This window comes from Dysgonomonas sp. 520 (assembly GCF_010501095.1).
In the GTDB taxonomy this organism is placed as follows: Bacteria; Bacteroidota; Bacteroidia; order Bacteroidales; family Dysgonomonadaceae; genus QVMP01.
The window spans coordinates 1-57,671 of the sequence record NZ_QVMP01000024.1 but is presented as its reverse complement, the minus strand read 5'-3'; the positions used below and the strand labels follow the sequence as shown (position 1 = coordinate 57,671).

Annotated in this window: 42 protein-coding genes and 1 tRNA gene (1 of these 43 running past the window's edge); 26 read left to right on the top strand and 17 right to left on the bottom strand. The window is 38.1% G+C overall.

The genetic code is table 11. From position 1 onward, the window contains the following. The 17 genes from D0T56_RS13775 to D0T56_RS13695 form a co-directional block, all read left to right on the top strand. Nucleotides 1–1,819: the 3' portion of an FAD-dependent oxidoreductase gene (locus D0T56_RS13775; RefSeq protein WP_255491182.1), read on the top strand. It extends 26 nt beyond the left edge of the window; 1,819 of the gene's 1,845 nt are visible here — the last part of the coding sequence; its start codon lies off the left edge, out of view; it ends in the stop codon at nt 1,817–1,819. A gap of 12 nt (nt 1,820–1,831) precedes the next feature. Then, on the top strand, nt 1,832–3,892 hold the full coding sequence (locus D0T56_RS13770; RefSeq protein WP_163320743.1) for an alpha-galactosidase: 2,061 nt from the start codon (nt 1,832–1,834) through the stop codon (nt 3,890–3,892). Nucleotides 3,893–3,930: 38 nt separating this feature from the next. Continuing rightward, on the top strand, nt 3,931–5,922 hold the full coding sequence (locus D0T56_RS13765; protein ID WP_163320742.1) for a glycoside hydrolase family 97 protein: 1,992 nt from the start codon (nt 3,931–3,933) through the stop codon (nt 5,920–5,922). Continuing rightward, on the top strand, nt 5,919–8,129 hold the full coding sequence (locus D0T56_RS13760) for a glycoside hydrolase family 3 N-terminal domain-containing protein (protein ID WP_163320741.1): 2,211 nt from the start codon (nt 5,919–5,921) through the stop codon (nt 8,127–8,129). Before D0T56_RS13765 ends, D0T56_RS13760 begins: the two co-directional genes overlap by 4 nt. Before the next feature lie 6 nt (nt 8,130–8,135). Beyond that, nucleotides 8,136–9,923 carry a glycoside hydrolase family 2 TIM barrel-domain containing protein gene (locus tag D0T56_RS13755; protein WP_163320740.1) on the top strand — a complete coding sequence of 596 codons (1,788 nt, stop codon included), beginning with the start codon at nt 8,136–8,138 and terminating at the stop codon, nt 9,921–9,923. 5 nt (nt 9,924–9,928) lie between these two features. Beyond that, entirely contained in the window at nt 9,929–12,376 is a 2,448-nt protein-coding gene (gene galB, locus D0T56_RS13750; protein WP_163320739.1) for a beta-galactosidase GalB, read from the top strand. Nucleotides 12,377–12,431: 55 nt separating this feature from the next. Further along, nucleotides 12,432–13,622, top strand: a complete 1,191-nt coding sequence (locus tag D0T56_RS13745) for a glycoside hydrolase family 88 protein (protein ID WP_163320738.1) — start codon at nt 12,432–12,434, stop codon at nt 13,620–13,622. Nucleotides 13,623–13,773: 151 nt separating this feature from the next. Next, nucleotides 13,774–16,500 (top strand): sugar-binding domain-containing protein, encoded by a 2,727-nt coding sequence (locus D0T56_RS13740; RefSeq protein WP_163320737.1) that lies wholly within the window; start codon nt 13,774–13,776, stop codon nt 16,498–16,500. Between the two features lie 10 nt (nt 16,501–16,510). Beyond that, nucleotides 16,511–17,281 carry a hypothetical protein gene (locus D0T56_RS13735; protein WP_370458809.1) on the top strand — a complete coding sequence of 257 codons (771 nt, stop codon included), beginning with the start codon at nt 16,511–16,513 and terminating at the stop codon, nt 17,279–17,281. Between the two features lie 9 nt (nt 17,282–17,290). Beyond that, nucleotides 17,291–19,486 (top strand): glycoside hydrolase family 3 N-terminal domain-containing protein, encoded by a 2,196-nt coding sequence (locus D0T56_RS13730; protein WP_163320735.1) that lies wholly within the window; start codon nt 17,291–17,293, stop codon nt 19,484–19,486. A 28-nt stretch (nt 19,487–19,514) separates the two neighbouring features. After that, entirely contained in the window at nt 19,515–20,000 is a 486-nt protein-coding gene (locus tag D0T56_RS13725) for a hypothetical protein (protein WP_163320734.1), read from the top strand. A 7-nt stretch (nt 20,001–20,007) separates the two neighbouring features. Then, nucleotides 20,008–22,275, top strand: coding sequence for a LamG-like jellyroll fold domain-containing protein (locus D0T56_RS13720; protein WP_163320733.1), 2,268 nt, complete (start codon nt 20,008–20,010; stop codon nt 22,273–22,275). 70 nt (nt 22,276–22,345) lie between these two features. Continuing rightward, the gene (locus D0T56_RS13715; protein ID WP_163320732.1) at nt 22,346–23,554 is read left to right on the top strand and encodes a LamG-like jellyroll fold domain-containing protein; all 1,209 of its coding nucleotides are present in this window, start codon (nt 22,346–22,348) and stop codon (nt 23,552–23,554) included. Between the two features lie 57 nt (nt 23,555–23,611). Beyond that, entirely contained in the window at nt 23,612–25,639 is a 2,028-nt protein-coding gene (locus tag D0T56_RS13710) for a DUF4886 domain-containing protein (protein ID WP_163320731.1), read from the top strand. Between the two features lie 90 nt (nt 25,640–25,729). Next, nucleotides 25,730–27,013: a LamG domain-containing protein gene (locus D0T56_RS13705; RefSeq protein WP_163320730.1), complete on the top strand. Its 1,284-nt coding sequence runs from the start codon at nt 25,730–25,732 to the stop codon at nt 27,011–27,013. 122 nt (nt 27,014–27,135) lie between these two features. Beyond that, nucleotides 27,136–29,097, top strand: a complete 1,962-nt coding sequence (locus tag D0T56_RS13700) for a GDSL-type esterase/lipase family protein (protein WP_163320729.1) — start codon at nt 27,136–27,138, stop codon at nt 29,095–29,097. 34 nt (nt 29,098–29,131) lie between these two features. Continuing rightward, complete coding sequence (locus D0T56_RS13695) at nt 29,132–33,220, top strand: glycoside hydrolase family 3 C-terminal domain-containing protein (RefSeq protein WP_163320728.1); 4,089 nt, start codon at nt 29,132–29,134, stop codon at nt 33,218–33,220. Nucleotides 33,221–33,346: 126 nt separating this feature from the next. Here D0T56_RS13695 and D0T56_RS13690 read toward each other — a convergent pair whose 3' ends face one another. Continuing rightward, nucleotides 33,347–34,111: an NUDIX domain-containing protein gene (locus D0T56_RS13690; RefSeq protein WP_163320727.1), complete on the bottom strand. Its 765-nt coding sequence runs from the start codon at nt 34,109–34,111 to the stop codon at nt 33,347–33,349. A 282-nt stretch (nt 34,112–34,393) separates the two neighbouring features. On the opposite strand from D0T56_RS13690, the gene D0T56_RS13685 reads away from it, so the two are divergent. Both D0T56_RS13685 and D0T56_RS13680 read left to right on the top strand, forming a co-directional pair. Then, on the top strand, nt 34,394–36,682 hold the full coding sequence (locus D0T56_RS13685) for a glycoside hydrolase family 3 N-terminal domain-containing protein (protein WP_370458808.1): 2,289 nt from the start codon (nt 34,394–34,396) through the stop codon (nt 36,680–36,682). Between the two features lie 20 nt (nt 36,683–36,702). Then, entirely contained in the window at nt 36,703–38,895 is a 2,193-nt protein-coding gene (locus tag D0T56_RS13680; protein ID WP_163320725.1) for a TonB-dependent receptor, read from the top strand. Nucleotides 38,896–39,093: 198 nt separating this feature from the next. On the opposite strand, the gene D0T56_RS13675 is transcribed toward D0T56_RS13680, so the two are convergent. Both D0T56_RS13675 and D0T56_RS13670 read right to left on the bottom strand, forming a co-directional pair. Beyond that, nucleotides 39,094–39,798, bottom strand: coding sequence for a 16S rRNA (uracil(1498)-N(3))-methyltransferase (locus D0T56_RS13675; RefSeq protein ID WP_163320724.1), 705 nt, complete (start codon nt 39,796–39,798; stop codon nt 39,094–39,096). Between the two features lie 21 nt (nt 39,799–39,819). Further along, entirely contained in the window at nt 39,820–40,431 is a 612-nt protein-coding gene (locus tag D0T56_RS13670) for a bifunctional nuclease family protein (protein WP_163320723.1), read from the bottom strand. A gap of 167 nt (nt 40,432–40,598) precedes the next feature. Between D0T56_RS13670 and D0T56_RS13665 the strand changes: the two genes are divergently transcribed. Then, nucleotides 40,599–41,075, top strand: a complete 477-nt coding sequence (locus D0T56_RS13665; RefSeq protein ID WP_163320722.1) for a GtrA family protein — start codon at nt 40,599–40,601, stop codon at nt 41,073–41,075. On the opposite strand, the gene D0T56_RS13660 is transcribed toward D0T56_RS13665, so the two are convergent. From D0T56_RS13660 to D0T56_RS13650, 3 genes are all read right to left on the bottom strand, one after another. After that, nucleotides 41,072–41,962 carry an SPFH domain-containing protein gene (locus D0T56_RS13660; protein WP_163320721.1) on the bottom strand — a complete coding sequence of 297 codons (891 nt, stop codon included), beginning with the start codon at nt 41,960–41,962 and terminating at the stop codon, nt 41,072–41,074. The genes D0T56_RS13665 and D0T56_RS13660 overlap by 4 nt on opposite strands. Before the next feature lie 65 nt (nt 41,963–42,027). After that, entirely contained in the window at nt 42,028–42,369 is a 342-nt protein-coding gene (locus D0T56_RS13655; RefSeq protein ID WP_163320720.1) for a hypothetical protein, read from the bottom strand. Then, entirely contained in the window at nt 42,366–42,941 is a 576-nt protein-coding gene (locus D0T56_RS13650; protein ID WP_163320719.1) for a DNA-3-methyladenine glycosylase I, read from the bottom strand. Before D0T56_RS13650 ends, D0T56_RS13655 begins: the two co-directional genes overlap by 4 nt. Nucleotides 42,942–44,076: 1,135 nt before the next feature. Between D0T56_RS13650 and coaBC the strand changes: the two genes are divergently transcribed. The 3 genes from coaBC to D0T56_RS13635 all read left to right on the top strand — a co-directional run bounded on the left by coaBC (nt 44,077) and on the right by D0T56_RS13635 (nt 47,193). Further along, a complete protein-coding gene (gene coaBC, locus D0T56_RS13645) occupies nt 44,077–45,270 on the top strand; it encodes a bifunctional phosphopantothenoylcysteine decarboxylase/phosphopantothenate--cysteine ligase CoaBC (protein WP_163320718.1) in 1,194 nt (397 codons plus the stop codon). Between the two features lie 30 nt (nt 45,271–45,300). After that, on the top strand, nt 45,301–46,989 hold the full coding sequence (locus D0T56_RS13640) for a M23 family metallopeptidase (RefSeq protein ID WP_163320717.1): 1,689 nt from the start codon (nt 45,301–45,303) through the stop codon (nt 46,987–46,989). A 119-nt stretch (nt 46,990–47,108) separates the two neighbouring features. Further along, nucleotides 47,109–47,193: transfer RNA gene (locus D0T56_RS13635), tRNA-Ser, on the top strand. A 409-nt stretch (nt 47,194–47,602) separates the two neighbouring features. Here D0T56_RS13635 and D0T56_RS13630 read toward each other — a convergent pair. Beyond that, on the bottom strand, nt 47,603–48,964 hold the full coding sequence (locus D0T56_RS13630; RefSeq protein ID WP_163320716.1) for a terminase large subunit domain-containing protein: 1,362 nt from the start codon (nt 48,962–48,964) through the stop codon (nt 47,603–47,605). Nucleotides 48,965–49,056: 92 nt separating this feature from the next. Then, complete coding sequence (locus D0T56_RS13625) at nt 49,057–49,476, bottom strand: hypothetical protein (protein WP_163320715.1); 420 nt, start codon at nt 49,474–49,476, stop codon at nt 49,057–49,059. A 66-nt stretch (nt 49,477–49,542) separates the two neighbouring features. Between D0T56_RS13625 and D0T56_RS13620 the strand changes: the two genes are divergently transcribed. Next, the gene (locus D0T56_RS13620) at nt 49,543–49,788 is read left to right on the top strand and encodes a hypothetical protein (protein WP_163320714.1); all 246 of its coding nucleotides are present in this window, start codon (nt 49,543–49,545) and stop codon (nt 49,786–49,788) included. 421 nt (nt 49,789–50,209) lie between these two features. On the opposite strand, the gene D0T56_RS13615 is transcribed toward D0T56_RS13620, so the two are convergent. The 9 genes from D0T56_RS13615 to D0T56_RS13575 all read right to left on the bottom strand — a co-directional run bounded on the left by D0T56_RS13615 (nt 50,210) and on the right by D0T56_RS13575 (nt 56,471). Further along, the gene (locus tag D0T56_RS13615) at nt 50,210–50,578 is read right to left on the bottom strand and encodes a hypothetical protein (RefSeq protein WP_163320713.1); all 369 of its coding nucleotides are present in this window, start codon (nt 50,576–50,578) and stop codon (nt 50,210–50,212) included. A 27-nt stretch (nt 50,579–50,605) separates the two neighbouring features. After that, nucleotides 50,606–50,893: a hypothetical protein gene (locus D0T56_RS13610; RefSeq protein WP_163320712.1), complete on the bottom strand. Its 288-nt coding sequence runs from the start codon at nt 50,891–50,893 to the stop codon at nt 50,606–50,608. After that, complete coding sequence (locus D0T56_RS13605) at nt 50,890–51,528, bottom strand: sigma-70 family RNA polymerase sigma factor (RefSeq protein ID WP_163320711.1); 639 nt, start codon at nt 51,526–51,528, stop codon at nt 50,890–50,892. Before D0T56_RS13605 ends, D0T56_RS13610 begins: the two co-directional genes overlap by 4 nt. Beyond that, entirely contained in the window at nt 51,515–52,117 is a 603-nt protein-coding gene (locus D0T56_RS13600; protein WP_163320710.1) for a hypothetical protein, read from the bottom strand. The genes D0T56_RS13605 and D0T56_RS13600 overlap by 14 nt, the downstream gene beginning before the upstream one ends. A gap of 35 nt (nt 52,118–52,152) precedes the next feature. Beyond that, nucleotides 52,153–52,434, bottom strand: coding sequence for a hypothetical protein (locus D0T56_RS13595; RefSeq protein ID WP_163320709.1), 282 nt, complete (start codon nt 52,432–52,434; stop codon nt 52,153–52,155). Between the two features lie 257 nt (nt 52,435–52,691). Further along, a complete protein-coding gene (locus D0T56_RS13590; protein ID WP_163320708.1) occupies nt 52,692–53,594 on the bottom strand; it encodes a hypothetical protein in 903 nt (300 codons plus the stop codon). Nucleotides 53,595–53,732: 138 nt separating this feature from the next. Next, complete coding sequence (locus tag D0T56_RS13585) at nt 53,733–53,882, bottom strand: hypothetical protein (protein ID WP_163320707.1); 150 nt, start codon at nt 53,880–53,882, stop codon at nt 53,733–53,735. A 997-nt stretch (nt 53,883–54,879) separates the two neighbouring features. Then, entirely contained in the window at nt 54,880–55,560 is a 681-nt protein-coding gene (locus tag D0T56_RS13580; protein ID WP_163320706.1) for a hypothetical protein, read from the bottom strand. A gap of 374 nt (nt 55,561–55,934) precedes the next feature. Further along, complete coding sequence (locus D0T56_RS13575; protein ID WP_163320705.1) at nt 55,935–56,471, bottom strand: glycoside hydrolase family 19 protein; 537 nt, start codon at nt 56,469–56,471, stop codon at nt 55,935–55,937. Between the two features lie 116 nt (nt 56,472–56,587). Here D0T56_RS13575 and D0T56_RS13570 point away from each other — a divergent pair, with 116 nt between their 5' ends. Both D0T56_RS13570 and D0T56_RS13565 read left to right on the top strand, forming a co-directional pair. Further along, nucleotides 56,588–56,767 carry a hypothetical protein gene (locus D0T56_RS13570; RefSeq protein ID WP_163320704.1) on the top strand — a complete coding sequence of 60 codons (180 nt, stop codon included), beginning with the start codon at nt 56,588–56,590 and terminating at the stop codon, nt 56,765–56,767. A 29-nt stretch (nt 56,768–56,796) separates the two neighbouring features. After that, nucleotides 56,797–57,189, top strand: coding sequence for a DUF5053 domain-containing protein (locus tag D0T56_RS13565; RefSeq protein ID WP_163320703.1), 393 nt, complete (start codon nt 56,797–56,799; stop codon nt 57,187–57,189). Nucleotides 57,190–57,671 lie beyond the last annotated feature (482 nt).

Genomic DNA, 57,671 nt, shown 5'->3' with positions numbered 1-57,671 from the left:
TGCTGCAGATGTATTGGTTGAGGCCGAAAGTTTTGCAGATAAAGGAGGATGGATTCTCGACCAACAGTTTATGGATCAGATGGGGTCACCTTATTTGAATGCACACGGTATGGGTGTTCCTGTAAAGGATGCTTCTACAACTGTGCTTTTCCCTGAAACCGGAACATACCATGTATATGTCCGCACATTCAACTGGACAAGTCCATGGCATAATGGAGAAGGTGCAGGAAAATTTAAACTTGAAATCGCCGGCAAAAAGTTGCCGGCGGCTTTAGGCGTAAGCGGAAACCAATGGGAGTGGCAATATGCAGGAAGTGCAAACATAAAAAACAAGGAAACTTCTGTTGCATTGCACGATCTTACAGGTTTTAACGGACGTTGTGATGCTATCTATTTTACAACGGAAAAGGGTAAAATGCCTCCTGCAGAACAGGCTGAGCTAGAGTTGTTCCGAAAAAAACTGTTGAATATTCCAGTCACACCTAATGAAACAGAAACATTCGATTTTGTTGTTGTGGGTGGAGGAATTGCCGGAATGTGCGCTGCTGCCACCGCTTCCCGACAAGGATGCAAAGTTGCTTTAGTCAACGACCGTCCGGTATTGGGAGGAAATAACAGTTCCGAAATAAGGGTTCATCTGGGAGGTAGTATCGAATTGGAACAGAACAAAGGCTTGGGACGCATGATTCGCGAATTCGGTCACTCGAAAGAAGGAAATGCTCAACCTGCCGAAGTTTATGAAGATAAGAAGAAGGACGAATTTATTGCCAATGAAAAGAATGTATCTCTTTTTGCCAACTATCGGGCTATAGCCGTGGATATGGATGGCGATAAAATAAGCTCGGTCGTAATCAAGCATATTGAAAACGGAAATGAAATACGCCTAAAAGCACCTTTCTTCTCAGACTGTACTGGTGATGGAACAATTGGTTACCTGGCAGGTGCAGATTATAAGATGGGGCGTGAAAGTCGTAGCGAATTTGGTGAAGAACTCGCTCCGGAGGTTGCAGATAAAATGACTATGGGGTCTTCCGTGCAATGGTATTCGAAAGATACAGGAAAGAAAACAGGTTTTCCTCAATTCAAATACGGAGTGGTTTTTAACGAAGGAAATTGCGAAAAAGTAACCATGGGCGAATGGAAATGGGAAACAGGCATGAATCTGGATCAGATAAAAGATTTCGAACGTATTCGTGACTATGGACTTATGGTTGTTTATTCTAACTGGAGTTTCTTGAAAAACGAGTTGAAAGATAATGCAAAATATAGAGATAGAAGCCTCGATTGGGTAGCTTGTTTTGCCGGTAAAAGAGAATCCAGACGCTTGCTAGGGGATTATATTCTGAAACAGGATGATATTGACAAAAATGTTTTTCACGAAGACGCGTCTTTTTCCGCTTCATGGAGTATAGACCTGCATTTTCCCGATCCGGTAAATTCCGAACGATTTCCGGGCGCAGAGTTTAAGGCTGCAACCAAGCACATTAAAATTTATCCGTATGCAGCACCATACCGTTGCCTTTATTCCCGTAATGTGGACAACCTTTTCATGGCAGGACGCAACATCAGCGTAACTCATGTGGCATTGGGTACTGTACGGGTGATGCGTACCACCGGAATGATGGGAGAAGTAGTAGGTATGGCCGCTTCGCTTTGTAAAAAGTATAATTCAACCCCACGCAAAATATATCAGCACCATCTGGACGAATTGAAAAAGATGATGCAGGAGGGAGCAGGCAAAACAGACGGAATTCCCGACAATCAACGCTTTAACGAACAGAACTTTTTAAAAGCACCCAGAGCATTGAAACAAGACTAATATATAATTTCCATGAAACGCAGTTCAATCATATTATTCATATTTATATTTCTCTCTTCCTTATCCTACTCACAAGAGAGTTATTACAGCCATTTGCAAGACGATACTCTTGTGATAGGAAATGCATTTGTAGAAAGAAAATTTGTATGGAACGACGGAAATATAATTACGTATAGCCTAACCGATAAACCGGGCAAGCATACGTGGTTGAATAAAAATAAGAAATCCGATTTTCTCATAACAAAAGATACCCCCAAAGCGGTTAATGCGTCCTTTAGTTCTCAAGAGGTTAAGGAAAATGCAATCCATCCGTCTTTCTTGGAGGCTACAGTGTCGTTTACTCTCGACCAACTTCAGGTGAAGCGTGTTTTCCGTATCTATAAAAATAGTTCGGTAATAGTTTGCGATACCTATCTGAAAGGCTATACCAATAGTGTGTTTGGAGGACGAACAGAGAATATGGCGGATAAGAAGAATATCGAATTTGCCGAAGATATGAAATCGAAGCAAGTTACTGCGCTTCTCGACCAGTTCAATCCGGGAGGGAATCACTGGCAAATGAAAACTGTGGAATTTTATGATGTAACCGACTGGAACAACAATCTTGTTTTTGAAACAAACGTAATTCCATACCGCAAAAATTCGTACAGGGGAAATCTTCTATTCGCTCATAATCCTATTGACGAAAAAGGATTCTTCTTTCTGAAAGAGGCTCCAAGTTCAAGCGTTCAACTTGCTTATAAAGGGAATGATTTTACTGCCGAATTTGGAAGTTTTACGGTTACGGGTCTTGGAATTAACGAGAATGACATAAAAAAAGATGAATGGGTGAAAACCTATAGTGTGGCAATAGGAGTGTATAGCGGTGGCGAATTGGAGCAACTAAGTGCTTTGCGTTCGTATCAGAAAAATATACGCAACTTGTTGCCCGGACGGGACGAAATGGTGATGATGAATACCTGGGGCGACCGCAGCCAGGACTCAAAAGTAAATGAAAAATTTAGTTTGATAGAGGTTGAACGTGCTGCCGAGTTGGGAATGACTCATTTCCAGATTGATGACGGATGGCAAGTGGGCAAAAGCCCTAATTCGGCTGTCGCCAAAGGATCGTTCAAAAATATTTGGGACAATCCTGACTATTGGAAACCCGATCCTGTAAAATATCCCAGAGGTTTGCACCCGATAGTGAAACGAGGAAAAGAACTGGGCGTTGAAATTTGTCTTTGGTTCAATCCTAGTGTTCAGGACGACTATGCCGATTGGCAAAAAGATGCTCAGGCAATCACCGACCTTTATAATGAATACGGAATCCGCACTTTCAAAATTGATGGTCTGGCAATTCCTACCAAAAAAGCGGAAGAAAACCAGAGAAAACTATTTGATAAGGTTCTTGAAAATACAAACAATAATGTAGTATTCAATCTGGATGCCACTGCCGGACGCAGAACCGGTTATCACATGTTTACTGAATATGGAAATATATTTCTCGAAAACCGCTATACCGATTGGGGCAACTATTATCCCTATCACACACTGCGTAATTTGTGGCAATTGGCAAAATATGTTCCTGCCGAAAAACTGCAGATTGAGTTTCTAAACAAATGGCGCAATGCCGATAAGTATGGTAATGATCCATTCGCACCGGCAGTATATTCTTTCGAATATTTATTTGCCATAACAATGGCAGGACAACCTTTGGCTTGGTTTGAAGGAAGCGGCTTGCCTAACGAAGCACTAAGCATCAAAAAACTGATAAACAATTATAAAAAAATACAGCACGATTTTCATTTAGGAACAATTCTTCCCATAGGTGATGAACCGTCGGGCAAGTCGTGGACAGGCTTTCAGTCTCTGAACGGAGACAAGGGTTACTTGCTCTTTTTCAGGGAAAATAATCCCGACAGAAAAGGATATCTCAAAACCTGGTTCGAGGAAGGAACAAAAATCCGCTGTAAAGCTATTCTGGAAAATCAAAAAACAATAGATAAAACAATAGGACGAAAAGGCTTGATAGAAGTGGAAATTCCAAATATCAACGATTTTGTTTTGTACGAATACGAGGTGATAAAGTAATTGAAGATTTTGAAATAGAAAAAGAAAAATACAAATCAATGAGACATTTAATTCTTCTTATAATATCGTTCATTTTCACAACAAGTGTTGTTGCTCAGAAAACAAATCAATTGAAGTCGCCCGACGGAAAATTGAGTGTAAGTGTTGTGGTCGATAAAAAGATAACATATACCGTCACTCACGAAGGTGACGAGGTGATAGCTGCTTCTTCCGTTTCGATGGAGTTGGATGGAGCCAAAAGCTTCGGGGTAGATTCGCACCTGAAAAATGTGAAAACAACTTCGGTTGACAATACGATTGCCTCACCTTTTTATAAGAGAAAGGAGATAAGAGATCATTACAATGAAATGGTTTTGAATTTCAAGGAAGATTTCAGCCTCATATTCCGTGCTTATAATGAGGGAGTTGCATACCGCTTTGTGTCAATAGGTAAAAAAGATTTTATCGTAAAGAATGAGGAAGCCGTATTTAATTTCAAAAAAGACTATAACACATACATCCCGTATGTGAAAACAAAATACGAAGACTTTGAAACCCAATATTTCAATTCTTTCGAAAACACATACACTCAAACTCCATTGTCGGGCATCAACCCGAAACGCTTGATGTTTACACCCGTGGTAGTAGAGCTTGATGGAGGTAAGAAGCTGTGTATAGCAGAATCAGACTTGGAAAGTTATCCGGGAATGTATCTGCAAAACAACAATGCGTCTACTTCTCTGAAATCGCATTTTGCGCCTTTCCCCATATCTACAAAACAAGGTGGGCATAATGAATTGCAACAAATTGTAACCGAACGGGAACCGTATATTGCCAAATGTAAGGCCAAAACCAATTTCCCTTGGCGTATAGCCATCGTATCTACCAACGACAACGAGTTGGCAGATAGTGATATGGTATACAAGCTGGCCTCGCCTTCGAGGGTGAGCGATATCTCATGGATTAAACCGGGAAAAGTTGCTTGGGAATGGTGGAACAACTGGGGAATTTACAATGTAGACTTCGAGGCCGGAGTGAACAACGAAACCTACATGGCATACATTGATTTTGCATCTCGAAACAACATCGAATACGTGATCTTGGACGAAGGCTGGGCAGTAAACCTCAAAGCAGACCTATTTCAGGTAGTTCCTGCAATTGATTTGAAGAAACTGATTTCTTATGCCAAGTCTAAAAATGTAGGACTGATACTTTGGGCGGGATATTATGCCTTTGAACGGGATATGGAGCGTGTATGCCGCCATTATTCCGAAATGGGAATTAAAGGATTCAAAATAGACTTTATGGACAGGGACGATCAGCCCATGGTTGATTTTCACTACAAAACTGCGGAACTAGCTGCCAAATATAAACTACTAATCGATTTTCACGGGACGTATAAACCGACCGGGCTTAACCGGACTTATCCGAACATAATCAACTATGAGGGTGTGCACGGACAAGAACAGCAAAAATGGTCTGATATAAACACAGATCAGGTGCTTTATGATGTAACCATGCCGTTTATACGCATGGTAGCAGGTCCGGTCGATTATACACAAGGGGCAATGCGCAACGGTAATAAAAAGACATTCCGTGCGATCAACAATGAGCCTATGAGCCAAGGAACCCGTTGCCATCAATTGGCAGAATATGTGGTTTTCGAATCGCCTTTGAATATGCTTTGCGATAGTCCTAACAATTATGAGCGGGAACCGGAATGTACCGGATTTATAACTGCAATTCCCACAGTTTGGGATAGAACCATTGCCTTGAATGGCGAAATAGGAAAATACATATCAATTGCCCGTCAGAAAGATAATGTGTGGTATCTGGGTGCGCTCACCAATTGGGATGCACGCACATTGCAACTCGACCTTTCGTTTCTTGGCGAAGGTAGCTGGCAAGCCGAAATATTTAAAGATGGAGCAAATGCCAATAGGATAGCTTCTGATTATAAAAAAGAAATTATCAACATCCCGGCAGATCGGAAATTAAATATATCAATGGCTTCCGGAGGTGGATGTGCCATGAAAATTTACAAAAAATGAAAAGATATATATCTGTCATAATATTGTCTCTGTTTGCCGTGTCTGCGTTGTATTCGCAGTCTCGGAAGAAGGATTACAGCCTGCAGGTCGATTCTGTGTTGTCTCTTATGACACTGGAAGAAAAGATAGGGCAAATGAATCAGTATTCGAACGACAGGCAAAACACCGGACCCGTCATAAACAATCAGGATCATCTGAGAGAAATAAGGGAGGGCAGGGTAGGCTCAATGCTGAATGTAACTTCCGTTACAAGGGCAAATCAATATCAGGATGAGGCGATGAAATCTCGTCTGAGAATACCATTGCTTTTTGGTCTTGATGTTATTCACGGCATGAAAACAATATTCCCTATTCCTCTGGGCGAAGCTGCCAGTTTCGATTTGGAATTGATGAGAAAAACGGCAGAAATAGCAGCCGAAGAGGCTTCTGCTCATGGTGTTCACTGGACTTTTGCACCTAATGTTGATGTGTCGAGGGATGCTCGTTGGGGGCGTGTGATGGAAACATCGGGCGAAGACACTTGGTATGGCAAACAGGTGGCTAAAGTGCGGGTCGAGGGTTTTCAGGGAAACGGATACGAGAATCGGAACAGGATATTGGCTTGTGCAAAACATTTTGCAGCCTATGGCGCTGCCGTAGCAGGAAAAGATTATGCAGAAGTGGACATCTCGGAAAATACGCTTCATCAGGTTTACCTTCCTCCTTTCAAGGCGGCGTTAGATGCGGGGGTGGCAACTTTCATGCATTCGTTCAACGAAATTAATGGTATCCCGGCGGCAGCCCACAAATACTTGCAGCGCGATCTTTTAAAAGATACCTGGGGTTTCGGCGGATTTGTTGTCAGCGATTGGGGATCTGTCGGCGATCTTGCCAAGCACGGATATGCCAAAGACATAAAAGAATCGGCATTGTTGTCGGCTTTGGCCGGCTGCGACATGGATATGTGTTCGGAAAGTTACATAAAGAATTTGGAACAACTGATAAAAGAAGGTCTGTTGGATGTAGCACTGATAGATGATGCGGTGAGACGAATACTGACTAAAAAATTTGAATTAGGACTATTTGACGATCCATACTGCTTCAATCGCAGAGAGCATGAGTTGGATGATAAAAACATAAACGGTAAATATCGGGATATTGCTCGCGAAATGGGAGCCAAGTCGATAGTGTTGCTCAAGAATGAAGCGGCATTACCAATTGCAAATTCTGTAAAAAATATTGCGGTGGTGGGTCCGCTCAACAAATCGCAATGGGATATGCTGGGCAATTGGTCGGCATTGGGCAAACCCGAATATGTTATCACAGTGTTGGACGGGTTGAAGAAAGCATTACCGAAAGCAAATATTTCGTATCACGAAGGATATAATTTCCGCAACAATGAATTGCTGGAAATGCCCGACCTGAAAAATTATGATCTCATCATTGTTGCCGTAGGCGAAAAGTCGATGGAATCGGGCGAAGCCAAATCTAAAGTTGATATAAATATTAATAAGAATCATCAGCAGTTGGTGAAAAACTTAAAGGAAAACTCCGATTGTCCAGTGGTTGCATTGGTGATGGGAGGTCGTCCGTTGGTTTTCAAAGACATGGAACCGTATGCCGATGCTATCCTTATCACTTGGTGGTTGGGTGTGGAAGCCGGAAATTCTATTGCCGATGTGCTTACCGGAAAATACAACCCTTCGGGAAAATTGCCGGTTACTTATCCGCAACATAGCGGACAATGCCCAATCTATTACAACACTAAGAGAACCGGGCGTCCGTGGAGGCCTAAGGCTCAATGGGTGACAGGTTATATGGATGCAACCGTACTTCCTGCCTATGCTTTCGGATACGGTTTGAGCTATACTCAGTTTGAAATATCGGAGCCTACTATTGACAAGAATGCGTATGACATGGACAGCAAAATATCAGTTAAAGTTACAGTGAAAAACACAGGTAAATATAAAGGCTGTGAAACTGTTCAGCTCTATTTGCAAGATGTTGCCGGTTCCATAACAAGGCCTGTTATCGAACTATGCGGATTCAGACGGGTAGACCTTGAACCTAACGAGACAAAAGAAATTGAATTTATACTAACCTCCGGCGACTTGGGATTCTTTAATGCGAAAAATGAATTTGTAACGGAACCCGGCGACTTTAAAATATTTGTTGGAAACAGTTCCGACAATCTGAAAAGCACACAATTCGAATTAATCAAAAAGTAACGAAATATGAGAAAAGTTATCAATAAAACCCTGTTGACCTTATTATTATTCACCCTGTTTGGTAATGATATTTCCGCTCAGGATCTCATGACAAATGTTTATGGGAGAGAACGCCAATCCCTTAACGGAAAATGGGATGCAATCATAGATTTATATGATCAGGGGCGTAGAAACAAAATATACCTGAATAAAAAACCTGAGGGCAAAGCCGATTTTTACGAGTATTCGTTCGATCATGGTTTGCGATTGAATGTTCCGTCCGATTGGAATAGCCAAATGGCTGAATTAAAGTATTATGAAGGAACTGTTTGGTATGCTAGAAGATTTGATGTTGAGCCACAAAAAGATAAACGGTTGTTCCTCTATTTTGGTGCTGTTAACTATCGCTGCCGGGTATATCTGAACGGTACGGAAATAGGACAACACGAAGGTGGATTCACTCCTTTTCAGTTCGATGTAACTGATGTAGTGAAAGAGAAAGACAACTTTCTGGCAGTAGAAGTAAATGATACACGTACAACAGATGCCATTCCTGCCATGTCGTTCGACTGGTGGAACTATGGCGGAATCACTCGCGATGTTTTTCTGGTGAGTACGCCGCAAACTTATATCAAAGATTATTTTGTTCAACTCGACAAATATAAATCAGACAAAATAGATGTTCGTGTTCAACTATCTGCGGCTAACGCTAACGTGTCCGTAAATGTCGAAATACCCGAACTAAATGTCAAACAAAGCCTTGTGACCGATAATCAGGGTAGTGCAAAGGCTTCATTCAATGTAAAAAAATTGCAGCGTTGGTCGCCCGATTCACCAAAACTGTATGATGTAATCGTATCGTCGGGAAATGAAAAAATTGAAGAGAAAATCGGTTTCCGTAATATCTATACGAAAGGTGAAGACATTTATTTGAATGACAAACCTATTTTCATGAAATCAATCAGTTTTCACGAAGAAATACCACAACGCAAAGGGCGTGCATTTTCGGAGGCTGATGCCGTAATGTTATTGTCGGAGGCAAAGGCATTGGGTTGCAATATGATACGCTTGGCTCACTATCCGCAAAATGAGTATATCGTAAGATTAGCCGAAAAAATGGGATTCTTGCTTTGGGAAGAAATTCCTATCTGGCAAGGTATTGATTTTGAAAATGATGCTACACGCCTAAAAGCCGGAAATATGATAAAAGAAATGGTGATGCGTGACAAAAACCGGTGTGCACTGGCATTCTGGGGAGTTGCAAATGAAACGCAACCATCTGCTCCACGCAACGAATTTCTGAAATATTTGATTCAGTGCTGCAACGAAATTGATACTACTCGCCTGATAACGGCTGCTTTCGATTTGGTTCGTTTCAATCGTGAAAGACAAGTATTCTTTATGGACGATCCTTTTGTGAAAGAGCTTGATGTAGTTGCCGTGAATAAATATATGGGATGGTATCATCCGTGGCCTATTGCTCCCGACAAAGCAGTGTGGGATGTAGCTGCCGGTCAGCCGTTGATTATTTCCGAATTTGGAGGCGAGGCTCTTTATGGGCAATCGGGCGATAGAGACGTAGCCAGCTCTTGGAGCGAAGAATATCAGGCTCGGTTGTATGAAGATAACATAGCCATGTTCAATAATATACCAAATCTGCGTGGTGTTTCTCCGTGGATTCTGTTCGACTTCCGTTCTCCGTTCCGTTTCCACCCGACTAATCAGGAAGATTGGAACCGAAAAGGTTTGGTTTCGGATCAGGGATATCGCAAACAGGCATGGTATATCATGAAAGAGTATTACGATAAAAAGTAAATGATATGAAAACCAATAGTATACTTCTTCTATTATTTTTATCAATAGCCATTTGTTGTAATGCACAACGAACAGAATTTCTATTGGAAAAAAACTGGAAGTTCACTAAAGGCGATAATCCGAACGCTAAAGATATTGATTTCAACGATGCGGGCTGGGAGGTTGTCACAATACCTCACGATTGGGCTATCTATGGTCCTTTCGATCGGAACAACGATTTGCAGGAAGTGGCTGTTACTCAAAATTTCGAGACAGTTTCGAGCGTGAAAACAGGCCGTACGGGAGGTTTGCCTTATGTTGGGGTTGGTTGGTATAGAAACAAGTTTGATATAGACCTGTTCGATAAAAACTCTGAGGAAGTGAGGCTCCTGTTTGATGGAGCCATGAGCGAAGCTCGTGTTTATGTAAACGGGCAGGAAGTTTGTTTCTGGCCTTATGGATATAATTCTTTTCATTGTAACATAACTAACTATCTGAATCCTAACGGGAAGAACAATCTGGTGGCAGTGCGTTTAGAGAATCTGCCGCAATCTTCCCGTTGGTATCCGGGTGCAGGTTTGTATCGCAATGTTCATGTGATAAAGACAAACAAAGTACACGTGCCTGTTTGGGGCACGCATGTCACCACTCCTTTCGTATCGAAAGAATATGCTTCTGTGTGCCTGAAAACGACGATAGCCAATAACGAGGGAAAAAAGGTACGGGTTGAAACTCAGATAACTGATAAGGCGGGTAATGTAGTAGTCGAGGGAAATGACGCACAAAAGTTGAATGAAGGGAAGGACTTTGAGCAAAACTTCATTGTAGATAATCCCCGATTGTGGTCGCCCGAAAATCCTTATTTGTATAAAATAACCTCTAAAATTTATCTGGACGAAAAGCTTGTTGATGAGTATAACACTCCGCTAGGAATCCGTGATATTAAGTTTATCGCAGAGAAAGGATTTTTCCTGAACGGTGAAAGACGTAAGTTTCAGGGAGTTTGCAATCATCACGATTTAGGTCCTCTTGGTGCTGCGGTGAACGAAGCGGCTTTGAGACGCCAATTGACATTATTGAAAGACATGGGGTGTGACGGCATACGCACTACGCATAACATGCCTGCTCCCGAATTAGTTCGCCTGTGCGATGAAATGGGATTTATGATGATTGTCGAAAATTTCGATGAATGGGACATCGCCAAATGCAAGAACGGCTATCATCGTTTTTTCGACGAATGGGCAGAAAAAGACATGATAAACATGTTGCATAACTTCCGCAACAATCCTTCTATTGTGATGTGGAGTATAGGAAACGAAGTTCCTACCCAGTGCGATGATAAAGGGTATAAAGTTTCTGATTTTCTGCAAGATATTTGCCATCGGGAAGACCCTACACGCCCTATTACTTCGGGTATAGATCAGGTTACTTGTGTTTTGGAAAATGGTTTTGCCGCTTCCATACAAATACCGGGACTTAACTATCGCACACAACGTTATATTGAAACCTATGAAAATACACCTCAAAAGTTGATTTTGGGTTCAGAAACCGCATCGACAGTAAGTTCGAGAGGGGTTTATAAATTTCCTGTCGAAAAAAAGGCAAATGCTCTGTACGACGATCATCAGTCGTCTTCTTACGATTGGGAAGTTTGCCCGTGGTCTAATATTCCCGATGAGGACTTTGCTCTAGCTGAAGATTATGAATGGACATTGGGTCAATTCGTCTGGACAGGATTCGATTATTTGGGAGAACCAACGCCTTATCACACAGACGCATGGCCTAACCATAGCTCGATGTTCGGAATCATTGACCTTGCAAGCATACCGAAAGACCGTTACTATCTCTACCGCAGTGTTTGGAATAAAAAAGAAAATACACTTCACGTAGTACCTCATTGGACATGGCAAGGGCGTGAGAACGAGATTACTCCTGTATTTGTCTATACAAATCACGATTCGGCCGAGTTGTTCGTAAACGGAAAAAGTTATGGACGAAAATCGAAAAGTAAAGAATCTCTTGACACCCGCTATCGCCTGATATGGATGGATGTGGTTTACCAACCCGGCGAGTTGAAAGTAGTTGCTTACGATAAGAATGGAAAAGTAGCGGATGAAAAGATCGTAAAAACAGCAGGAAAACCTCATCATATAGAATTGATTCCTGACAGGACACAGTTGAGCAGCGACGGTAAGGACTTAGCTTATGTCAATGTCCGTATCGTGGACAAAGACGGGAATCTATGTCCGCACGATGCTACTGAAGTCCGGTTTACAGTGAAGGGTGAAGGAAAATACAGGGCATCGGCCAATGGCGACCCAACCTCTTTAGAGTTGTTTCATTTGCCTAAGATGTCTGCTTTTAACGGGCAGTTGACAACAATTCTTCAGGCAGGAGAAAAAACGGGAGAGCTGGTATTGGAAGCCAAGGCTAAAGGATTAAAAACAGGTGTAATAAAAATAAATATTAAATAAAAAATACATGAAGATCTGTAAGTTGCCATTACGGGGTCTGATAAAAATTGAAACCATGAAAAGATATTATTTATTAAATCTAGTGCTAGCTGTTTTTCTTATTACCGGCTGTTCGGGCGAAGAAAAACTTGAATCGGTGATTGACAATGCTCTGGAATTTTCGGAAAAACAGTGCCTGCTTATGGCAGAAAAATATGCTGCACAGGACAGTATTTTGCCTCGCTCTTTCGAGAATGGAGAAAATACAACCTCAAGTTCACGCTGGTGGACAAGCGGTTTCTACCCCGGTTCGTTGTGGTATTTGTATGAGAACAACAAGAATCCCGAAATTCTGAAATATGCGAAACTATACACCGACCGTGTAGAACGTGAAAAATATACGACCGATAACCACGATGTAGGCTTTATGCTCTATTGCAGCTTTGGAAACGGATTGCGTTTGACGGATGATAAACATTACGAGAAAGTATTGGTTACAGGTGCAAATTCGTTGGCTACACGTTATAGATCTGACATTGGTCTGATTCGTTCGTGGGATCACAATAAAGACAGATGGCAATATCCGGTTATCATTGACAATATTATGAATCTGGAATTGTTGCTTTGGGCCTATAACTACACAGGCGACAGGAAATTTAAAGAAATTGCGGTTTCTCACGCAGATAAAACCATGGAGCATCATTATCGTCCCGATTACAGTTCATATCATGTGGTTTCATACGATACAATTTCGGGTCTTCCACACTTAAAACAAACGCATCAGGGATTTTCGGATGAATCTATGTGGAGCCGTGGACAGGCTTGGGGACTTTATGGATATACATACCTGTATCGTGAGTTGAAAGATGAACGTTATTTGCAACAGGCTCAGAATATTGCCGACCTCTTGATACATCATCCTAACATGCCGGAAGACTATATTCCTTACTGGGATTATAATGCACCTGATATTCCAAATACAAACAGAGATGCTTCGGCAGGTTGTCTTATGGCTTCGGCTCTGATTGAGTTGAGCGACTATGTAGACAAAGACAGGGCAAAAGAATATATGACCGTGGTTGAAAAACAAATACGGGCATTGGCTTCGCCCGAATATACGGCAAAATTGGGCGAGAATGGCTGTTTTATATTGAAACACAGCACCGGAGCATATCCTTTCGAGTCGGAAGTAGATGTACCGCTGACATACGCCGATTATTATTACCTGGAGGCGTTGACAAGATTAAAGAAAAAACTGAACAGATAAACCATTTTTATTAGAATGACCTTTTATTCCCTTTTGTCATGCTGAGCGAAGTCGAAGCATCCTATGTTCAGGATGACAAAATCAAGGATGAAAATCTAAAAGGCTTCATCATTTAACTCTATTGCTTACTAAATTATTGTATAAAACTATCATGCTAAAAAGGATTTTTAACTACCGATTAATAATTGTCATTTTTCTAAGTTCACTCAACCTGAACGTAAATGCACAAACGCAGGAAATAGATTTATCCGGAGAGTGGGGATTTCAAACGGATGTAATGGATTTTCGAAGGGGGTCTTTATCTCCAAGATATAATCACGAATTGCAGGAAAAAATTACTCTTCCGGGAATTACTGACGATTATAAAATAGGCTATAAATCGCCTTACAGTCATATCGACAGGCTTACCCGTGTATACGAATATATGGGGCCGGCATGGTATCAGCGCGAAATAACCATTCCTAAAGAGTGGAAAGGTAAACGCATATTTATGTATTTCGAAAGAACACACTGGCTGAGTTCTATCTACGTGGATACAAAAGAGGTGAGCAAAATAGACTATATAAGCGTGCCGCACAATCATGACCTGACCGATTTTGTAACTCCCGGAAAAACTCATTTGATAACCGTTTGCATCGACAACCGTTACCAATACAATACGCATAAATGGAATCATGCCCATACCGAGTTTACGCAAATAAACTGGAACGGTATTCTCGGCGAAATGAAATTGATGGCTCTTGATCCGGTGTATGTAGATGATTTGCAGGTATATCCCGATATAGCAAGCAAGTCGGTGAAAGTGAAAATGCAGGTAAACAATTATACAAAAGGTCAGATTGAGGGTAAGGCACTGTTTACTATTACACAAAAAGGCAAAGAAATAGAAAAAGAGATTTCCGTTTCGGGAAAAGACTCTTGCACTTATATTGAAGACGTGATATCGTTGGGCGAAGGAATAGCATTGTGGGACGAATTTAGTCCTAACCTTTACACTATCAAATGCTCACTTAATACAAAAAATGAAAAGAAAAACTTCAAACATGAAAAGTCGGCCGACTTTGGAATGCGTGAAGTGCAACAGGGAAAAAATCATGTGATGCTCAACAATCGCCCCATTCATTTGAGAGGAAATGTTGAAAATGCCGTTTTCCCAAAAACGGGCTATGCCCCCGTGGATGATGCTCCTTGGGAGCGGATAATGCTTCTGATGAAAGATTATGGACTGAATCACATGCGTTTTCATTCATGGTGCCCACCTCGCGCCGCTTTCCGCATGGCCGATAAACATGGTATTTATCTGGAAGTGGAAATGCCTATGTGGGGCAAGGATGCCGAGCCGGACGAAGCACGTTACAATTTTTTCCGTCGCGAGCAAAAGGCAATATTAAAAGAATATGGAAATCATCCGTCGTTTATTTTGTATTGTAATGGAAATGAGATTACAGGCAACTTCGATTTCATTGAAGAACTGACAGCTTCGGGTAGCAAATACGATAATCGCCATTTGTATAGTGGATCTACTGCACGTACCCGTGTAAAGTCTGATCAATATTATGTTTCGCAACAAACCAATAAAGGTCCGGTGAAGGTATATGAAGGACTGCCTAATACCGATTGGGACAGAAGTATGGAGTCGGATGTGGATGTTCCTGTTATCTCGCACGAATCGGGACAACGTTGTGTGTATCCGAACTTCGAGGAAATTAAAAACTATACAGGACCTGTTCAGGCTCGAAACTTTGAGGTCTTCCGTGAGCTACTTGACGAAAACGGCATGTTGGATCAGGCAAACGACTTTTTCCTGGCATCGGGTGCTTTAACGGTGGTTGAATATAAGGCGGTAATTGAAGCGCTTTTGCGTTCTTCCAAATCGGCCGGATTCCAATTGCTTTCTATAAACGATTTTCCCGGACAAGGGTATGCTCCGGTAGGAATCCTCGACCCGTTTTGGAATTCGAAAGGATTGGTTACACCAGAAAAATGGAGGGAATTTTGTGCTCCCATAGTGCCTCTGTTGCGCTATTCGAAAAGTGTATATTATGATGACGAGACTTTCGAGGCTAAGGCCGAAATATATAATTTCAGTAATTCGGAACTGAAAAAAGGAAAGGTAAGCTGGTCTTTAACCGATACATCGGGTAAGGTGTTGAGGTCGGGTAAATTGAAAACTCAGAATATTCAGAATGATGGCGTATTCCCTCTGGGCGAGTTTTCTTTTTCTTTGAATAAAATAGCTTCTCCACAGAAACTGACTGTTCATCTGTCGGTAAATGGCAATATTAAGAATAGTTGGAATATTTGGGTCTATCCTCGCAATAACGGCTTGATGACTTCAACGGATGAGGTTTTATACACAACAACTTACGACGATAAGGCAAAAGAGTATCTGGCACAAGGCAAAAAAGTGGTGTTGTGTCCGTTGCCTGCGAAAGTAAAAGGACGTAAGTCTACTTTCCACAATCACTTCTGGAACCCGATTATGTTTGCTTGGCATCCAAAAACCATTGGTTGTCTGATTCATAACGATGAGCCGATGTTTGCCGACTTCATTACCTCGTACCATACCGATTGGCAATGGTGGGATATTCTGGAAAATGCAAAAGTGATAGAGATGAAAGATGCTCCGGACAAACTACGCCCCTTTATTCAAGTGATTGACAGCTACGATAATAATGAAAAATTGGGTATCGGATTCGAAGCCAAGGTAAACGGAGGTAAACTGCTTGTATTGGCAGTTGATACGAAAAAAGATATTGAAAATCGTCCGGCAACCAAGCAACTTCTGAAAAGCATTGATGATTATGTGAAGGGCAACAAGTTTGACCCGGAAGTGGTTGTGGATGAAAGTTTTATTCAATCATTTCTAACAAAATAAGAAAACCTGAATAATGAAGAATTTATTAATCATTCTTTCTCTGTTGTTGGTTGTAGAAACTGTTTCTGCACAAGAAATAGTGATGCAAGAAACAGCCTTGTCAGATCAGGTCTTTGGCAATCAGGTAGAATCTGACGAGCCATTGCCGATGAATGATTTAGATATTGAATTTGGTTATGCGCTTTATCAGGCAGATATAAATGTTGAATCGGACGAGGCTATACTCGAAGTTGAGAATATAAGAGATTACGCAGTGGTTTATCTGGACGAAGAACTTCAAGGAGTTGTGAATGATAACAATAAAACACTTGCCCTGAATGTGGATTCGGGAAAATATAGCTTACGGATTTATGTGGAAAATATCGGACGGATAACCTATGGCCCCGAAATACTTGACAATTCGAAAGGATTGTTCGGCGATATAAACATTGATGGGGAAAGTATTGACAACTGGATTATAACAGAGCTGAAAATTAGAAATGTAGATCTGGGAGATTTAAACTTTAGCGAGCAAAAAGAGGTGAACCTTCCCTGTTTTCATAAAGGATATGTTGAACTGGATGAGCCTAAAGATATGTATCTGGATATTTCGGGATGGGGCATGGGCGAAGTTTGGATAAATGCTCAATATCAAGGCTCGTATTGGGAAGAAGAAAAACAACAATCGATACAAGTTCCTGCTTCCGTATTGAAAAAAGGAAAAAATGAACTGATTGTTTTTGAACTTAAAAATAATAAACAAAATACTATGAGGTTCTCCGAAGAGCCGATATTCAAATAAACTTAGAATATGAGAAACTTTAAAGTTTTTAGCGCATGTATATTGTTAGCCTTGACAGCCATTTCGGCGAAAGCTGATAATGTGATTTATAAAGATGCATCTCAGCCTATCGAAAAGCGTGTAGAAGATCTTGTTGCCCGGATGACACTCGAAGAAAAGGTTCTTCAATTGAATCAATATACACTTGGGCGTAATGATAACGTAAATAATGTTGCCGAGATTTTGAAAAAACTTCCGGCAGAACTAGGCTCGGTAATCTATTTCAATAGCGATCCCGACCTTCGCAATCAGGTGCAACGGCAAGCAATGGAAAAGTCTCGATTGGGCATTCCTATGATATTTGGATATGACGTTATTCATGGTTACAGAACCGTTTATCCGATTTCGTTGGCTCAGGCTTGTTCTTGGAATTCCGGTTTGGTGGAGCAGGCATGTGCTGTGGCTGCTCAGGAAGCCAGAATGTCGGGAGTTGACTGGACTTTTTCTCCGATGGTAGACGTTGCCCGTGACGGACGTTGGGGACGAGTGTCGGAGGGGTATGGAGAAGATCCTTACGCAAATGCGGTTTTTGGTGTTGCCTCTATCAAAGGTTATCAGGGAAATGATATGTCAGACTCGCAAAGAGTAGCTGCATGCCTGAAGCATTATGTCGGTTATGGAGCTTCGGAAGGTGGACGGGACTATGTATACACCGAAATTTCCCCTCAAACCTTGTGGGATACGTATATGTTGCCTTATGAAGAAGGGGTGAAAGCCGGAGCAGCTACCTTGATGAGTTGTTTCAATGATATAAGCGGAACTCCCGGTACGGCAAACTCATACATCCTGCGCGAAATATTGAAAAATCGTTGGAAGCACGATGGTTTTGTTGTTTCCGATTGGGGTGCTATTCAGCAACTTCGGTCGCAAGGAGTGGCAAAAGATCTGAAAGAGGCGGGACTCAAAGCATTTACTGCGGGTGTGGAAATGGATATGATGAACAATTCGTATGACAAACATTTGGTTGATCTGGTAAACGAAGGAAAAGTTCCGATGGCGATGGTTGACGATGCCGTGAAACGAGTGTTGCGAGTGAAATTCCGTTTAGGTCTTTTCGAAAAACCTTACACTTCCACAACAACCGAGAAAGAACGTTTCTTGTTGCCTGCAAACTTGAAGATTGCTCAACAATTAGCCGAAGAATCAATTGTCTTGCTCAAGAACGATAACAATATTTTGCCTTTGACGAAACAATCGAACGTTGCAGTTATCGGGCCAATGGCTAAGGATAAGTTAAATCTGCTGGGTTCGTGGTCGGCACATGGAAAACAGGATGATGTTACCTCAATTTATGACGGGCTGGTAGCCGAGTTAGGTAAAAAAGTAAAACTCTCGTATGCCGAAGGGTGTGAGTTTGACGGAGATAACACATCTAAATTTGCTGAAGCAGTAAGCGTTGCCAATAAATCGGAAGTCATTATCCTTTGCTTGGGAGAGAAAAAAGGATGGAGTGGCGAAAATGCCTCTCGCTCGACTCTGGCATTACCTAAAATTCAGGAAGACTTGGTGTTGGAGTTGAAAAAAACAGGAAAGCCTATCGTTTTGCTTCTTTCGAGCGGACGCCCTCTCGAACTAAATCGTTTGGAAAAATTGAGCGACGCTATGCTTGAAATATGGCAACCGGGCATCATGTCGGGTCAGGCCGTGGCAGGTATTCTTAGCGGAAGGGTAAACCCGTCGGGTAAGTTGTCGATAACATTTCCATATTCTACGGGGCAGATTCCGATCTACTACAATATGCGTCAAAGCGGGCGTACACATCAAGGCAAATATCAGGACATACCCACAACTCCTCTTTATGAGTTTACGCATGGTTTGAGCTATACAAATTATGAATATGGCGATATAAAGGCTTCGGCTACCAAGATAAAACGAGGAGATAAATTATCGCTTGATATCACGGTATCAAATTCGGGCAAAATGGATGGAAAGGAAACAGTACACTGGTTTATTTATGATCCGGTTTCCACAATATCCCGCCCTGTGAAAGAATTGAAACACTTTGAAAAACAATTGATAAAAGCCGGAGAAAGTAAAACATTCAGGTTTGAAGTTGACCTGGAGCGTGACTTTGGATTTGTGGATGGTACAGGTAAACGTTTTCTGGAATCGGGCGATTACTATGTGATTGTGAAAGATAAGAAAATAAAAATAGAATTAGATTGATCCTTAAATAATTAACGTCGCAAATACTATGAAACACACACATGAAATATTCCGGGCGATGCTGATAGCCTTGCTATTGATTACGTACATACCGTTTTCTGAAGCCGAAGGTAGTGATAGCTGGGAGGTGGAGATAATAAAAAAAGAAACAGGCGAAGTAGTTAAATCGGAAGTTGTAAGTACAAATTTATTTCCACTCAACGGATTGGAATATGATGTAGAATATTTTGCAAAAATCAGGACAAAAAACACTTTTCTGTCCGATTGGGAAATCTCAGATGATTTTTTGATCGACCGAATGTCCAACATTGTTCCGGTTTGTGCAACTAATCTGATTTTGAGTTCAAACGATGGAGTACTTTTTATTTCATCCGAAAAAGAGCAGGAGATAAATATTTATACCGTTGATGGTCGTTTGCAACGTTTGGTTTCCTTGCCAACAGGAGAAACAAGTGTAACCGGATTGGAGAAAGGATTGTACCTGATAGATGGTCGGAAGATAATAGTAAAATAAAAATATTATGAAGAAATATTGCTTTCCCATTCATTTCATTTTGTCTGTATTTATATTGATAGTTGCAGGCAAGTCGGCCTATGCAGCAGATAATTTTTGTGGATGGGAATTAAAAACCGGACATGAAGGAATAGTAGGTACTCCGCTCACCTTTGCCGAAAAATCAATGACCCTTGAGTTGTGGTTGAATATGAATGAGGGAAAAAATGATACGGAAAAAACAACTATTCTGGGAACGATGGATAGCGGAAACAAAGGAGTGTTGTTGAGTTTGCGCAAAAATGCAGAAAATAATGGAGCGCTCGAAATACGTTTTTATGCAGTTAATCCGCAGAAAAAGAATATAGTGTTCTCTATTCCATGCAACAAGTTTACAGGAAAATGGGGGCATCTGGCGTTTGTGATTTCCGAAAAGGAAAACAAAGCCTATGCCTATGTTAATGGCGAACTATTGAGCAAAACCGATGCCGTGGGAGGATGGATAGGAAATTCTAACATTGCCCTATCGATCGGAAACTGGTATAGCGATCCGAAATTGTATGGAAAGATTGCAGATTTGCGTATCTGGAAAACTGCACGGACTGCAAACGAAATAAAGGAAAATTATAACAAATATCTTTCCGAAAACACTTCGGATCTGGTTGTTAATTACAAGTTTACTTCTTATGAGCGAGAAATAGTTAATTCAGCCGGTTCGGAGAATAATGCGCTCTGCAATCCCGAATCGAACTGGAATATCTATCACAGTCGGAAAATTCTGGCTCAAAAGCCGACAGATATTTCAATTGCAAAGAATGAAATTACATGGAGTGGAAAAAATACATTAGCAGCAGATAATGAAATAGCCGGAAATTACATCATAACTGTTGAACCCGAAACTCAAAAAAACTTGCGTAACCCATTAACCGGATGGGCACTTTATGGAAGTGGGGGAACTGTTGCTCAATCAGACTTTTGGAATAAGCTCGATAATATAAAAGTACCGGGCATCAGTGAGCCTGTGAAGATTGAGGATTATGCCAATACGCTTTATATCCGTACAAGCTGGACATCCTTGAATCCGAGCGAAAATGTTTATGGATGGGACACAAACCCCGGACTGAAATGGATGATCGAAAACGCTCGGAAGAGAGGTATGCGCCTTGCTTTTCGGGTGGTTGTAGATAGCCGTGACAAAAGCGAAGATTTCTCTCCCAGATATGTGAAAGATGCCGGAGCAGAAGGGTTTACTTCGGGTTCTAACAATCAGCGTTGGTCGCCATATCCCGATGACCCGGTGTTTCAGGAGAAGTATGCAAAATTTGTTGAGGCTTTTGCCAAAAAGTTTAATGACCCCGATGTGGTAGATTTTATTGATGGTTTTGGCTTGGGATTATGGGGCGAGGCTCATAATATGAAGTATAAAAATTATTCGAACCGTGAAAGTGTTTTCAAATGGGTAGTTGATTTATATACAAAGCATTTCACAAAAATACCATTGGCTGTTAACTATCACCGCCTGATTGGCACGGAACAAAGTTGGGGTAGTGCAGACAAGCAATCGAAAGGATTGTTGGAGTATGCTTTCAATAAAGGATATGTACTGCGTCAGGATGCGTTCGGTATGTCTGACTATTATCAGAAATGGGAAAAGAATGTAGCTAAAGAATGGATTTTCAAACGTCCGATCATCATGGAAGGAGGATGGGTTACCAATTCGCATAGCTGGTGGAACGATCCACGGGGATACGAAACTGTTGCGGATGTTCGTCAGGGAGAATTTGATGATTCGAAGGAAGCCCGTGTCAACATGATGGATTTTCGTATTGGCGAGGTGGACTCTTGGTTTCAAAATTCTTTCAACTTGGTTCAGGAGTTTATTTCCGAAGGAGGTTACCGACTCTATCCTGACCGTTTATCATTGCCTAAGGAGGTAAACCGTAATTCTACAATAACCATAGCACATCGTTGGAACAATCTGGGGTGGGGATATTGCCCGACTAACATTCCGTGTTGGAATCAAAAATATAAGGTTGCCTTTGGCTTGCTGGATGCGAATGACAACGTAGTTGCCACATTTGTCGATAGCCGTACCGATTTGTCGAAATGGATGAAAGGCACACCGGTTTCGTACGATTTTGAAACGGAGATAAGTAAAGTTTCTGCCGGCACGTATACATGGGGTGTAGCCATTGTTGATGTAACCCGAAACAACATAAAAGGAATTGAAATTTCGGCGAAAGAAAATATAACATCTTCAGGATGGTTGAAACTGTTTGATGTGAAAATAAAATAAACGGGATAAGAGTGTGGGTATGAAAACCTTACTCTCGTCCTTATTATTAAAACCTTTAAAAACAAATTGTATGATGAAAACTATTTACACTATTTCCCGTGTAGTATTAGTTACTGCATTGGTGTTCGCTAGCGTATTATCAGTGAGTGCGGCGAAGGGCGATTTTGGTGCTTGGGAGCTAAAAACCGGACACGGAGGTATGAAAAGCTCACCTGTTGGGTTTACAGAAAAGTCGATAACCATAGAGTTTTGGCTGAATGTAAACGAAGATACATCAGTTGAAAAAACTGCTATTATGGGTACAACAAACGGAGACGCAGGTTTTCTTGTAAGTGTGAGAGCAAACTCATTAAATGACAATGCGTTGGAGTTGAGGTTGTTTGCTAAAGATACAGAGAAAAACACTGCTCATTTCTTTGTTCCGCGCGAAGAGTTTGTGAATAAATGGGTACACGTTGCCTATGTAATTTCTGCAGAAGATGAAAAAGCATATATGTATTTGAATGGAGGATATGCTGACGAAAAAAGTGCTGTCGGAGGATATTTTGGCAACAGTTCTGTCGATTTGAGCATTGCTCAGTGGTGGAGCGATCCGAAACCTAATGGTAAAATGGCAGAAATTCGTATCTGGAACGTAGCCCGTACGGGAGATCAGATAGCTGAAAACTATGACAAGCGTTTGACCGGAAAAGAAGAAGGTTTGTATCTGTATTACAATTTCGACAACTTCGATCAGGTTATAACTAACGTAGCCAAGCCCGGAACTAATGATGGTTCTCTATCTCCTGTTGCTACTTGGAGCGATGTGTTTGCTTACGAAGTACTTGCGGCTATTCCTACAAATGTGTCAATGTCGAGCAGTGCGCTTACTTGGAGTGGTGCTGCAGATAGCTTTGATATAGAAATAGTTGAAGCAGGAACAGGCAATGTGGTGAAAGAAGATGTTGCAACCGGAAATTCTTATTCGTTAACAGATCTTGGTCTTGACGCAAACGAAACATATTATGCAAGAGTAAGAGCAAAAAATGCACAGTTTTGTTCCGATTGGGCTTTGTCGAGCGGATCATCTGCTATATGGAACCCAAGTGTTGAGAGCTTCTCTGTATACACAAAAGACAATTCAATCATTATAAATTCTGATATCGCTCAGAGCATTAATGTATTTGCTATTGACGGATGTTTGGTACGTTCTGTCGATCTAGCAGAAGGTGAAAATGTGATTAGCAATATATCGAAAGGTGTATATATTGTTGGTAAACAAAAAGTTATTGTTCGCTAATATTAATTTGGTTACAGGTAACTCGTTTACCTGTAACTGATATAAAATCAAATAAATATGAATATACAAATGTTGAGAAGTAAATTTTTGCTAACTCTTTTGTTACTAGCTGTTAGCTTTGGTGCTAATGCGGAAACAATTAAGATTTTGGCTATAGGAAACAGTTTTTCGGAAGATGCCGTTGAAAACTATTTGTACGAAATAGGAAAAGCTGATGATGTTACACTCATTATTGGTAACATGTATATTGGTGGTTGTAATCTTGAAACTCACTGGAATAATGCAAACGACAACAAAGCCAGTTACGAATACCGAAAAATAGTAGACGGAACAAAAACGAATACAAAAGATACAAAACTGGAAACGGCAATTGCTGATGAAGATTGGGATTACATTTCTTTTCAGCAAGCGAGCCCAAATTCGGGACAATACAATACCTATTTTCCATATCTGACCAATCTGTTGGCGTATGTGAAAACAAAAGCTACCAACCCCAATGTGAAGTATGCGTTTCATTCAACTTGGGCCTATCAGCAAAACTCAACTCATTCCGGCTTTGCCAACTATGGTAAAGATCAGATGACTATGTATAATGCAATTGTCGATGCTTCGAATCGTGCAGCTACGGAGGTTGGGATTAGCATCGTAATACCTTCGGGCACAGCAATACAAAATGCCCGTACTAGCTTCGTAGGAGACAACCTTTGTCGTGACGGCTATCATCTTGATACTAATATCGGACGTTTTATTGCTGCTTGTACTTGGTACGAAAAATTGACAGGAAAAAATATACTTGACAATACCTATGTGCTGGCTAGCCTTTCGGACAAAAGTTTGGAAGTGGCTCATAAATCGGCGCACAGTGCAGTACAAACTCCGCTTAGTGTTACCGACATAGATGTGGAGATGGAAGAAGCGAAAGGCGATTTCAATGCGTGGAATTTGACTACAACAGGTCATAATGGACTGAATGTTGGTAAGCTCGAATTTACTGAAAAAAATATGACATTGGAAACTTGGCTCTATATCGATGACAAAGGAGGTCTGAATAAGACAGGTGTGAATATTATATCTAACAGACACAATGGTAATCAGGGTTTTTCTGTAAATCTTAGAAACAATAGTGCAACCAGCAATGAAGACCTTGCATTTGTTTTTAAGAATACTAAAAACGATGGAACTTACGATCAGGCTTATACCTTGTTCTTGCCTCGCGAAGAATTTTCTGACAAGTGGGGGCATTTAGCTTTTGTAATTTCTTCGACTGATAAAAAGGCTTATGCCTATGTGAATGGCGAAGTTTATGATGTTATCGAAGATTTCTTTACAGACTGGGTAGGCAATAGGATAACAGACGAATTGTGGGTAGGACGTTGGTATAAGGATAGTCCCATTTTTTATGGAAAAATGGCAGACTTTCGTGTTTGGAATGTTGCCCGCTCCGATGAAGAGATTGCAGATAACTACAATCAGCGCTTGAAAGGAACGGAAGAAGGCTTGTATGTTTACTACAACTTCGACAATTTCGACCAGATTGTCATGAACGTGGCTAACCCCGGTACTAACAACGGGTCTTTGCTTCCTGCCGCTACGTGGAGAGATGTACACTCAAGCGAAGTGCTTTCTGCAAGACCAACAAATCTTCAGGTTGCAAATGATGTGTTTTCTTGGGATGGCGATGCCGACAGCTTCGAGGTAGAAATTGTGGAAAAAGAAAGCGGCGACATTGTGAAGACAGATGTTGCGACAGAAAATTCTTATTCGTTGACAGGCCTTACTCTTGATGAAAAGAAAGAATACGAAATGAAGGTAAGAGCAAAAACCACTTTGTTTTATTCAGATTGGGCATTAACTCTTTTCAATGACAAACAATCGGGTATAGCGAATTCTACAATTGATAAACTGAACATCTATTCCGAAGCCGGTTCTCTTATCGTTAATTCCGATTCGGAGCGTTTGCTGAACGTATATGCTGTTGACGGACGCTTGGTGCAGTCTGTAAACCTGAAAGCAGGAAAAACAATTATTGAAGGATTGCAAAAAGGATTTTATCTGGTTGACAATCAAAAAATTATTCTAAAATAAAAACTGGGTGGTATCAAAAAAATACAGGGAAACTACACTGATAAACTTTTGATATAGCCGGATTATTAATAAACATAAAAAAATTGTATTATGAAAAAAATGAACTTTTTTAATCGCGTGGTGCTGATAGTTTCAGCATTGCTAGTGACTAGCGGATTGTTTGCACAAACGGATTTTAATGCATGGGAATTTAAGAGTGGAAGTAATGGAATTGGTTCTGCACATGGACTTGACTTTGTTTCAAATTCAATAACTGTGGAGTATTGGATAAATATGGCTCCAACCGGACTTGTCAAAAACACGAATATTATGGAGACATTTGGGGATCCATATGGAATTAACATAAATGTTAGAGAAAATTCGGAGAAGGGGAATGCTTTAGAAATGAGACTATTTCTTAAAGATGCGACGAGTCCTACACCTCAGGCTATCTCCTTTTTTATACCAACTGAATATTATATAGAAAAATGGGCGCATATTGCATTTGTAGTTTCTGAAGCAGAAAATAAAGCATTTGTATATGTGAATGGTGAGCAATTTGGCGAAGCTACAGCTACAGGTGGATATTATGGTAATTATAGAAAATCGGATAATGCTCGTCGAACCTTTAACTTAGGAGGTTTATTTTGGAATAACAACAATCCGGCACTCATTGATACTAAATTAGCTGATGTTCGTGTTTGGTCTGTAGCTCGTACAGCGGAAGAGATTAAAGCTAATTATAATAAACATCTGACAGGTACCCATGAAGAGAATCCTGGTTTGTATCTGAATTATAGATTTGATGCTTTCATTAGACCTTTTAATAATGATGCTAATCCTCGAACAGCTGATTCTAATGATGAAATAAACAGAGGCTGGGCTAATCCTAATGTCGGAAATTGGAAGGAACTTCACGGACTAGAAACGCTATCTGCATATCCTAGAAATATAGCATTCTCTGATCAGGTTCTTTCATGGGATACAAGTGATGGAACATGGGAAGTGACAATCTTTGATACTGATGATCAAGAAGTACATTCAGAAACAGTTGCTACAAACTCAATTTCAATGAATGATATTGATGCTTTAAGTGATGGTACTACTTATTATGCAAAAGTAAGAACTTTAAATAATGGCGTCTATTCAGGATTCGTAACTTCTGATAACTTTACGAAAGCAACAACCGGTATAGGTGAGACTGAAATAGGTGCAACATTCTATGTAAACAATGGTTCTCTTATTGTGAATGCAGAAAGCGCTCAAACTCTAAATATCTATGCTCTTAGCGGACAATTGGTTCGTAGCATTGACATTGTTGCAGGAGAAAACGTTATAAATGGTTTGCCTAAAGGTTTCTATTTGGCTAATAATCAAAAAATAATTATCCGATAAAATAGAGCAACGAGATATTTGTTTATCTCACTGCAGACATATTTGTAAAGCGAGGACGGGACAAAAAAGTCCTCGCTTTTTTTTTACCTCTCATAAATTAAGGCTCTAAATTTTATTGAACCATGAAAAAAATAAAAATACTCTCTTATCTTATTTTGTTTTTAACACTTGCCTTTAGCACAAATCATGTAAGTGCAGCCGGCGATTTTGGGGCATGGAACCTAATGGGCGACCACAATGGCATGAATTGTGGCAATGTAGGTTCTACAGAAAAGGACCTCACATTAGAGTTCTGGATTTACCTTGACGAACAAGACGGAAAAAACATTAATGGAACATCCATCGTGAGCAATAGGCATGACGGAAGTCATGGCTTTACTGCCAGCCTGAATACAAATGCTCAGAACGACAATAAGGTAGATCTTCGCTTGTGGTTTAAAACAGTCAATAATGCTGCCTATGCATGTTGGGTGTCTCGTGACGAGCTTTCTAACAAGTGGAATCATATCGCTTTTGTTATTTCGTCGAAAGACAAAAAAGCGTCATTGTATTTGAATACAGAACTTCATAGTACTGTCGAAGATTTCAATGGCGATTGGCTAGGCAATATCAAATCGAATGGAAGCAACGTCGGCGATTTGTGGTTGGCTGCATGGTACGAATCTCCTAAGTTTCATGGAAAGCTGGCTGATGTAAGAGTGTGGAATACAGTTCGGACAAAGGAAAATATAAAAGATAATTATAAAAAAGTACAATCGGAAAAAGAGCCGGGTCTGCAAAAGTACTACACTTTCGAGGATGAGGTGTTTGCTCAAAGACCTGTTAAACTTGCAATTGCCGACAATAAGCTGACATGGGAGGCCGAAGGCGAAAGCTGGGATATAGAAGTACGCTCGTCTGTCGATAATTCTGTTGTACGGACAGCAAACGTAACCGAAAAATCATATTCTTTGGCTGGTTTGGACCCTAATGACGTTGTGTATGTAAGAACAATCAATAACGGCTTCTATTCGGGTTGGGCATTTAAATACGATTTCATAAAAGTGGGATGTGTAGGCGACAGCAATACGTATGGAGCAGAGGCTTCCGACCGCTCAAAATATGCATGGCCTATACAAATACGCAGTATGTTGGGCGACAAATACGAAACCCGCAACTTTGGTGTGAATTCGGCTCTTATGATGAATCATTTAAATGATGCCTGGAAGAATAAAACAGCTTACAGCGACAATAAATCGTATGATCCGGATATAATCGTAATTGCTTTGGGTACGAACGATTCGAAAGACAACTATTGGGATGCCGTGAAATTTAAAAAATCATACGTCGACTTGATCAATGAATTTAAAGGTTACTCAGCCGAACCTGAAATTTATATGGCAATACCTATCAAAGCGTATAGTAGCAGTTGGTCTATAAACGATCAGACAATACGTGAGAAAGTGACTCCTGTGATGCAGGAAATTTCGAAAGAAATGGGACTTCCTCTTATCGACCTGTATGCTGTAACAACAGATATTGCAAACCTGATGGCGTCCGACGGAATTCATCCGAAAGATAAAGGACTGGGTATTATGGCTCGAAAGATAGCAGACATCATGTTGTTGGAAAAACCAACGATAGAAATAAACAGCACGAAGACCTCATCTAAGTGCGCCGCATATTATTGGTATAAAGATAATGTATTGATAAATGATGCCAACGAAGCCACTTACACGGCAACCGCCGCAGGAAACTATAAAGTAGCCATTAAGTTGACAGATGAAACTAACGATGTTATTGTATCCGAACCCATTGAAGTAGCTCAGGCAAATGCCGTATTGTCAGCAATATATAATCCTCTATCGTCTATTTCCGTTCCTGAAAGAGATAAAGTAACAGTTGTATCTTTTCCCGACTACGTACAAGTGTCGAATGCGGATGGAGCAACACTGTCGCTTTATAATATTGGAGGAAGAAAGGTAACCGAAATCAAATTGAATGGTGATAAGGAATTAGTTGATACTGCTTCTTTAACAAAAGGTATCTATATCTGTAAAGTGAGTAAAGGTGATATAGTAACTACAACAAAAATAATGAAATAATAAGGTGTAAAACCTTAATATATCCTTTATAAAGATGAAAAACAAAATATTTTTAATTATAGCATTGAGCATCTGTTTCATAAACACGTATGCTCAGTCTCCGTTGGATCAGCGAATTGATGCACTGGTAAAATCCATGACTACTCAGGAGAAATTAGATCAGATGCGTAACAATCGTACCAGTTTTGGCGGCACACCTGCCAATGTTCGACTCGGTATTCCCGGTTTTGTGATGGGCGATAGTCCTCATGGAGTTCGACTTACTTCCGATCGTTACGGGCGTTCGGCTACGGCTTTTCCTACGGGAGTAGCTATGGCTGCCACTTGGGATGAAGCCGTTGTAGGGAAAATAGGTGAATATATGGGACTTGAGTTCTGGTCGTATGGCCGCCAACAGGCTTTGGGTCCATGTCTCGACCTTGCTCGTGACTCTCGTGGAGGACGTACTGCCGAAAGCGGTGGCGAAGACCCTTATCTGGCAGGACATTTGGCCAAATCATTCACTATCGGTATGCAAAAATATCCGATTATTGCTACTCTCAAGCATTTTATGGGTGAAAGTATGCAGGTGAATCGTTTGAAGATGGATGTAATAGCAAGCCAGCGTTGGCTGATGGATTTCTCAGGATATAATTTCCGTATTCCAATACAAGAAGCCGGAGCTATGTCTGTGATGAATTCGTACAACAAAATCAATGGAGAAAAAGCTGCCGAAAGCAGTATTTTGCAGAAAACGATATTGCGTGAGCGATGGGGATTCCCGTTCTATATAGTTTCTGACTGGGCCAGCATTGACGAAGCAAGAAATGCTGTGCGTGCCGGAACTGATATTTGCATGGGATCATCCAACTACGAAGCCGATTTGCCGGCATTGGTCGAAAATGGTCATGTTACAATGGCACAGATAGACAGTGCTGTGAAAAGCATATTGAAGACTAAGATTCTGAACGGTATGTTAGATTACTATCCGGCAGGAAATGAGTCGAATACGCAAACTCAGGAAATTACTGATTTGAACTTGTTGGCAGCTCAGAAGTCGGTTGTTTTGTTGAAAAATGAAAAGTCGGGCGCTAATCCTATTTTACCACTTCAAAAATCGGGAATTAAAATAGCGATTATAGGGCCTAATGCCACTGCCGAAAACCTCAACTGTTCGGGTAGTAGTGCTACCAATCCGCCTTATGCCATTAGTGTGAAAAAAGGGTTGGAAGACAAGATAGGTAGTGCGAATATCACTTACGCTAAAGGTTGCGACATTAATTCGACATCAAAAACAGGTTTTGCAGAAGCTAAAACACTTGCTGCTGCCGCAGATTATGTGATTTTTGCGGGAGGATTGGACAACACTCAGGAAGGAGAACAAAGTTTTGGCGCACATAACGACCGTGTTGGCGGCTCTTTTGCACTTCCTGCCATACAACAGGAATTGATCAATGAGTTAGCCGGTGTCAACCCGAACCTGATAGCTGTAATACAGAGTGGGGGAGTATGTACTTTCAACGACTGCTTGCCTAATATAAAAGGATTCATATATTCGTTCTATGCAGCACAGGAAGCAGGGCGAGCCATCGCTGATGTTGTTTTTGGAGATTACAATCCGGCAGGACGTATGCCTCTTTCGATGCCAATGAAAGACAGCGATTTTCCTGAATGGAAAGAAGATGTATTCCGCAAGTTTGAGCAAAATAAGGATGGAGGCTATCGTTGGTTAGATGAAAAGGGAACCATGCCCCGATATGCTTTTGGTTATGGTTTGAGCTATACAACTTTTGAGTATTCAAATCTACAAATGCCTACCGACGTAGTAGCAGGACAACCTTTCAGCCTTACGGTTGATGTTAAAAATACAGGTTCTCGTGCCGGAGAAGAGGTGGTTCAGGTTTATATAAGTGCTCCATCCGATAAGGTATGGATGCCTAAAAAAGAGTTGCGCGGGTTCAGACGTATTGCCCTTGAACCGGGCGAAACAAAAAAGGTTACGTTCGATTTTTGTGCCGATGATTTTTATTATTGGATTCAGACAAGCCGTAAATATAGCGTACAGGCAGGCAATTATACTTTCCGTGTAGGTGGTTCTTCAGATAATTTACCGCTTACTAAAAGTGTAACCTTCAAATCGGGATCGGAAAAACCTGATTTGCGAGTTACCCGTATCTATACTATGCCTCGTTATCCACTTGAAGGACAGAAAGTAAGTTTCTACGCTTTGGTGAAAAATCAAGGAAATGCAGCTACTAAATCAACTACTCCTTATAATATCTCGTTTTCTGTTGCCGGAAAAGATGTTGCTTCTACTGGGCAAACAAAAACTGTTATTGCTCCGGGACAGGTTAAACTGATAGCTTCGGAAGGAGAATGGACCGCCGAAACAGCAGGTCAGATGCAAATTGCAGCTAAACTGGCATTCTCAAACGAAAGCACAGAATGGGATGCAAGCAATAATTCTTATGCTACTGATATCGAGGTGTTCGATCCTCAGGTTGTTGCTTCCGAACATAAGAATCTGGCATTTCTGAAAGAGGTTACCGTATCATCAGAGGTTGGTAAGTACATTGGCAAACAATTGGTGGATGGCGACTTGTCCACTCGTTGGGATTCGGAGAATGGCACCACAGCATCGGCTGTTGTCGATCTGGCTGCTTTGTGTAAGGTTGATAAAATAGAGCTGTATTGGGATGCCGATTATGCCAAAGGATATGTTCTTGAGAAATCTATGGACGGTACAAGCTGGACGGAACTGAAAAAAGTTTCGAACAGTGTTGGCGAAGCCGAATATCATAGCCTCGAAAAATTTGATACACGTTATATCCGTATCAATTTTACAGAACGTAAGACGGGTGCCGGTAAATTCTCTTTGCGTGAAATTCGTGTTTTAGGAACTGAAGAAGAAAAGATGCCTGCCGCAAAAGTAATTTTACCGGAAAAAGTGGTGTTGCTACCTCATGCTAAAACTTATGTAGATGGCACAGCATCAACAAACACTGAAGATGGTGAACTGACCTATAAGTGGGAGCAAATCAGCGGACCGGTGCAAGCGTCTATATTATCTCCCGATCTGCCTTTGACAGAATTGCATTTCAATACCGCCGGAACTTATGTGCTTCGTCTGACGGTGTCTAATGGCACAAACAAGGCTTTCTCGGATTTTTCTATTACAGTAACAAATCCGACTACGGCTAATGACTTGGCACTCTTGAAGCCAACATCTGCGTCTTCTTCCGAAAAGGTTAATATGTATCCACAGGCTGCCGTTGATGCCAATGCCAATACTCGTTGGTCGTCGGCACATAGAAACGGCGAATGGTGGCAAGTAGATTTACAGCATCAGGTTAAGCCGTCGAAAATTTCTATTCTTTGGCATTCTGAGTATGCTAAAAAGTTCAATATTCAGATATCAGCCGATGGAAATACATGGAATACTTATGCAACAAATGACTCTTTCGGAGGCGGAACATCAAATAGCAGTAATGAAGGCAATGTTTCGGGACGATACGTAAGGCTCAATTGTGTAGAACGTTCCGGTCAGTGGGAAAATTCTATTAAGACATTCAATTTGTATGGCGATTTTGTTACAAATACAAATCAGGTTCCTGTAGCTAAAGCTAGTTATAGTGCTAATGCATCGGGCGATGTAATTACTCTTGATGCTGGCAAAAGTTCCGATGCCGATGGAGATAACCTGACTTACCAATGGGAGCAGATAACAGGTCCGGCTTTTGTAGATGTTACCGATGCGGATAAGGCTACGGCAACAATCTCTAATGCTCTGAAAGGTTCGTACTATTTCAAATTGACTGTTGATGATGGAAAAGATATTGATTTTACAATATTGCATGTTGTTGTAGACAATGATAATACAGGTATAACAACAACTCCGATAAACTCGGAACAACTGAAGGTTTATCCCAATCCTGTCAGAGATGAGTTGTATATTCAATATCCGCAAACTGAAAAGTTAAAAAGAACGGACGTATACAATGTTTCGGGTATGCTTATAACCTCTAAAGAAATATTGAATGGACGTGTTTCTTTGAAAGAGTTGGCAGAAGGTGTTTATTTTTTGCATGTATACTCGGATAATGAAAAAATAGGGAATGTTAAGGTTTTGAGAAGTTTTAAATAACTTTTTTTGACGTAATAAGTTAAAATACTTATAAAAACCAAAGTGAGGTTGTGGCAGTTCATTCTATATGTGACCTGTTTCACAACCTCATTATTTATGCCAATATTTTTGAACTACCAGATTCTCTTATTTAATAAAAAGAGGTTCAAGCATATCTTTTCTATCCTTATCAAATGAATATAATATGGGAGGGTTGTATGGGCTTGTACTTTTTATCTCATCCAATTGAATAACTGCTCCCGTGGCTAGTACCTTTCGCTGAAAATTGCGCCTGTCAAGAGGCTTGCCTAAAAAGACCTCATATATTTTTCTAAGTTCGCTCATTGTAAATTTTTCGGGAAGCAATTCGTATCCCACAGGAACAATGGGTAGTATTGCTTGTATGGTTTCGATAGCAGTTCTTATTATATTCTCATGGTCGGAATACAATGGTGGTAGATGGTCGATATCGAACCATTTGGCGGTATCTTCCTTCACCGAAACCAATTTAACTTCATTATATTTTACAAAAGCATAATACCCTAGACTTATAAATCTCTGTAAGAACCATTTATCAATATCTCCTACATCTTGAGCTTTGTTTGTCTCTTTCTCCAGATATTCCACATTCTGATCCATCTTGGTTCTATTGGGGTCGCTGAACAGATAGAATTGTTTCAAATAGACGTTTGTTAAACCGGTACGGCTGGTTAATATTCTTGAAGCAGCATCGTCAGAAGTTTCTTCCTTGAACATAAAACCGCCCGGCAATTGCCAAAAGTTGCTTATATCGAATTTATTTAGAAGAATACGAATTTTCTTTTTGTGAAAACTTAAAATTACACAGTCGATCGAAAATCCGGGATGAATACTATCCTCTGTATACGAATGAAACAAGCTCTTTCTGGTCATGCTTAGGTTTGTTTATATTATTATTCGAAACACATAAAATACTTACTAACCAAGGAAGTAACTTTATGTAAAACAAAAGTAATAAAACAAATGTTATGTAGAAATATAAATGCGTATCAAAAACGCAGAATATATGTTTGAAAACATATCTGTGTATTTATTACGCAGATAATTGTTTTGATTCAAAATACAATATTTATATTTGCGTCATATTAACGCAGTTTTTAAAATGAGGAAATTATGAAAAAATTAGTTTTAGCTATTGGAATTATATTGTTGTCCATGAATGGTTATTCTCAGGGATCCGGAAACTTTGAGATTGTAAAGAATGACAATGGGCCAGCATTGGGCTATTCTCTGAAATCCGGAGTTAAGATTTTGACCGTAAACGGACTGAAATTTAAAGACCTGAACAAAAACGGAAAACTGGATAAATACGAGGATTGGCGTTTACCCATTGAAGAACGAGCCAAAGATTTGGCTGCGAAAATGAGTGTGGAGCAAATAGCCGGATTGATGCTTTATAGTGGTCATCAGGCTGTTCCGGCTAATGAATTTGGTTTTGCAGCAGATACTTACAACGGCAAGCCTTTCTCTAAAAGTGGTGCTAACGCTTGGGATTTATCGGATGCGCAAAAAAAATTCTTGAAAGATGATAATCTGCGACATGTGTTGCTGGTGGGAGTTAAAAGTCCCGAAGTGGCGGCTCGATGGAGCAACGAGATGCAAGCCTATGTGGAAGGTATCGGGTTGGGTATTCCTGCAAATAATAGTTCCGACCCTCGTCACTCAGGGCAGGTTACAGGCTCTACCGTGGCTGAGTTTAATGCAGGAGCAGGTGGCGAAATATCGGTTTGGCCTGATGGTTTGGGCATGGCGGCTACTTTTGAACCCGAATTGGTGAAGAGATTCGGACAAATCGCAGCTCAGGAGTATCGGGCATTAGGTATTGGTACGGCTTTGTCTCCACAGATTGATTTGGCAACAGAACCTCGCTGGTATCGTGCAAGCATGACTTTTGGCGAAAGCCCTGCATTGGCTACAGATATGGCTCGTGCTTATATTGATGGTTTTCAGACTTCGTACGGAAAAGATGAAATTGCCGACGGTTGGGGTTATAAAAGTGTGAATGCCATGGTGAAGCACTGGCCAAGTGGCGGACCCGAAGAAGGTGGACGTGACGGGCACTGGGCGTTTGGTAAGTTTGCGGTTTATCCCGGCAACAATTTCGAAACACACCTGAAACCTTTTACCGAAGGAGCGTTCAAATTGGATGGCAAAACCAATATGGCTTCGGCTGTGATGCCTTACTATACAATTTCGTACAATCAGGCAAAAGATGGAACAAATCTGGCAAACGGATTCAGTAAATATATTATAACAGACCTCTTGCGCGAAAAATACGGCTATGATGGTGTTGTTTGTACCGATTGGATGATTACGGCAGATGAGGGTAAAAGTCCCGGCGATTTTATGGGAAAACCTTGGGGAGTGGAAGCCAAAACTGTTGCAGAAAGGCACTATATCGCCCTAATGGCAGGAATGGATCAGTTTGGAGGAAACAACGAAATGGGTCCTGTAATTGAGGCATATAACATGGGGGTGAAAGCACACGGAAAGAAATTTATGAGAAACAGGTTCGAGCAATCGGCCGTTCGCCTGTTGAAAAACATCTTCCGTCTTGGCTTGTTCGAAAACCCATATCTTGATACTCAGGAAAGTGCAAAGATAGTAGGTAATCCTGAGTTTATGCAAGAGGGATATGATGCTCAGCTTAAGTCGATTGTGATGTTGAAGAATAAAGGAAATGTATTGCCTATAAAAGAAAGGAAGACTGTATATATACCTGAAGTATATTCACCGTCGGTGAAGGATTGGTGGGGCAATTGGTCGAAACAAAGCCTTCAAATGCCTGTAAGCCTCGATTTACTTAAAAAATATTATGATATAACAGACGATCCGTCGAAAGCCGATTTTGCCATAGTGTTCATTTCCGGTCCATACAGCAATAACGATGGAGGAGGATATGACAAGAAAGACCGTGAAGCAGGAGGTAATGGCTATGTGCCTATCACGCTTCAGTATGGAACATATACCGCAGAGGATGCCCGTGAACATAGTATTGCTGCCGGCGATCCTGTGGTGGCCCCGACAATAACAAACCGCTCGTATAAAGGCAAAACCGTTACGGCATCCAACACAATGGATTTGAGATCGGTATTGAACACACGGGAAATGATGGGCGACAAGCCTGTTATAGTAGTGACAAACCTATCTCGTGCAATGATATTCAATGAGTTTGAAGACAAAGTAGATGCTATTTTGGCACGTTTTTCGGTGAAGGAGCAAGCTGTATTGGATATTATTTCGGGCAAATATGAACCATCGGGACTTCTCCCTATGCAAATGCCGGCTAATATGTCGACAGTTGAGAAACAATACGAAGATGTACCGTTCGATATGGATTGCCATAAAGATACCGAGGGTAATGTATATGATTTCGGTTACGGACTGAATTGGAAAGGTGTAATAAAAGATGCACGTACAGCTAAATATGGGATAAAAAAATGAATTAAATCTTTATAAAGTATATGAAAACAATATTGAAAAATATAGGATTAATAGTTGCTTTGGCTCTTCTTTCGGCAAATGTTAATGCTCAGAATAAGGAGGCGAACGATTCTATCAAAGCATCTAAAGCAGAACAAGGCGGTGACCGTAATGTAATGCTCAATGCCGCTTCGGCCAATGCGGGGCCTCGTAACGTAAACATCGGTCTTCCTGCCAGTGTTGGAGGTACTACGGTGTTGGAAAACGATCTTCCGGTAGTGTATTTCTTTTGGCCTGAGATGCCGTTTAAATCGTGGCGTATGGATGCCATGACAAATGGAGTAAAACTTCTCGATTTGGGACAGACGGCTATCAATATCGGGGATGTTGGCTTTTCGGTAGGGACTTACAATAACTTGGGTACTGATAAATTCGGAGGGAATATCGGGTTAAATTCCAATCACTTCGGCTTGTTGAACGGGACGGCAAACTTTAGTGGGCCTATAACAAAAAGAGGTTTGAAGTTTTCGGTAGGTGCATTTGTTAACTACGACCCCGGAACGTATAAAGTGAAAAGCAATAATATAGACAGGTATTTTAGCGATCAAACTCAACTCTATAAAGTGGCGTTGACTCAAGATTATAAGTTTGATGGAGGTACAGGGTCGATCTCGGCATTTTATAAATATGCAAATTCGAAGTCGATGGCTATGCAGCAATATGCTCCATACAAATACCATCTGGATGGATCGGTATCGGAACTTGACGGATTTAAAATTGGTAGCGACAACTACATTGCTACTCAGAAATTTAAAGTGCGTGATGCCCGTACAGGAGAGTTGGCAGAGCGTGACGCTTTGGATGACTATGGGTCGGAAAGTAACACCGTGGATTTGATATGGAAAAATAAGCTCAACAACGGGCTGAATATTAACTTCGTAGGACGTTATCATGATGCTAAATCAGGAATGTATCTGCCTATCATGACCGGAATAAGCGAAGATGGTATGTCGCAGGGTGTAATGGCATTGGCTTCGAGAAAAACGCCGATCAGGTCGTTGACAACATTGTTCGAAGTAGGTAAAAAGTCAGGAAACCATGACTGGCGAATCGGGTTTAATCAATGGAATTACAACATAGACAAATTTACCACCGAAGGTGTTCTGTACAACCAAACTGTTGAAGCCAATCCGCAAGTGATAAGCGGCAGTGAAATATATGGAGCTATTAATGAATATCATGACGGGTCTGAAAATAAAACGGCTCTTTTCCTTACCGATAAGTGGGATATAGCGAATATCTTGACACTGAATCTAGGGGCTCGTTTCGAGTATCAAAACCTCAGAGGAAATTATATTAACAATAAGGATATTGTTGCAGACATCCCATATTTGTCGAACAAGAAAACCAATATAGACAAAGATTGGTTCAATAAGGCATTTATGCTGAGCGCAGTATACAAGATGACTAAGAATTTCGGTTTGCTGGGTGAAGCAACGTATAACGAACAGGCAGGACACTTGGAAAACTATTCGGCTGGTAACGAGCCAAATATAAAGAAGTCGAAAATACCGGGAGCCGGATTCGGGGTGTTTTTCAATCATTCTTTGTTCAGTTTAGTGTCTAAGGCTACATATATCAAGCGTGACGAATACCGTTCTACCGTGAACTTTTCGAGTGCGTCGGGTGCTGTGGAACGTGCATTGGCATCGTACGATATAGAAACCATAGGTTGGACTACGGATGTTATGGCTACTCCGTTTAAGAATTTCAATTTGCACCTGTTGCTAACGTTGCAAGCTCCTAAATATAAGAATTATACAGGAACAGTTCATTTCGGGTCAACCGGAGAATCTGTTGATTATAACTTCAACGACAATACGGTGACAGGAGTGTCGAAGGTGTTGATAGAAATAGATCCCAGCTATCAATGGAGAAATTTGAGAGTTTGGGCAAGTGCCCGCTACTTTAGCAAAGAGTATGCTAACCTTACAAACTCTTTATTTTTCAAAGGTCGTTGGGAAACTTTTGCAGGAGTGAATTACAACATAAGCAAAAATCTGGAATTGAATGTAAGCGCAGTCAACCTGCTGAACCAACGGGGTGCTCAAGGTACTATTTCGGGTGCAGACCTGTATACGGAAGATGAGGCAAAAAACATGGAGGGCAGAATCCTTTCAGGAACATACATTCGTCCCTTCACTATGGAGTTTGGCTTGAAATATAAGTTTTAATAGAAAATATTGAACCGAACGAAAACGGAGGTGTCCTAAAAGTAAATTTCAATGTCTTTTTGTCATCCTGAACAGAGTGAAGGATCTGCTTTTAGAAAGTTCAGATTCTTCGTTACACTCAGAATGACAAGGATGAGTAACACTTTAATAGTGCAATCTTACTTTTAGGACACCTCTTTTATTGTTGATTTTCGTTTGTTACTGGTTCAGTATGTGTATTGTCTGGCATGCCACCAATGCCGCAGTCTCGGTACGTAGTCTGGATGTTCCCAGGCTGATGGGTTCGAATCCGTTTTTTAAAGCTTCGGAGACTTCCTTTTCACTGAAATCGCCCTCCGGTCCGATCAGTATCAACGCATCCTCACCTTGTTTATACAAGTCTTTCAGGAGTGATTTTTCTTGAGGATGGCAATGTGCAATAAATTTTCTTCCCTCAAATTCTTGTTGAATAAATTTGGAGAAGGGTATCATATCGTCCAATTGAGGTAACGTGGCTTTTTGCGATTGTTTCATTGCCGAAACAAGTATCTTTTCGAAACGGGAGTTTTTTATTTCTTTCCGTTCCGAATGTCGGCAGAGTAGGGGAGTAAGCCTGTTTATTCCTATTTCCGTTGCTTTTTCGGTAAACCACTCAGAGCGGTCGTTGTTTTTGGTTGGGGCAAAAGCAATATGCAGATTATATGCCCAATCGTTTGGTGCTTTTATAGTATTGATTATTTCAACGATGCAATGTTTACCCGCCACAGAAGCTATTTGAGCATCAAAAAAATCGCCTTGTCCATTGGTTATCAATATTTCGTCGCCCACGGTTTTGCGGAGTACTTTTACACAGTGTTTTGCTTCTTCTTCGGGCAGTTGATTATTAATGGTTATGTCGGGGGCAAAAAAGATTGTTTTTTCCATTCAGTAAATAGATCTGCGACTTTATTTGTGTTTAATAGCTTCCTTTTTTTTCCTGATCTCGTCTCTGATAATGGAAGCCAGTTCGTAATCTTCAATTTCGAGGGCATCTTTAAGCATCTCTTCCAATTCTTCGTTCGACAGTACCGAATATTGATTGAAGTTGCTGTTTTTTATTTCCTCAATCATAGATGCTTGTGCTTCTACCGTTTCCGTTTCGCTATCTTTTACGGTAACAGCCAACTTGCGCATAATGTCTTCCGTCGTATAGATGGGCGAATTTGTGCGTAAGGCTATTGCTATGGCATCGGAAGTTCTCGATTCTATTTCGATAGACTGGTCGCATTGTACCAAGTGCAGGCGGGAATAGAACACTCCGTCGTCGTATTTATAGATGAACACTTCCTGTAAATTTATTTCGAAACGGTTTATAACGGTTCTAAACAGGTCGTGCGTTAGCGGGCGGGGTGGGGTGGTTTCGTGCAAGCGAAATGCTATTGATTGCGCTTCGGGAGTGCCGACAACAATCATTAGACGACGCAAGCCACCAATCTCAGACATAACAAGTCCGTAAGTGCCGGATTTACTCTGATTGAATGAGAATCCCAATACTGATAGTTTTACTTTAACTTCCATCTTGATTCTTATTCTTCTTATTACACAATCCTTTTTTTACTACAACAAATATAACTTTTTTTCTTAGTAGAAAACGTTTTAATCGGATTTTTGTTCATATTTCGCCGAAAAAATGTAAATAATTTATGAATATAAGGTATATTTGTGCCCCATTAGCAGTTATTGGTATGAATCAAACTTTAAAGGAACTTGTCAAATACGGAATCGTGGGAGGTATTGGAGCTCTTGTCGATTTTGGTATTTATTATTTGCTGACTTCTGTTTTTTTTGCATCATACCCCATTGCGGGATTGGTGTGCGATATATATGAAAGTTTGGGTGTTAAATCGGATATAGCCACTTCCAATATACTTATTTCCAGTTTTATCGGGCAGTTTTTCGGAGCTGTGAACAATTTTATACTGAATGGATATTTTACGTTCAAAGTCAGTGACAATAAGCTGAAACGTTTCATGCCCTATCTGCTGGTCTTCTTTTTAGGCATAATCATAAGCACTTTATCGTTGACCATAATGCTCGATTATATGGGCATAGACAACACGGTTGCCAAAATAGTAGCGATGGTTGTTGTTGCTATGGTTCAGTTTACGCTGAATAAGTTTGTAGTGTTCAAGAAAAAGGAAGAAAAAATAGAATCTCTTTAATTCCACAGATAGTTGAGGTCCGATTGTTCTTCGGCAATCACCCAGTTCGATAATCCTTTTTTCCACACTAAAGTTTTTTTGCTGAGTTTTCCTTCAAAACAAAGCTGTTTCAATTCGTTCGGGTCGAAAGGTCCTGCCTGTTTTTTATCGATAACGATGTAATATTTGGGAGTTGCAGCGTCAGGGTTGTTTGTTTTCCGTATACTTTGAACAGGCTCTGCTTCTTTTTTTATTGTTGTGATTGTAATTTTTTTAACGTCAAAATCAAAAATTCCAATGCCGATTTTCTCAAACTGATTTTTTATTCCGCTATACAACAATTCTGATATTTCGTCACTATCGCCGGATAGTTTGTTTGTCTTGAGTAATGATTCTTTTAATCCTTTTGAGATGAGTGATAAAAGTATCTCGTTCATGTCATTGATGCAAAATGTCTCTTTTTGTCCTGATATAGATTGAATGAGAGTTACAGGGTTGGATACGTTGAAAGAATATAGTCCCGAGATGTATATTTCGTATTTGTTCTGATCCTTGTCTTCTAGTGCGAAGTATGGTTTTGCACTCCACTCTATTTGTTTGTATCTGGCGGTGCTAAAGAAAAAAATGTCAGCTTCGAAAGGTCGGTTGTATGTGTATCTCCAACTTTGTAGTGCCGAAAAAATAGGTAAGGAATTCTCGTTCAATTGATATTCGCCTGAAGAGAAAATATCGCCGGTTTCTTTGTCATGAAAAAATATAGCCTGATAATCTTCCGGAACAGAAATCGTGGCATTGTATTTTATCCGATATCCGTGCCTGTCGAATCTGTATGATATGATATTGTTTTCGTTATTGTCAAATTTTATAGTGTCAATAGTTTCGTTTTGAATATTTATATCGGTGCTCATTGCAATTCGTATTAGTCTTAATTATGGTGCAAATATAATTAATTTTGTTATTACGAACCTGTAAATCAATGCTGTTTTTTCGAATAATATTTTATGAAAGAATAAAATTTTCTTTGTTTTAGGTAGTTCGGGTTGTCTTGGTTTTCGTAAGCCTCTCTTTCGAATGAGATATTGTAATATGCCTCCATGCTGTTTCGGTATTGAATGAGGCGGAACAACCATTCGAAAACGTAGAAAATATAGAAAAAAAGAAAGAGCATTTCTTTTGCCTGAGCCGTGTGTATAGACTCGTGGTTCAGTTGTATGTTGGTCAGAGTGCCATGTTCTTTCCGTACAAATATGATCCCGAACAAATTGATAGCCTTAAACTTTTTCGTGGGCAATATTTTATTATAAATAATCTTCATAAATTTTTTCTGCACATGCAATTTATAAGGTGATCGTTGATGTATCCAACAGCTTGTAAATGAGCATAACAAATGGTAGATCCGAAGAATTTGAATCCTCTTTTCTTCATGTCTTTACTTATCTTGTCAGAAATTTCCGTCGAGGCAGGAATTTCCTCCAACGTCTTCCAATGGTTGATGATTGGTTTTCCGTTGGGAAGAAATGATTTCAGATAGTTGCAAAACGAGCCGAATTCGTCTTGTATTTTCAAGAAATGTTGAGCGTTTGTAATTGTTGACTCGATCTTTTTCCTATTGCGGATGATCCCCGCATCTAGCATCAATCTTTCAACATCTTCGGGGGTGAAGTTTGCTACTTTTTCTGCGTCGAAACCGGCAAATGCTTTTCTGTAATTTTTTCTTCTTCTGAGGATTGTTATCCAACTAAGTCCGGCCTGTGCACTTTCCAAAACGAGAAACTCGAACATCTTTTCGTCTGAGGTAACTTCCTTTCCCCATTCGTTGTCGTGGTAATCTACATATAAAGGATCGGTTCCGCACCAACCGCAACGTTGCATTTCTTTATTTTCCATTCGTCATAATATCTAAATGTGTAAAATTATAAAAATATGCGGATTGGTAGTTCAAAAATGCAGGTTTTTATTGAGCAAACCCCAGAGAACAAAGGAAGGGTGGGGTGGTTTGTAGGGAGTAGGCCTCTGGTTTCCCGAAAGATTTGTCATGCTGAGCATCGCGAAGCATCTATAAAAACAGTCAACAGTTAACCCGTAGTGCATTTAGGTCTTTGATGTAAACTCATTTATTATAAGACTCATATTGGTTTTGTCATTTTGAACGAAGTGAAAAATCTGTGTATTTTCAATCCAGATCCTTCGTTTTACTCAGGATGACAATGTAAATATGTATTATGTTTCAGTTAATTATCTTTTATTTTCTAAATGCACTACGAGTAACAGTTAACAACCTTGTGTTATATAAAAACAGATACTTCTTTGTTTATAATGTGAATCAGTAGTTGAAAAGTGTTCAATCATTTTATATAATACCCTGCGCGGAATTAAAATTCCTTGCATCCCCTTTGCCCCAAGCCGCAAAAGGAATCAAAAAGGCTTTCTGTGACCGAGGCTTCTTGCCGACCCACTATACAGCTTAATAAGCTGAACAAAAAATAACTCGCACCAAGAAGCTGTAAAATTAGAATGGTCTGGTAATGCTCAAACAGCTTTTTGTTCTTATCGCTTATCTGCGCTGTGTGGGTACCCCGTCAATCAGCCAAATGTCACGTTTACACCCGTCAGGCGAAACGGCATCTGCTTCGCAGGCGGGGACACGTTAAGCGAAACAAGGCGTAAAATTGAACACCTCCCCAACCCTGCTCCAAAAGAGGGGCTTGCTGGGGGTGTGTCAAAAGTAAATCTCAGTGTCTTTTTGTCATCCTGAACAGAGTGAAGGATCTGTTCTATAGAGCTTAGATTCTTCGTTGCACTCAGAAACAACGTTCGAGGAGCGAAGGCGACTCAAAAGGAATGCAAGTAATCTTTGATTACGCGCAGTGTATTAATAAACTCAACTACTGATTGGCATTTATAATAAATCCAAATATTGTATAAGATATGAGAGAAAAGTAACGATAATTATAAAAAAGATTTTTTTCTTTTTAAAGAATAACTGAAAGCCGTATCTTTGACCATCTAAAAAAAACAAATAATGGTACTAAAAAATAAACATATAGTTCTAGGAATAACAGGTAGTATAGCTGCATATAAGGCAGCATCTTTGGCTCGCCTTCTGATTAAGGAAGGTGCTGAGGTTCAGATTGTAATAACTCCTTCCGGTAAAGAGTTTATCACACCTGTTACTTTGTCGGCACTGACAGGTAAAGCTGTTGTTAGCGAATTTTTTACGGCTAACGACGGAACGTGGCATAGCCATGTCGACTTGGGCTTGTGGGCAGATATGATGGTTGTTGCGCCGGCAACAGCGGCAACGATAGGCAAAATGGCTAACGGAATAGCAGATAATATGCTAATTACCACATATATGTCGATGAAAGCGCCTGTGTTGGTTGCTCCTGCAATGGATTTGGATATGTTTGCACATCCGTCCACCACTCGCAATCTGGATATTTTGCGATCGTATGGAAACGTGATTATTGAGCCTGCATCGGGCGAATTGGCTAGTCACCTGATTGGAAAGGGTAGGATGGAGGAACCTGAAAATATTGTGAAATCGATAAAGGAATATTTTGAAAAAAGAGATTCGTTGTCAAAAAAAAAAATACTGATAACGGCAGGTCCTACTTATGAAAAAATAGATCCGGTTCGTTTCATTGGCAATTATTCTTCCGGAAAAATGGGGTTTGCGTTGGCCGAAGAATGTGCCAATAGAGGAGCAGAGGTTGTTCTGATTGCAGGGCCGGTTTCTTTATCGTGTAAACATCCTAATATCAGTAGAATAAACGTGGAATCGGCAGACGAAATGTATGAAGCGGCCACGGCTAACTTTAAAGATGTGGATGCTGCGATATTGTGCGCTGCGGTTGCAGATTTCAGACCAGTGGAGGCTTCCGATAAAAAAATAAAACGTCAGGGAGACAACCTTACATTAACACTTGTTCCGAATAAAGATATTGCGGCTCGTTTGGGTGAAATGAAACAGGAGCATCAAAAAATGATTGGTTTTGCTTTAGAAACAAACGATGAGGAACGAAATGCCACAGATAAGTTAAGAAGAAAGAATCTGGATTATATTGTTCTTAATTCGTTAAATGATGCTGGTGCGGGATTTAAAGTTGACACAAATAAAATATCAATTCTGGATAGAAGTGGAAATCGGGTAGATTTTCAGTTGAAGCCGAAAGCAGAGGTGGCAAAAGATATAATAGATACTACTTTGCTGTAATAAGTAGTTGTATGATAGAATGTTGAAAGTATGAAAAGATTGTATATAGGAGGCTTGTTGTTTTTTACATTTTGGAATGTTGTTTTCTCTCAATCGTACAGGAATCCGATGGATTTCCCGATGATTCTGAGTGCTAATTTTGGCGAACTGAGAAGCAATCATTTTCATAGTGGTATAGATATCAAGACTCAGATGGCTGAGAACAAGAGGGTGCATGCAATAGAAGATGGTTATGTGTCACGGATCGTGGTGTCACCTTCGGGCTATGGTTTGGCTTTGTACATAGACCATCCGAAAACGGGGCATACAAGTTTGTATGGTCACCTGAACAGTTTTGCTCCCCAAATTGCCAAGTATGTAAAGGAAAAACAGTATGAGAGTGAAAGTTATCGTGTCGATTTGACTTTGGAAAAAGATGCGATTCCGTTGAAAAAGGGAGATTTCATTGCATATAGCGGAAATACGGGCGGATCGTTGGGTCCTCATGTTCATTTCGAAATCAGGGATACGGAATCGGGCAGAGTTCTTGATCCGCTTGTGTATTATAAATCGCAAATAACGGATACAACCAAGCCTGAATTCAGGGGTATTGCTGTGTATCCGATATCGGGAAAAGGAGTTGTAAATGGTTCATCATCACCTGTCAGACAGAATATTACAAAGAATAAGAAAGGTGAAATTCAGGGATTGAAAACCACGATGGAGGCATGGGGTAAGATTGGTGTGGGAGTGAAGGCGTACGATAGAATGACCGGTACGACAAATGTTTATGGAGTGAGAAATGTGAGGCTATTGTTGGATGGTAATGAGATATTTAACTCCACCATTGATGGATATTCGTTTGACCAGACAAGGATGATCAACACTTTTGCCGATTATGATGCTTGGATTAAATCGAAAGATTGGTATATGAAATCTTTTATAGAAGATGGTAATAAACTTCCGTTTTATAACTCAACAAATGGTAGCTATATAGAAGTAAATCAGGAACGTATATACAAATTGAAGTATGAGTTGACTGATTTGTACGGAAATGTGGCGACATACGAGTTTTCCATAACAGGAAAGAAGCAGAATATACCAACCGAGCCTGCTTGTTCTTTATATATGCCTTGGGATAGGGATAACAGATATATAAGTGACACGTTTTCGTTGATTATTGAGAAAGGTAATCTGTATAATGATTGTTGTTTCAGCTTGAAGAGAATCCCTTCGCAGCAATATTTATCAGATGTGTATCAGGTAAATAATAATGCGGTTCCGTTGGATAAAAAAGCGGAAATGAAAATTAAACTTAATATTGATACTTTGAATCAAAAATCTCAATATGGGATTGTTAGGGTCAGAAATGGGAGTAAGTCGTGGATTGGCGGAGTTTATGAGGATGGATTCTTAATTGGTTCAATTCGTGAGTTAGGTAGTTCTTATGCTGTGTATTATGATAATACACCACCTGCGATAGAGCCTGTGCAGCCGATCGGATGGGTAAAGCAAAAGAATATAAAAATTCGTCTTTCGGATAATCTAAGTGGAATTAAATCGGTGAAGGGAACTATTGATGGAGATTATATTCTTCTGACGAATGATGTGAAATCGCCAGTGTATTCGTATGCTTTTGATGATGAGAAGTTACAGAAAGGGCAGAATCATCAATTGAAAATAATCGTATATGACAGGTGTGATAATATGTCGGAGTATACGTATGAGTTTTATTATTAGAGTCTTTGGATTGCAGAAGAAAAATATACGCATAAATTTTCGGAAAATATTTTGTATTTAGAAAAAAGTGCATATCTTTGCAACGCTTTTGAGGAAAAGCACAATGCTAAACTAGCATTGGAGAGATGGCAGAGTGGACGATCGCGGCGGTCTTGAAAACCGTTGACTGTAACAGGTCCGGGGGTTCGAATCCCTCTCTCTCCGCTTTTTATTAAAATAAAGGCAATTTATAAGCACCTATTCAGGTGCTTTTTTTTATGCCCATTATTATAATAAGCGTTGATTTACAATTGATTGCAATTATAAAATGGGATTTTCTCACCCCCTGTACCTCTCACATTCAAAGGTTTTCAAGACTTGGTGATTGCAGCCAATTGCAGCCCATTTTTAATATTAGAATTAAAAAATGCAACGATTATAATATTATAAATTATATAAAAGAACTATTTAACACCTTCATTCAAAGATAGTTATAATAGATTTAGCATCCAAAAAAATTAGGCTGCATTTCATAGAAAATTGGCTGCAAATATTCTATTAATATTCCAATAATCATATAACTTACTGAAAATCAATATGGCTGCAAAAGTCAAATTTTAGGCTGCATTTTAACTTAGTACCTATTTCGACCACCCATATTAACTACTGTATAAGATAGCTTGCCTATATTAGTATTTCTTCTACAACATTCATAGGCAAAACTTAAACTCATTACATAATCATCGTGACACCCTGAACGTGCAGCATACTTAATTGTTCTTGATGCAGCATTCCAAGTTGCTGAAAAATTATTCAACTCATTTATTAAATCAGCATTATTGAGAATTTTAATATCACCCTTTTCAAAGGCTAATATTAAATTCTCTATTATATAATTCTTATTCTGTTGCAGTGTATAGAATGATGTTAGTTTATGTTTTGTCTTTAATTTTAAAGCATCAAAAAAGAAATCACCAATTGAATTTGTTTCAACAATGGTGTCAATTGGTTTATAATGGTTAATCACTGCTGCAACCTTATCTACAATTACATTGTAATCTAACTTATTCCAACTATCCTGATATATAACCTGCTTATCTGATACTCGCATACACGTTATTACAGTTTTATCGTCAACACGCCCTATATCAACCCCACAAACTACCCTATCACCAACATTATAATTAAAATCATTATTAATACAGTTGTCTATATTTTTAAATAGATTACTCGCATTATCAATAAATTCTGCTTCATATTCTTGTAAGTAGATATGTTCAGGTAAATTATCTTTCGCATCCTGTAATTCATCTGAACTTATCATAGGATTAGCAGAAGTTGGGAATGTAAAAGATTTATAATTGGTGTAATATGAGTTCAAACCCATTTGAAACAACTTACTGAACCAACCCACCTTACCACGAGGTGTTGATAATGCTATTACTGTTTTAGCCAATGATGCAATTGGCTTCACAATGGCATTAAAGCAATCATCATTCATCAAGGCACTCTCATCTACGAATATTCTTGATGCAGATAAACCCCTTAGATTTTCAGGTTTTTCAAATGAAAAAAACTGTATTGTACTGTTGGTGCTGAATTTGAATTTAAGGTCTGTAACATTAACTGCTTTATTACCCTTCCTACTTAGATAGTAATGGAAGTTATCTCCTAATGAATTGTGTAATACCTCAAATAATTCTTTTGCTAACTTGTATGTTGGAGTAAGGAATATAATTTTCTCATTGGTATTTGATAAGGCATAAAATAGTGCCTGATTAAGCATTGCTAATGACTTGCCAAAACGCCTCCCACAAGCCAATATAAGATACTTAACAGATGGATTATTCAGTAACCAATTATGTATCTGTTTTTGCCCTGAATGGGGTGTATATAGTTGTACTGATGGTTGTGATTTTGGTGTATTCTTTTTTACCTCGTTTTGTCTATTATGTAGATTAATTATATTACCCTTAATATGTTTTGCCTTACTCATATCAATTTTATAATATTGATATTAAAGGGTATAAATACAAAAGGCAACATCATGTATGTTGCCCTCTATTATAAAATGCTTCCAATTATAATTTATTCGTTATTATCTTCTGATGTAGATACAGTTAAATCACCAAATGAAATTTGTATTGGTGCATCTGTATTAACTGTTACCTCTGATTTTTCCACATATAGATTCATCAATTTATTCATAGTATCAACAGCTTTGATTGAATTAGCTCTATCATTGTTAGTGATAGCTGAATTAGCAATTTTTTCTAATGTTGCCATTTGTCTATTAATTAACCTATCTATATTCTTCTGTGTGGACTTATCAATTAAATCATAGGCTTTTTTGATATACCAATTAACATTGGTGTTACTACAATTCCATTCAGCCATATATTTACGTCTTATATCTTCACAGTTCTCCATATTGATTAAATCCCTGCTTACTTGATATATTCGTTCCTGTACTTCTGCTTTATTTTGTGTTTTCTTTATTCTTCCCATCACCTAAGTATTTATTTTATTGATAATTGGAATGGGTTAATTATATTTGCTTAATAAATTCTTAATATGAAAAATATATCTGAATATTGGAAAGCTTATAATAATCTTGTTAATAGTATTGATGATAATGATATTAAAGATGCTTTAATAAATGCACAGAGATATGTGAATGGCTTAACTGATGGTTGGTTTGGTTTTTATTACGAATTTGAAAAAGTTATTCAGATAAATGAAATTAAATTAACAAAAGAACAATTAGATATAAGTAAGTTTCTATTATTGGATTTATTATCTGCATTGAATAATAGATAAAATAGGTTGTGGAATGAGTAGTTCCCAAACCCTATTTTATATAACAGATTAATAATCATTATAATAAGACACATTTATATATATCATTTATTATAATTGGCTGCATATTTTAATATGATAATCAATTACTTATGTCATTCTGTCAGGTGTTGGAAGATGAAAATGTAGTGAATAAATAGTTGCAAATGAAACAGAATTTTTCAGGGTGGACTTCCAAAAGGTGGAAAATCAACTTTTCATTACTATTTTCAACCTCAAAATCATTATTAAAAATAAATAACCTAATAATCAGATAATTATATTACAATTCTATTAATTTCATTTTCAAATAGATATTTATAAAAATTCAATTCATTATAATTCAATATCTAATATTCAAAGAATTACACAAAAAAGGGTGGAAAAACCACCCTCTCAACTATCATTCTTTATTCTTTTTACTTTTCTTTTTTACAGTTTTTTGTTCAATCACATCAACCAATCTATCATTACTTAATTTTGTATCTTCACTATCAGGTTCAATTATTTCATTTCTTAGAGCATCATTTATATTTGTAATTTCCTCCCTAACTTGTTCCAATGTTACAGGATTTTCAATTTCAATTTTTACTTCTTGTTCCTTAACATAGTTCTTCAATTTTAGCACCTTGACACGAAGACACGACCCACAATTTGTATTTTTTTCTGATGTACCAAAAACTTCATTATAGTAGTCAGTAATTATTTGGCTCTTATATATTTTTGATTTTTCTGTTTGTTGAATTAATTCTTTTATCTTATTTATATCCATATTTGTATTTTAAATTATTGATAATTATTATTCTATGCTGTTTTTATCTTCATTATAATATTTCCAAAATATTACGAATGCTGTTATTATTCCACATAAGAAGTAGCCCCAAGAACCAAGCGTATAAGCAAATATTGTTTGTCCTGTTAGGGTTAACCAGAATGTTGTGCAGGGTTTACAGTTAAATGGCTTTCTATTCAATATTGGGTGTAAATCTGCTATTCTTGTACCAATGTTTTCAGTTAGCAACCAAGCTGTTGTAATGGCTATTGCATTAATAGCTGTGTAGGTGATTAATATTATTAATATGTTCATAATCGTTTGTGTTTAAATTCTTTATTTATTTGTTCTTTTATTTTTTTTATTGTCTCAGCTATCCTTGATTGAGGAATATTAGTTATCTCTGATAGCTTCTTATAAGTCATTTTATAGTTGGGGTGCTTTTTTAGGTTCATATAAATGATGAATAATTCCCTGTCTATATCATCTTCAATATTTTCTTCCAACCATACTTGAATATCGTTAATTAATTGAATATTATTTTGATATGTGATTTCATCTTCTTCACTATCATCTATTACATCAATTGTTGAAGTGGTTGTGAATTTTGCTTCATTCTTGGTTTGGGTAATGGTGTAATTAAAGAGATTGGTAAAATAACTTGTGTTCCAATAATATCTTAAATTGCTTGTGATAACCCCACCATATTCAATATATCTATACACCTTGTAATAGGTATCTGAAATTACCTCATCATTAAATTTATTCTTACTGATTAATATAGTCTTGATATCATCATAATTATCTTCAAACCATTTATTAAACTCTTTTAATCGTTGGGTTATTTCTGGGGTGATTACAGGTTTAATATTATAATTGATGTATGTTTTTCCTTTATTGTTTCCATATTCCCCACCACGTCCATTACCTGCATAATTATACTGTTTCATCTTGAATATATTTATCTATCTTATTGTCTGTGAGGTAGAAATCTAATAGATTTTCTTTTGCATCTATAAATTGAGTTATAGAGGATACAGTGTATATATCTGCTAAATCAGGTGGCAACAGATACATCAACTTATCTTTTTTATCCTCTCTGTCAATGGTTGTGTTTTTGGGAGAAAATGAAATTTCAGATTTTATTTCACCATTTTCAATTTTATCTTTAATTTTTGATATGTCCCATCTATATACCTTATTATCGTCTAATGTGTAATTCACATAATAAGGTTGGTGACAATACAATAGGTTTTCATATTTTAATGCTTCGAGGTAAAAGGTGCTACGAGTGGTTTCTCTTTCTTTTACTTCAATACCTGCGTGTGTCTTTTTTATATTTATATCCCAATTTGAAAATTGATTAGTATATTCAAAATCTATATGATGCTGATAACCTTGTGGTTTTAGATAATAATTAGCAATTATAGACCTACTTAAAAATTCTTGGATAAGGTGTTTTTCTTTATCTGTATATTTTCTTTCTTTTAATTTATTATCTATTTCATTTACTCTTTCTTTTAAGTTGTTGGTACTCATTTTCTTTCATAGTTTTTCTTTTTATTTATTTGTGTTTAAAAAAATATTAATTCTTCAATACTTTTTAAAGCTTCTTTTAATTGTTGGTGTTTGTAATATTCAATTACTTGTTCTCTATATAATAATCTAACTTCTTCTGTATTTAAGCCATATTTTGATGATTCAATTAGTAATTGATTTTTGATTACATCGTAAGGGATGTTACAGGCTAGAAATGTATATACATCTGTGTTGTTGGTGATGTATTCCTTTATATCAACCACTTTTATTAGTTTGTTGATATATCTTTCTAATAATTCTTTTAATATTTTATCCATATTCTTTTTTGTTTATAATTATAAATAGTTTGGTAAATTGAAAAGTGACATATTTTGAATAATTATTTTTCAATTATTTTTTCTGTTTATATATAAATAGAAAAATATAGGAGAAAGTAAATAGTTATATAAAAAACAATAACCCCAAATCATCACGACTTAGGGTTATCTAAACAATAAAAAATTAATAAAATAAAAATCTATGAAAGATTTTCAAGCACCTGTTGCAGTGGTGCTACCTGTTTATATTTAATTATTTAACTTGCATATTCGTTTATTAGATTTTTAATCTGCCTTGGTGTCATTTTTCTATCTTTCAATGTTTTTTTCAATATATCAACTGTCGTTGGTTGGTCTTTTATTTTATCCCAATCGAAGTTGTTTTCATTGTATGCCTCATCAGGAATAACACCATCAATGAAATCATCAATTTCTTTTTCTGTATTTGGTGTAGAAATTTCTTCATCAGGTGCAGATGTTGGGATTGCATTATTTATTAATACTTTTATATTTTCTGCCATTTGTTTTTGTCTTTGTTCGTTTTCTTCTTCCTGTGTTAATGCAACTTCTTCATATATTGGGTGTTGCTTGCTCATTGCAATCTTAACAGGCTGCCTATCTGCCATATTAATTATTTTAGTTTCTTTTTTTACCTCAGTTATTGAGGTGGTTTCTTCAATTTTTTTAATTGGTTCTTGTTGTTGTGATTTGTTGTATCTGAATTTCTCCCAAGCCTCAATTAAGTTTTCTCTACTAAATTCAAAAAATGAATATCCTAAATCATTTGATAACTGATTGAAGTTAATCAGAATGCAGTTTGTTTTTCCACCATCGTTTGACCTACCTAAAAATGATTTGATATAACCTAACTCGTTCATTTTCTTGAAGAAGGATAAAACAGTATTCTTCGATAATTTAAATTTATTCTCCAATGCTTCTGTTTTTAACATCAGGTGGAATTGTTTACTTTCGTTGTTGTAATATCTTTTCAATTCATAATTTGAACCTGCTAAGGATATTAGATAACTGAATATCATCATATCTGTTATGTTGAAGTTGTTTATCTTCAACAGGTCTAGGCAATTAACGCTAAACTCTTGGAATTTTACTTTTATTTCTTTCATCTTCTTTTGTTTTTTCTTTTTATTTAATCCTTTCATCTTTGGTTATCAGGTTGTTTGGGATTGAGATAAGACGAAAGATAAAACTCCCAATCCCTGTTTCTTCAACCTTTATAATTATAAATATGTCACCATCTGCGAAAATTCACTTTTTGGTGAATTTTTTTTTCATTTTTTTCAACATTGGTAAAAATCTTCAATGTCTTTTTCTTTCTGCCACTCACAATATTCTGCATAATCCTCTTCTGTTGGAAGATTATTTTCAATTAGTTCACTGTATGTTATGTAGTCCAACTGCTGTTGGTAATTTCTGTTTATTTTACTCATTTTCAATTAATTTAATTGTTTAACATCCCTGCAACAACACACAATAGCTTATAGCCTCAACGCAGGTGAATTGAGGTAAAAGGGGATAGAATAAGCATCAGCACAATCATCATCTGACTGTGCGTAATTCTACCTTATATATTATTATGTTATTCGAGGATTTGTTATTTCACCACTTCGAGGTTGAAGGGAATAAAGCAATAACAAGTTTGGAAGAACATAAACAAAATTTATATCACTATCCAAGTTTTAATTAATTAAGTCTTGGAAGAACAACAACCAATGCTATGGTTGCGATACTACTTTGTTTATTGATTACACTGCAAATATACTAACATTTTTTCACACTACCAAATATTCTGCTAACTTTTTTCAATTTATTTTAAGTTAATTAATTTTGGAGTAATTAATTTGTTTGCTAAATTTGCAACCCTCGTTTTTCAGTCGATTTAAAGCCTTTAAATTTCTGCTTTGAAGTCTTGTTTAACTTCCAAATAAAAACATCAAAATTCGTTCTTAAATCATCTTGTTTGAGGTTTTTTAGGTTTTGATATTGGTGTGTTTTTTTCTTCTTCTGGCTTCATCCTACCAAAAAGGATAAGAGAAAATAAATATAAATAAAAAATTAATAATTATTAATTGATATGGCAACAACATAGCCATGTTGATTGCCTTTATTGTAATTAAATTAATTAATAAAAATAAAGAAAAGAAATATTCAAATAAATGGTTGGAGGGGTGAACCATCGTGAAACCCTCATTCCACATAATTATAAATTTATTTTATAATTATAATATAACTTTATTATTATAACTATTTTCATATTAATAATAATACTAACTATTAAGAGGAAATGCAGAATTTGTTAACATCTATAAGAAATGAAATAATTTATACTTCCTTGTAGATGCAAAAACTGAATCTCTTATAGAAGATTAAGAAAGAAAAGGTTGAAACTACTGTTTTTCATTCCAACCTTTTACTACTGTTTTCATTTTAATTACTTGTAAATCGTTTGATTCCACGTTCTATTATTGTAACAAAAGCATCACAACACACTTCAACTTTATAATTATAATTTTCAACAAGTTCTTTTAATTCTTCAAGAAGTTTTCCTTTACTCTCAGCGCATTCATTCAGATTATTCAACTTTACTAATATTTCTTGTTTTAAAGATTCAAGTTCTAATGAAAAATGATTTTTGAAAACACCAATTTCTTCTATTTCTTTATCTGTTAGAAATTCGCCCAATTTACAAATTGAACTTCTATCAGCAGAATCAACAACCCTTAAAATCTCTTTTGACCAATCCCAAGGATTTAGACCCCAATCAGCAATACTACCATCACCTAATGTTTGAATATCAATATCATATTCCCTTAATGTTTGAATATCTATCTTAAAACCACACATCACATTTTTGTTTGCCAATTTTTTTTTAAGTTCCAATTTGGCATCAATTAATTCAAACATCCCATCCACATCACTACTTATAACTGCATCAGGCATTAATTCATTTTCTAATTTAAACAGGGTTTTAATTCCATCAATTATTTCATTTTTTTGTTCAGGATATGACATCTCTTTATTTTTTTCGAAATACTTGATTAAATACTTATATCCTATTGGATAATTTTCTTCTAAAATTGCACCAAATTTTTTCACTACATTTTTCATAACTTTTTTATGGTTACCTGTACACCATCAGGTTTTAAATTATTAAAAAATTATATTTGTTTATCCCTCCAATCAAGACATAGTTTACCCATTACCATAATTCGCTAATTATAGTTTTATTTATGCCTTATAATTTTATTAATTATAAATACTGTTGGTGGGTAACACAGTATTCATTTTTAAACCAACACCTCACAAGTAGTGTTAAATTTTAATAATACAAAGATATATTTTTGTGTTTAGGCGACCAAAGAAAAATGGACTTTTCCTCATCAATTACATCAATTAAAATCCTTTGGTAGTGTGAGTTATATTTTGTATATTAATATAATTAGTTAAAATAATAATATACAAAAAACTTATTTTAACCAATGTTAATTTGTAAATATCTTCTTACATCTATTCCAAATATTCAATCTATCAGTTAATCCATTATATCCACCATTTATAATTTTAGTAACTCGTTTAAATGCTGTTTCATCACCATTATCAACAATGTTATTTAGTTTTCTGTTGTTCCACCACCAACAGGCAGACTTAACAGCAAATTCAGGTGTTGCCAATAGTTCAGGTTGATTGACGAATGGAACGCCCCAAGCCATAGATAATTGTGTATAATTTGCCCTTCCTGTTATCTGTATAAGTCCACGACCTTTATATTTTCTTCCATCCCCTTTTTCAGTGTTTCCAAGGTCTTTGCGCCCCTCGTATGCTGCACCTGATGCAAGTTCTTCATTGTATTTTAATTGTCCTGATTCGTGCCCTATTTGAGCCAAAAACATACATATTCTATTGGGTGTATTGATTTCAAATTCTTGCATATATTGATTAAGATATTCAATATATTTTTCTCTGTTAATCATTGTAGATGAAGGATATATCTGTTTTAATTGTTCAAGTGTAATTTCCATACTTTTTTTATAATATGGATAATTTTTCTTCAAATAAATTTGCATATTAAGCAAATGCTTATTATATTTGTAGAGTCAAATTAATAATAAGAGTATTAACCAACCAAAAATTTGAAATGATGGGAAAAGAAAATGATGAAGAAAAAAGAATGATTAAAATTATTCTTGATGCTTACAATTCCAAAGAGGAATTAAAAAATCGAAAAGGGGCACAAGAATACATTGATAGCCTACTTGACAGGTTGAATGAGTTAGAAAACGAAGAAGAAAATGATGAAAAAGACCCCTCTGAATAAGAGGGGTTAACCCTTAAAAAATAAATAATATGAGTGCAAAAGATTATTTTAGTGATTTAGAAAAATATAAAGCCTGTAAGACACCTGAAGAAAAAGCAGAATTTGAAAAATATTTATTTGAAAAACATTCAAATTTATCTGCTGATGAAGCTATGGAGAACTTACAGGTAATTAGTGATAGGATTGATGAATTAACCATCAAACAAAAATTAGAACCTATATTACCATATATTTCTTTATCCACTGTTGCCAAAGAATATTTTGGAAAAAGTAGAAATTGGTTATACCAAAAAGTAAATGGGAATATTGTAAATGGGAAACCTGCTAAATTTACAGACGCTGAATTAGATACATTAAAGTTTGCTATTAAAGACATAGAGAAAAAACTTCAAATAGCATCTTCATCTATTTTGATGGGGTGATACTTTATTAATTTGACGATTAAGAAGTTTTTTCAGGGTTGGTTTATTCCAACCCTTTTTTTATCTCCATCAAAAAAGGCGTTCATGTGAACGCCCTATACATCAATTTTTCAATTATAAATTGAATTTTTATTCTTCTTTATCTCCTTTTATCTTGTTATATATATTTGTTTTATAATTGGTGTCAATTCCAAATAATGCACCTACGAAAGTCAAAATTTCACCAAATGCGATTAATATAGAATTATCAATTATACCTATTGGTGGTATGAATAAACCACAAATTAATAGAAAGCACCCCACAATTATAAGAATACAGGATATTATATATTGGAACTTTATTTTATGTTTCATTTTTAACTTACACACTTTATTTTATTGATAATTAGAATTATAAATTTCCAATGGTTTTTCTTGCTCTATTTGCTAAAAATGTAATACCACTATTATATTTCATCTTATTACTACCTGTACCATTCTTA

What these genes read in the sequence shown, in the direction of transcription:
- D0T56_RS13755 (WP_163320740.1), top strand. Translation starts at nt 8,136, where the DNA reads ATGAGAAAAGTTATCAATAAAACCCTGTTGACCTTATTATTATTCACC.
- D0T56_RS13650 (WP_163320719.1), bottom strand. Translation starts at nt 42,941, where the DNA reads ATGGAAAATAAAGAAATGCAACGTTGCGGTTGGTGCGGAACCGATCCT.
- D0T56_RS13620 (WP_163320714.1), top strand. Translation starts at nt 49,543, where the DNA reads ATGAAAAATATATCTGAATATTGGAAAGCTTATAATAATCTTGTTAAT.
- coaBC (WP_163320718.1), top strand. Translation starts at nt 44,077, where the DNA reads ATGGTACTAAAAAATAAACATATAGTTCTAGGAATAACAGGTAGTATA.
- D0T56_RS13585 (WP_163320707.1), bottom strand. Translation starts at nt 53,882, where the DNA reads ATGAGTAAAATAAACAGAAATTACCAACAGCAGTTGGACTACATAACA.
- D0T56_RS13630 (WP_163320716.1), bottom strand. Translation starts at nt 48,964, where the DNA reads ATGAGTAAGGCAAAACATATTAAGGGTAATATAATTAATCTACATAAT.
- D0T56_RS13765 (WP_163320742.1), top strand. Translation starts at nt 3,931, where the DNA reads ATGAGACATTTAATTCTTCTTATAATATCGTTCATTTTCACAACAAGT.
- D0T56_RS13705 (WP_163320730.1), top strand. Translation starts at nt 25,730, where the DNA reads ATGAAAAAAATGAACTTTTTTAATCGCGTGGTGCTGATAGTTTCAGCA.
- D0T56_RS13590 (WP_163320708.1), bottom strand. Translation starts at nt 53,594, where the DNA reads ATGAAAGGATTAAATAAAAAGAAAAAACAAAAGAAGATGAAAGAAATA.
- D0T56_RS13710 (WP_163320731.1), top strand. Translation starts at nt 23,612, where the DNA reads ATGAATATACAAATGTTGAGAAGTAAATTTTTGCTAACTCTTTTGTTA.
- D0T56_RS13675 (WP_163320724.1), bottom strand. Translation starts at nt 39,798, where the DNA reads ATGGAAAAAACAATCTTTTTTGCCCCCGACATAACCATTAATAATCAA.
- D0T56_RS13720 (WP_163320733.1), top strand. Translation starts at nt 20,008, where the DNA reads ATGAAGAAATATTGCTTTCCCATTCATTTCATTTTGTCTGTATTTATA.
- D0T56_RS13730 (WP_163320735.1), top strand. Translation starts at nt 17,291, where the DNA reads ATGAGAAACTTTAAAGTTTTTAGCGCATGTATATTGTTAGCCTTGACA.
- D0T56_RS13640 (WP_163320717.1), top strand. Translation starts at nt 45,301, where the DNA reads ATGAAAAGATTGTATATAGGAGGCTTGTTGTTTTTTACATTTTGGAAT.
- D0T56_RS13660 (WP_163320721.1), bottom strand. Translation starts at nt 41,962, where the DNA reads ATGAGCACCGATATAAATATTCAAAACGAAACTATTGACACTATAAAA.
- D0T56_RS13625 (WP_163320715.1), bottom strand. Translation starts at nt 49,476, where the DNA reads ATGGGAAGAATAAAGAAAACACAAAATAAAGCAGAAGTACAGGAACGA.
- D0T56_RS13580 (WP_163320706.1), bottom strand. Translation starts at nt 55,560, where the DNA reads ATGAAAAATGTAGTGAAAAAATTTGGTGCAATTTTAGAAGAAAATTAT.
- D0T56_RS13695 (WP_163320728.1), top strand. Translation starts at nt 29,132, where the DNA reads ATGAAAAACAAAATATTTTTAATTATAGCATTGAGCATCTGTTTCATA.
- D0T56_RS13680 (WP_163320725.1), top strand. Translation starts at nt 36,703, where the DNA reads ATGAAAACAATATTGAAAAATATAGGATTAATAGTTGCTTTGGCTCTT.
- D0T56_RS13745 (WP_163320738.1), top strand. Translation starts at nt 12,432, where the DNA reads ATGAAAAGATATTATTTATTAAATCTAGTGCTAGCTGTTTTTCTTATT.
- D0T56_RS13565 (WP_163320703.1), top strand. Translation starts at nt 56,797, where the DNA reads ATGAGTGCAAAAGATTATTTTAGTGATTTAGAAAAATATAAAGCCTGT.
- D0T56_RS13690 (WP_163320727.1), bottom strand. Translation starts at nt 34,111, where the DNA reads ATGACCAGAAAGAGCTTGTTTCATTCGTATACAGAGGATAGTATTCAT.
- D0T56_RS13655 (WP_163320720.1), bottom strand. Translation starts at nt 42,369, where the DNA reads ATGAAGATTATTTATAATAAAATATTGCCCACGAAAAAGTTTAAGGCT.
- D0T56_RS13570 (WP_163320704.1), top strand. Translation starts at nt 56,588, where the DNA reads ATGATGGGAAAAGAAAATGATGAAGAAAAAAGAATGATTAAAATTATT.
- D0T56_RS13615 (WP_163320713.1), bottom strand. Translation starts at nt 50,578, where the DNA reads ATGGATATAAATAAGATAAAAGAATTAATTCAACAAACAGAAAAATCA.
- D0T56_RS13670 (WP_163320723.1), bottom strand. Translation starts at nt 40,431, where the DNA reads ATGGAAGTTAAAGTAAAACTATCAGTATTGGGATTCTCATTCAATCAG.
- D0T56_RS13725 (WP_163320734.1), top strand. Translation starts at nt 19,515, where the DNA reads ATGAAACACACACATGAAATATTCCGGGCGATGCTGATAGCCTTGCTA.
- D0T56_RS13770 (WP_163320743.1), top strand. Translation starts at nt 1,832, where the DNA reads ATGAAACGCAGTTCAATCATATTATTCATATTTATATTTCTCTCTTCC.
- D0T56_RS13685 (WP_370458808.1), top strand. Translation starts at nt 34,394, where the DNA reads ATGAATGGTTATTCTCAGGGATCCGGAAACTTTGAGATTGTAAAGAAT.
- D0T56_RS13740 (WP_163320737.1), top strand. Translation starts at nt 13,774, where the DNA reads ATGCTAAAAAGGATTTTTAACTACCGATTAATAATTGTCATTTTTCTA.
- D0T56_RS13575 (WP_163320705.1), bottom strand. Translation starts at nt 56,471, where the DNA reads ATGGAAATTACACTTGAACAATTAAAACAGATATATCCTTCATCTACA.
- D0T56_RS13715 (WP_163320732.1), top strand. Translation starts at nt 22,346, where the DNA reads ATGATGAAAACTATTTACACTATTTCCCGTGTAGTATTAGTTACTGCA.
- D0T56_RS13600 (WP_163320710.1), bottom strand. Translation starts at nt 52,117, where the DNA reads ATGAGTACCAACAACTTAAAAGAAAGAGTAAATGAAATAGATAATAAA.
- D0T56_RS13610 (WP_163320712.1), bottom strand. Translation starts at nt 50,893, where the DNA reads ATGAACATATTAATAATATTAATCACCTACACAGCTATTAATGCAATA.
- galB (WP_163320739.1), top strand. Translation starts at nt 9,929, where the DNA reads ATGAAAACCAATAGTATACTTCTTCTATTATTTTTATCAATAGCCATT.
- D0T56_RS13700 (WP_163320729.1), top strand. Translation starts at nt 27,136, where the DNA reads ATGAAAAAAATAAAAATACTCTCTTATCTTATTTTGTTTTTAACACTT.
- D0T56_RS13595 (WP_163320709.1), bottom strand. Translation starts at nt 52,434, where the DNA reads ATGGATAAAATATTAAAAGAATTATTAGAAAGATATATCAACAAACTA.
- D0T56_RS13605 (WP_163320711.1), bottom strand. Translation starts at nt 51,528, where the DNA reads ATGAAACAGTATAATTATGCAGGTAATGGACGTGGTGGGGAATATGGA.
- D0T56_RS13760 (WP_163320741.1), top strand. Translation starts at nt 5,919, where the DNA reads ATGAAAAGATATATATCTGTCATAATATTGTCTCTGTTTGCCGTGTCT.
- D0T56_RS13665 (WP_163320722.1), top strand. Translation starts at nt 40,599, where the DNA reads ATGAATCAAACTTTAAAGGAACTTGTCAAATACGGAATCGTGGGAGGT.